This is a genomic window from Psychrobacter cibarius (assembly GCF_016107535.1).
In the GTDB taxonomy this organism is placed as follows: Bacteria; Pseudomonadota; Gammaproteobacteria; order Pseudomonadales; family Moraxellaceae; genus Psychrobacter; species Psychrobacter cibarius.
In genome coordinates this window covers 173015-230685 of sequence record NZ_JABASQ010000001.1, presented here as the reverse complement: position 1 = coordinate 230685, position 57671 = coordinate 173015, and the positions used below count along the sequence as shown (strand labels likewise).

Annotated in this window: 50 protein-coding genes, 1 tRNA gene and 1 pseudogene (2 of these 52 running past the window's edge); 29 read left to right on the top strand and 23 right to left on the bottom strand. The window is 42.2% G+C overall.

Translation table 11 applies throughout. The features are described from left to right. The 3 genes in view from JFC08_RS01015 to JFC08_RS01005 are tightly spaced (each overlapping or abutting the next) and all read right to left on the bottom strand, a layout consistent with a single transcriptional unit that may run on beyond the window. On the bottom strand, positions 1–136 hold the 5' portion of the coding sequence (locus JFC08_RS01015; RefSeq protein ID WP_193008667.1) for a hypothetical protein. Its footprint begins 326 nt before the window's first position; 136 of the gene's 462 nt are visible here — the first part of the coding sequence; it begins with the start codon at positions 134–136; its stop codon lies off the left edge, out of view. Continuing rightward, entirely contained in the window at positions 117–368 is a 252-nt protein-coding gene (locus tag JFC08_RS01010) for a hypothetical protein (protein ID WP_198329374.1), read from the bottom strand. The genes JFC08_RS01015 and JFC08_RS01010 overlap by 20 nt, the downstream gene beginning before the upstream one ends. Next, positions 365–1018, bottom strand: a complete 654-nt coding sequence (locus JFC08_RS01005; RefSeq protein ID WP_198329373.1) for a 5-formyltetrahydrofolate cyclo-ligase — start codon at positions 1016–1018, stop codon at positions 365–367. Before JFC08_RS01005 ends, JFC08_RS01010 begins: the two co-directional genes overlap by 4 nt. 195 nt (positions 1019–1213) lie before the next feature. On the opposite strand from JFC08_RS01005, the gene fumC reads away from it, so the two are divergent. Continuing rightward, entirely contained in the window at positions 1214–2617 is a 1404-nt protein-coding gene (fumC, locus tag JFC08_RS01000; RefSeq protein ID WP_198329372.1) for a class II fumarate hydratase, read from the top strand. A 209-nt stretch (positions 2618–2826) separates the two neighbouring features. Here the strand turns inward: fumC and JFC08_RS00995 are convergent, their stop codons facing one another. The 6 genes and pseudogenes from JFC08_RS00995 to JFC08_RS00970 form a co-directional block, all read right to left on the bottom strand. Next, positions 2827–3312 (bottom strand): hypothetical protein, encoded by a 486-nt coding sequence (locus tag JFC08_RS00995; protein ID WP_198329371.1) that lies wholly within the window; start codon positions 3310–3312, stop codon positions 2827–2829. A 14-nt stretch (positions 3313–3326) separates the two neighbouring features. After that, positions 3327–4289: pseudogene (locus JFC08_RS00990) on the bottom strand (IS30 family transposase). A gap of 379 nt (positions 4290–4668) precedes the next feature. Further along, on the bottom strand, positions 4669–5481 hold the full coding sequence (locus tag JFC08_RS00985) for a MipA/OmpV family protein (RefSeq protein WP_198329369.1): 813 nt from the start codon (positions 5479–5481) through the stop codon (positions 4669–4671). A gap of 230 nt (positions 5482–5711) precedes the next feature. Further along, entirely contained in the window at positions 5712–6686 is a 975-nt protein-coding gene (locus tag JFC08_RS00980; protein WP_198329368.1) for a rhomboid family intramembrane serine protease, read from the bottom strand. A 157-nt stretch (positions 6687–6843) separates the two neighbouring features. Then, positions 6844–8031, bottom strand: a complete 1188-nt coding sequence (locus JFC08_RS00975) for an alpha-hydroxy acid oxidase (protein WP_198329367.1) — start codon at positions 8029–8031, stop codon at positions 6844–6846. 36 nt (positions 8032–8067) lie between these two features. After that, positions 8068–8385: a glutaredoxin family protein gene (locus JFC08_RS00970; protein ID WP_198329366.1), complete on the bottom strand. Its 318-nt coding sequence runs from the start codon at positions 8383–8385 to the stop codon at positions 8068–8070. A 227-nt stretch (positions 8386–8612) separates the two neighbouring features. Between JFC08_RS00970 and mtgA the strand changes: the two genes are divergently transcribed. The 6 genes from mtgA to JFC08_RS00940 all read left to right on the top strand — a co-directional run bounded on the left by mtgA (position 8613) and on the right by JFC08_RS00940 (position 13362). Further along, complete coding sequence (gene mtgA / locus JFC08_RS00965; RefSeq protein WP_045453173.1) at positions 8613–9299, top strand: monofunctional biosynthetic peptidoglycan transglycosylase; 687 nt, start codon at positions 8613–8615, stop codon at positions 9297–9299. 237 nt (positions 9300–9536) lie between these two features. After that, the gene (gene ppk1 / locus JFC08_RS00960) at positions 9537–11747 is read left to right on the top strand and encodes a polyphosphate kinase 1 (RefSeq protein WP_198329365.1); all 2211 of its coding nucleotides are present in this window, start codon (positions 9537–9539) and stop codon (positions 11745–11747) included. Between the two features lie 353 nt (positions 11748–12100). Continuing rightward, the gene (locus JFC08_RS00955) at positions 12101–12271 is read left to right on the top strand and encodes a hypothetical protein (protein WP_198329364.1); all 171 of its coding nucleotides are present in this window, start codon (positions 12101–12103) and stop codon (positions 12269–12271) included. A 75-nt stretch (positions 12272–12346) separates the two neighbouring features. Continuing rightward, positions 12347–12598 carry a hypothetical protein gene (locus JFC08_RS00950; RefSeq protein ID WP_198329363.1) on the top strand — a complete coding sequence of 84 codons (252 nt, stop codon included), beginning with the start codon at positions 12347–12349 and terminating at the stop codon, positions 12596–12598. 124 nt (positions 12599–12722) lie between these two features. After that, on the top strand, positions 12723–13109 hold the full coding sequence (locus tag JFC08_RS00945) for a hypothetical protein (RefSeq protein WP_198329362.1): 387 nt from the start codon (positions 12723–12725) through the stop codon (positions 13107–13109). Positions 13110–13161: 52 nt separating this feature from the next. Next, complete coding sequence (locus JFC08_RS00940; RefSeq protein WP_198329361.1) at positions 13162–13362, top strand: hypothetical protein; 201 nt, start codon at positions 13162–13164, stop codon at positions 13360–13362. A 155-nt stretch (positions 13363–13517) separates the two neighbouring features. Here the strand turns inward: JFC08_RS00940 and JFC08_RS00935 are convergent, their stop codons facing one another. Beyond that, entirely contained in the window at positions 13518–14213 is a 696-nt protein-coding gene (locus JFC08_RS00935; RefSeq protein WP_420825201.1) for a MiaE family protein, read from the bottom strand. 682 nt (positions 14214–14895) lie between these two features. Between JFC08_RS00935 and JFC08_RS00930 the strand changes: the two genes are divergently transcribed. The 11 genes from JFC08_RS00930 to JFC08_RS00880 all read left to right on the top strand — a co-directional run bounded on the left by JFC08_RS00930 (position 14896) and on the right by JFC08_RS00880 (position 29201). Beyond that, positions 14896–17094: a malate synthase G gene (locus tag JFC08_RS00930; protein ID WP_198329359.1), complete on the top strand. Its 2199-nt coding sequence runs from the start codon at positions 14896–14898 to the stop codon at positions 17092–17094. A gap of 732 nt (positions 17095–17826) precedes the next feature. Then, positions 17827–18894 carry a porin gene (locus tag JFC08_RS00925; RefSeq protein ID WP_198329358.1) on the top strand — a complete coding sequence of 356 codons (1068 nt, stop codon included), beginning with the start codon at positions 17827–17829 and terminating at the stop codon, positions 18892–18894. 194 nt (positions 18895–19088) lie between these two features. Next, positions 19089–20723, top strand: coding sequence for a CTP synthase (locus JFC08_RS00920; protein ID WP_045444494.1), 1635 nt, complete (start codon positions 19089–19091; stop codon positions 20721–20723). A 231-nt stretch (positions 20724–20954) separates the two neighbouring features. Further along, positions 20955–21830, top strand: a complete 876-nt coding sequence (gene kdsA, locus JFC08_RS00915) for a 3-deoxy-8-phosphooctulonate synthase (protein WP_198329357.1) — start codon at positions 20955–20957, stop codon at positions 21828–21830. 30 nt (positions 21831–21860) lie between these two features. Beyond that, the gene (locus JFC08_RS00910) at positions 21861–22115 is read left to right on the top strand and encodes a heavy-metal-associated domain-containing protein (RefSeq protein ID WP_198329356.1); all 255 of its coding nucleotides are present in this window, start codon (positions 21861–21863) and stop codon (positions 22113–22115) included. Positions 22116–22378: 263 nt separating this feature from the next. Next, entirely contained in the window at positions 22379–22603 is a 225-nt protein-coding gene (locus tag JFC08_RS00905; RefSeq protein ID WP_011280902.1) for a heavy-metal-associated domain-containing protein, read from the top strand. Between the two features lie 219 nt (positions 22604–22822). After that, positions 22823–25183 carry a heavy metal translocating P-type ATPase gene (locus JFC08_RS00900; protein WP_198329355.1) on the top strand — a complete coding sequence of 787 codons (2361 nt, stop codon included), beginning with the start codon at positions 22823–22825 and terminating at the stop codon, positions 25181–25183. Positions 25184–25503: 320 nt separating this feature from the next. Beyond that, positions 25504–26820: a phosphopyruvate hydratase gene (gene eno, locus JFC08_RS00895; protein WP_045444505.1), complete on the top strand. Its 1317-nt coding sequence runs from the start codon at positions 25504–25506 to the stop codon at positions 26818–26820. 124 nt (positions 26821–26944) lie between these two features. Next, a complete protein-coding gene (locus JFC08_RS00890; RefSeq protein ID WP_055125147.1) occupies positions 26945–27253 on the top strand; it encodes an FtsB family cell division protein in 309 nt (102 codons plus the stop codon). A gap of 150 nt (positions 27254–27403) precedes the next feature. Continuing rightward, a complete protein-coding gene (gene ispD / locus JFC08_RS00885; protein WP_198329354.1) occupies positions 27404–28180 on the top strand; it encodes a 2-C-methyl-D-erythritol 4-phosphate cytidylyltransferase in 777 nt (258 codons plus the stop codon). Positions 28181–28577: 397 nt separating this feature from the next. Beyond that, on the top strand, positions 28578–29201 hold the full coding sequence (locus JFC08_RS00880) for a BLUF domain-containing protein (RefSeq protein ID WP_045444510.1): 624 nt from the start codon (positions 28578–28580) through the stop codon (positions 29199–29201). A gap of 384 nt (positions 29202–29585) precedes the next feature. Here the strand turns inward: JFC08_RS00880 and JFC08_RS00875 are convergent. The 4 genes from JFC08_RS00875 to pyrC form a co-directional block, all read right to left on the bottom strand. Further along, positions 29586–29661: transfer RNA gene (locus tag JFC08_RS00875), tRNA-Glu, on the bottom strand. A 53-nt stretch (positions 29662–29714) separates the two neighbouring features. Beyond that, a complete protein-coding gene (locus tag JFC08_RS00870; RefSeq protein WP_140412980.1) occupies positions 29715–29912 on the bottom strand; it encodes a hypothetical protein in 198 nt (65 codons plus the stop codon). Positions 29913–30210: 298 nt separating this feature from the next. Continuing rightward, positions 30211–30870 carry a ribonuclease T gene (gene rnt, locus JFC08_RS00865; protein ID WP_201600334.1) on the bottom strand — a complete coding sequence of 220 codons (660 nt, stop codon included), beginning with the start codon at positions 30868–30870 and terminating at the stop codon, positions 30211–30213. Positions 30871–31161: 291 nt separating this feature from the next. Further along, complete coding sequence (pyrC, locus tag JFC08_RS00860; protein ID WP_198329352.1) at positions 31162–32232, bottom strand: dihydroorotase; 1071 nt, start codon at positions 32230–32232, stop codon at positions 31162–31164. A gap of 327 nt (positions 32233–32559) precedes the next feature. On the opposite strand from pyrC, the gene JFC08_RS00855 reads away from it, so the two are divergent. Beyond that, positions 32560–33798 (top strand): argininosuccinate synthase, encoded by a 1239-nt coding sequence (locus tag JFC08_RS00855; protein WP_198329351.1) that lies wholly within the window; start codon positions 32560–32562, stop codon positions 33796–33798. A 155-nt stretch (positions 33799–33953) separates the two neighbouring features. Here JFC08_RS00855 and JFC08_RS00850 read toward each other — a convergent pair whose 3' ends face one another. Next, complete coding sequence (locus JFC08_RS00850) at positions 33954–35252, bottom strand: hypothetical protein (RefSeq protein ID WP_198329350.1); 1299 nt, start codon at positions 35250–35252, stop codon at positions 33954–33956. A 146-nt stretch (positions 35253–35398) separates the two neighbouring features. Here JFC08_RS00850 and JFC08_RS00845 point away from each other — a divergent pair, with 146 nt between their 5' ends. Then, the gene (locus JFC08_RS00845; protein ID WP_198329349.1) at positions 35399–35938 is read left to right on the top strand and encodes a L,D-transpeptidase; all 540 of its coding nucleotides are present in this window, start codon (positions 35399–35401) and stop codon (positions 35936–35938) included. Positions 35939–36152: 214 nt separating this feature from the next. Next, on the top strand, positions 36153–36767 hold the full coding sequence (locus JFC08_RS00840; RefSeq protein ID WP_198329348.1) for a nitroreductase family protein: 615 nt from the start codon (positions 36153–36155) through the stop codon (positions 36765–36767). Between the two features lie 334 nt (positions 36768–37101). On the opposite strand, the gene JFC08_RS00835 is transcribed toward JFC08_RS00840, so the two are convergent. Next, positions 37102–38799 (bottom strand): CYTH and CHAD domain-containing protein, encoded by a 1698-nt coding sequence (locus JFC08_RS00835; RefSeq protein WP_198329347.1) that lies wholly within the window; start codon positions 38797–38799, stop codon positions 37102–37104. 251 nt (positions 38800–39050) lie between these two features. On the opposite strand from JFC08_RS00835, the gene JFC08_RS00830 reads away from it, so the two are divergent. Next, positions 39051–40292, top strand: a complete 1242-nt coding sequence (locus JFC08_RS00830; protein WP_198329346.1) for a DUF4349 domain-containing protein — start codon at positions 39051–39053, stop codon at positions 40290–40292. A 137-nt stretch (positions 40293–40429) separates the two neighbouring features. Here the strand turns inward: JFC08_RS00830 and JFC08_RS00825 are convergent, their stop codons facing one another. After that, on the bottom strand, positions 40430–42016 hold the full coding sequence (locus tag JFC08_RS00825; protein ID WP_087814449.1) for an isocitrate lyase: 1587 nt from the start codon (positions 42014–42016) through the stop codon (positions 40430–40432). A 690-nt stretch (positions 42017–42706) separates the two neighbouring features. Between JFC08_RS00825 and JFC08_RS00820 the strand changes: the two genes are divergently transcribed. Further along, complete coding sequence (locus JFC08_RS00820; RefSeq protein ID WP_045444529.1) at positions 42707–43696, top strand: LysR family transcriptional regulator; 990 nt, start codon at positions 42707–42709, stop codon at positions 43694–43696. A 402-nt stretch (positions 43697–44098) separates the two neighbouring features. Then, positions 44099–45481, top strand: coding sequence for an NAD-dependent succinate-semialdehyde dehydrogenase (locus JFC08_RS00815; RefSeq protein ID WP_198329345.1), 1383 nt, complete (start codon positions 44099–44101; stop codon positions 45479–45481). 150 nt (positions 45482–45631) lie between these two features. Here the strand turns inward: JFC08_RS00815 and purN are convergent, their stop codons facing one another. Both purN and purM read right to left on the bottom strand, forming a co-directional pair. Continuing rightward, on the bottom strand, positions 45632–46324 hold the full coding sequence (gene purN, locus JFC08_RS00810) for a phosphoribosylglycinamide formyltransferase (protein ID WP_198329344.1): 693 nt from the start codon (positions 46322–46324) through the stop codon (positions 45632–45634). Next, positions 46324–47373, bottom strand: a complete 1050-nt coding sequence (gene purM, locus JFC08_RS00805; RefSeq protein WP_198329343.1) for a phosphoribosylformylglycinamidine cyclo-ligase — start codon at positions 47371–47373, stop codon at positions 46324–46326. Before purM ends, purN begins: the two co-directional genes overlap by 1 nt. Before the next feature lie 341 nt (positions 47374–47714). Between purM and JFC08_RS00800 the strand changes: the two genes are divergently transcribed. The 3 genes from JFC08_RS00800 to JFC08_RS00790 all read left to right on the top strand — a co-directional run bounded on the left by JFC08_RS00800 (position 47715) and on the right by JFC08_RS00790 (position 50722). Continuing rightward, positions 47715–48821, top strand: coding sequence for an AI-2E family transporter (locus tag JFC08_RS00800; RefSeq protein ID WP_060491635.1), 1107 nt, complete (start codon positions 47715–47717; stop codon positions 48819–48821). A 332-nt stretch (positions 48822–49153) separates the two neighbouring features. Beyond that, the gene (hda, locus tag JFC08_RS00795; protein WP_060491634.1) at positions 49154–49957 is read left to right on the top strand and encodes a DnaA regulatory inactivator Hda; all 804 of its coding nucleotides are present in this window, start codon (positions 49154–49156) and stop codon (positions 49955–49957) included. A 75-nt stretch (positions 49958–50032) separates the two neighbouring features. Beyond that, positions 50033–50722, top strand: a complete 690-nt coding sequence (locus JFC08_RS00790) for a DUF2057 family protein (RefSeq protein WP_087814453.1) — start codon at positions 50033–50035, stop codon at positions 50720–50722. A gap of 95 nt (positions 50723–50817) precedes the next feature. On the opposite strand, the gene JFC08_RS00785 is transcribed toward JFC08_RS00790, so the two are convergent. Both JFC08_RS00785 and JFC08_RS00780 read right to left on the bottom strand, forming a co-directional pair. Next, positions 50818–51294 (bottom strand): Dps family protein, encoded by a 477-nt coding sequence (locus tag JFC08_RS00785; protein ID WP_198329342.1) that lies wholly within the window; start codon positions 51292–51294, stop codon positions 50818–50820. A gap of 375 nt (positions 51295–51669) precedes the next feature. Continuing rightward, entirely contained in the window at positions 51670–52329 is a 660-nt protein-coding gene (locus tag JFC08_RS00780; protein WP_198329341.1) for a YcxB family protein, read from the bottom strand. Positions 52330–52766: 437 nt separating this feature from the next. Between JFC08_RS00780 and serS the strand changes: the two genes are divergently transcribed. Continuing rightward, a complete protein-coding gene (serS, locus tag JFC08_RS00775; protein ID WP_198329340.1) occupies positions 52767–54053 on the top strand; it encodes a serine--tRNA ligase in 1287 nt (428 codons plus the stop codon). Between the two features lie 256 nt (positions 54054–54309). Then, positions 54310–56307, top strand: a complete 1998-nt coding sequence (gene tkt / locus JFC08_RS00770) for a transketolase (protein WP_198329339.1) — start codon at positions 54310–54312, stop codon at positions 56305–56307. A gap of 78 nt (positions 56308–56385) precedes the next feature. Here the strand turns inward: tkt and JFC08_RS00765 are convergent, their stop codons facing one another. Both JFC08_RS00765 and JFC08_RS13690 read right to left on the bottom strand, forming a co-directional pair. Further along, positions 56386–57264: a Shedu immune nuclease family protein gene (locus JFC08_RS00765; protein ID WP_198329338.1), complete on the bottom strand. Its 879-nt coding sequence runs from the start codon at positions 57262–57264 to the stop codon at positions 56386–56388. A gap of 103 nt (positions 57265–57367) precedes the next feature. Beyond that, positions 57368–57671 carry the 3' portion of an IS630 family transposase gene (locus tag JFC08_RS13690; RefSeq protein ID WP_420825196.1) on the bottom strand. 239 nt of this gene lie beyond the right edge of the window, so 304 of the gene's 543 nt are visible here — the last part of the coding sequence; its start codon lies off the right edge, out of view; its stop codon occupies positions 57368–57370.

Sequence of the window (57671 nt, the reverse complement as noted above, 5' to 3'; positions counted from 1 at the left end):
GATCTGTGCTAAAACCTAAAGTGATAATAAGACCGACGAAAATGATCCACAAGATAGCAAAAACTACCCTTAGTGGTTTTGAGCGAAAGTAGCTCATTGTTGTCTTTCCAAATCCTCTATGGGTCTTTATTGTCATTTTCAAAATCTTTTATCCCATCATTCAAACCACGCAAAAACGCATCACTCTGCGCCAGTAATTCATTTAAGCGTTTCTCATTAACCACCTTTGCTAATTCATCGGAGTTGAAGGGCTGTTCTTGACTATAGTAACGCAACTCTCTAGCGTCCTCGTTACCTAACGTTTGCAAATACTCATCCACATGATCAGCGCTAGAGTTAGTATCCATCGCTTGCTTATCCTCTTTCATCTAAACGACCTTATGCCACTTGGCGTAATTAAGCCATCTAGTGGCACATCCCACGGTTGCCGCTGTAATTGTTCAACCACTTGAAAATCATAACACCAGCCAATTTTTAATGGCTTTTTAGCGCCTGACCGATAGCTTTTGTTAAGGGTCGTATCATAAAAGCCGCCACCCATGCCCATACGATTGCCGTTTAGGTCTACTGCTACTAACGGACAGATAATAACATTCAATTCGCGCGCCCAAAGTAGACGGCGATGATGGTTTTGCTTCATACCTAAGCTATGAATGCGCGTCGGTATATTCAGCAGTTTCGACTGATAAATAGGCACAAAGCGCAGACGTTTATCATCATTACCATTTCTAGTACGACCGAGCGAGCCAACTACTGGCAAGTAAGGTAAATAGCCTAAGCGTTGACACCAATCCAATAGTAGCTGAGTAGGTAATTCGCCAAAGCCATCGTAATATAAACCAATACGCGCACGCGGTGCTAAGCGTTGTTGCAACTTAACTAAATGCAAACTTGCCATGCGCGCGTATTGTCTACGTTCGCCAACCGTTAATTGGCGACGCTGGCGGGTAAATTGCCGTCTCGGCGGATTGCTAACGGTAGATGTCTGAAACTCAGAATGTTTTAACTCAGGATGCATAGATAGACTATCCAATAATGTATTAAATTGATGATGGCTGTTGCTTGTAGAGAGCCGCAATGACTATTTGTGAATATTCAACACGGTCTAGTCATGCTATCATAACGCCACTTTACAGCGTATTTTCCTTTATGTGCAGCGTGTGTTGCACTTTTTTCGCAGCAGCTATACAACAAACCATCAAAGAGGGTAGTTATGTCGACACAGAATCAGGCAACTCGTACCGAAAAAGATACCATGGGCAACGTGGAAGTCCCAGCTGACGCTTATTGGGGTGCGCAAACTCAGCGTAGCCGTGAGAACTTTAAAATCGGTGGCGAGACTTTGCCACGTCCAATGATTGAAGCAATGGCACTGGTCAAAAAAGCCGCTGCAATTACTAATGCGAGCCTTGAGCGTATTGAAGGCGATAAGCGCGACCTAATCGTACAAGCCGCTGACGAAATCATCAATGGTGGCCTAATCGATCAGTTTCCATTGGTTGTATGGCAGACGGGTTCTGGTACGCAGTCAAACATGAACATGAACGAAGTGTTGGCCAACCGTGCCAACGAAATTGCTGGTTCTGAGCGCGGCAGCTACACGCCGATTCACCCAAATGATCATGTCAATCATGCTCAATCTACCAACGACAGCTTCCCAACGGCGATTCGTGTTGCCGCTGCTCGTGAAATCAACAGCCTGCTTATCCCAGCGGTAAAAGCACTACGTGATACCTTGGCTGCTAAAGCGAAAGAATTTGATAGCATTGTTAAAATTGGTCGTACGCATTTGCAAGACGCAACGCCTTTGACATTAGGTCAAGAATTTAGCGGCTATGTAAGCCAACTGGATCATTCACTGGTGCGTATTGATAACGCTTTACAAGGTCTATATGAATTGCCATTAGGTGGTACGGCAGTTGGTACTGGTCTAAACGCCCATCCTGATTATGCGGTAAAATCAGCTGAGCAATTAGCGACCTTGTCTGGTCTACCATTTGTGACGTCACCAAATAAATTTGAAGCATTAGCCGCTCGTGATGCTGAAGTATTTGCTTCAGGCGCACTAAAAACCCTAGCGGGTAGCTTGAATAAAATCGCTAACGACGTACGTTGGTTAGCGTCAGGTCCTCGTTGTGGTCTGGGCGAATTGACAGTTCCTGAAAATGAGCCAGGCTCTTCTATCATGCCGGGTAAAGTAAACCCAACCCAATCAGAAGCAATGACCATGGTTGTGGCGCAAGTCATGGGTAACGATGTCACTATCAGCATGGCTGGCGCGTCAGGTAACTTTGAGCTAAACGTTTATAAGCCAGTAATCGCTTTTAATTTATTGCAGTCTATCAAGCTACTTGGTGATGCGTGCAATAGCTTTAACGAAAACTGTGCGGTTGGTATCGAGCCAGTAAAAGATAAAATCGATGACTTCTTGCATAACTCATTGATGCTGGTCACTGCGCTTAACCGTCATGTTGGTTATGAAAATGCAGCAAAAATCGCTAAGACTGCTTATAAAGAGAACAAGACTTTGAAGCAAGTTGCGGTTGAATTGGAGCTATTAACTGAAGCTCAGTTTGATGAGTGGGTTATTCCTGCTGATATGGTAAACCCTAAGTAATCTATCTAATAGTTTCTTAGAATAGTAAAAAGACCTTGTCGTGATGCAAGGTCTTTTTTTGTTGACGTTTTTGAAGTATTGAATTATTAATAAAAAGATGTAGAAATAGCGTGACCTTCTAATTGTAAAAGCTGAGTCGTTAGGTTGCTTTAGGCCTTCAATTTCTACTAGATCTTAAAAAATTCATTCATACTAAGGCGATTTTAAACTTAGCCTGCAACAACAATGATTAAGTTGATCAATAGAAGTAGTATATAAAAAGTGATGAGTAGCCAAGATTCTTTATAAACACGTAACATTATTCTACGTGCTGAATTTGGCATGGGAGTAAAAGTCTTATATATAGGTTTGCCTTGATCGTCATATTCAGGGGGAGGTTTATATCCTTTTACCTTCAAGTTTTTTTCAGCTAGCTCTCTGATAGTAGGATTAGACAATAATTTTTCGTAAGTATGAAGATCAAGCTCGACATTTTGAACTTTAAGCTTTACAGTTATGATGTTCAAACATGTAGCAATACTTGGGTCTAGCCTTTTCAATTTTTTACGATAACGTCTCGGACTCATACGAAATGATTTGTAGTAAATTATTTCTGCTTTTTCAATTATCTTAACCTGCTCAAGCATCAAACGTTGGCTGTAATCTAGTTTTTGTCTTAACATAATATTTGATTTAAACCTAAGTAACATGCTCATAATAAACCTTGGATTCAACATTGAAGTGCAACGCACCCGAAGCTAGATTTTACCTCAAGAGGCGTTCTAAACCCTAGCACCTTTCTAGGTCGATTATTTAAACTGTCTTCAATCGACTGAACTAAGTGCATGCATAGGTTATCCAGACGCATTGACTTCGGTAGAAACTGACGAATTAACCCATTGGTATTCTCATTCGTTCCACGCTCCCAAGAATGATAAGGCTGAGCAAAGTAAATATCAGCCTTCAACGCTGTTGCCATCGTTTCATGGTCAGCAAACTCTTTACCGTTATCAAAGGTGATACTTAACGCCTGTTCACCTTTTAGCATGCCAATACAAGCTTGTGTGACGGCTACTGCCTTGCGATTGGGTAGCGCTTTGATCTTAGTCTCTCGAGTTGTTCTATCCACTAGAGTGACAAGCACACCTTGATGTCCACGACCAACCACCGTATCCCCTTCATAATCGCCCATACGACTGCGCGCTTCAATGATACTGGGACGGTCATTGATATCACAGCGGTTCGCTATCTTTCCGCGCCTATCATAACCTTGCAGACGGCGTTTCCTATAGCGCTTTTGACATCTAAGGGCGCTATGTAAGTTACCCCCTGCCTTTTTGTCAGTATAGATGTGTTGATATATCGATTCATGGCTTGGGACCTCTTGCCAACCCAGCATTCTCAGTCGCCCTGTGATTTGCTCAGGTGAGTAGTGCTTGCTGAGTAGATGATCAATATAGCACCAGCCAAAGCGGCTGATCTGTGAGCTATTCACAACTTTGCGCGCGTTTGCCAATCGATGGGCTTGTTTGGGGCGATAACCCCTTTGTCCCATGTTTCGCCTTATCTCTCGACTCACCGTTGATTTATGACAGCCAATAATTCTAGCTATTTCACTCATGCCTTTTTTAGCTTACAATAGCGCTGATATTTGATATCTTTGCTCTTGGGTAAGATGTGTATAGTGTTTCATAACGTTCTGATATGTAGGAGTTGAAGTTTGAAATGCAACACGGCACATCTTACTCTTCAACTCATTCTTTTAAAACGTTGCACTTCTTATTTGAATCTAGGAACTGTAAATATAGTTCTAGAAATATCTATCAAAACAATCAAAATTAATTTTTTATTTATAGTAGATAATACAAATAAATACGATCCACATAAAGACTGAAATTATAAGAACATCTATATCAATTACAGAAATTATATCAAGACCATGAAGTAATTTTTGTTGTAAAAGTAAGGCTAGTTTTGAACAGCTTAAAATAATTGATTATGTTGAAATAGCTTGTTAAAAAAAGACCTTGCCATATGATAAGGCCTCTCTTACATCAAAAGTAAAAGTCTAACTAAAACTTATAAAGCAAACCAAGCGTCGAGGTTGACTCAGTACGTGAATCGACCATTGGGCTATCGTATTGTTCATTCGGCAAATAGCTTAAGCTTTGATTAGCAAACAATGCCCAACGTTCATTGAAATCATAGTTGGCACTAATATTAACGTAAGGGTTCAAGCTCGAATTAGACTTATAAGCGGCGACGCCAGTTTCCGCTGACTCTTTTTCACTGACGCCATAATAGTATTCATTGTAGTCAGCATCGTTGTACTCAAAGCCAATGCTTGGATAGACCGTTAGCTTGTCTTTTGTAATTCTAGCAAGATACGTCAAGCGAGCTGTGTTACCACCGCTACGGTCAAGCACATCAGTACCTATCTGAGCGCGAAAGCCGCCGATAGGGGTGCGGCGTTGATAGCTTAAACCAGCTTCTACTGATGACTTACGTTCATCAAGACCTTGCAATGCGCCTCTAGCATCATCAGGATCGAAATCGTTGCCAGCGAGCTGAGCATAAGCCGACAGCTGATTTTTGCCATCATTAATAATATAAGCACCCGCTTGAGCGCCGCGCACATAGAATCTATTGTTGTCATAAAACGCGCCCGGCAACACACGTACATCGAGGCTGTCTTCCATATCGTAGGCTGAGTTGACGGCTATGACGTTGACGCCCACGCTTAATACAGCGTCTTGGTCAGTAGGTAAATTGTCCTTAAAAAGTGCAGCATTGGACATACTGGCGACACTAAATAACGCAGTAGCCGTTAATGTGCTAAGCATGACGCGCGTAGAAATATGAGGTAGCGCTACAGGTTTAAACATAATAAAGTCTCTTGAATGGATGAAATAATTGGGGGCAATTGTGTATAGTCAAGGAGTTTTAGAATCGCTACAAGGCGACCGACCGCAGATAGTACACTGAGTACATCTAGGGCGGGTAACACCGTAGCGGTTTAAAAGTGCTCTGACTTATAGCAAGAAGCGAGTAAGAAAAACCTAACCAGTAAGCTGTTATCATGAACTATTTAGCAATGATAAATAACTATGAAGGTTTACTCAATGGTTTTTAATATTTGTAGTATTTGATCATGAATATCTTGCCACCACCAAATAAAGCCAATGCTAATCAGTAGCATCATTAGCCATGGTAGTAATTGCCAAATAAGGATAGATTTGGTCGCTGTTTCTTGTTCACTAAGGGGGCTGCGATTAGCATGAGTATTTAAGTGTGAGTTTACAGCAGAGTCAGGGTAGAAACTGCTTTTATTGTCAAAATCAGCATTATTAAAGTGCTCATTATTAGCAGAAGAATCAGTATCGCTGCTTACTGGAAAATTGATATAAGTCGTTCGATAACGGTCGTCATAAGTAGCTGGGTTAGGCATATTCTGTAGCGCTATTGTCATACGCTGACGGTAGGCGATTGCGAATGCCAGGGCAATCACTAAGCCAGTCACCGCGCCGCCAATATGCCCCGCATTGTCGATACCCGGTACGGCAAAACCATAAACAAGGTTGATGCCCATGATAAATATCAAGCTCTTAAGATTGAGTACCATGCCATTGACCGATATTTTAAACAGCGCGGCTATCAATAATGCCGCGCCGATACCCATGATGCCACCTGACGCCCCAGCCGATAGACCCGGTTGACCAGTTCCTTCTACGATACCATGCCACGTGACATAGTTATTCAGTAAGTTGCCCCCGATCGCCGCCAGTAAAAACAATGCCAAAAACTTGGCTGAGCCAAACATAGGCTCGGCAATCTGCCCAAAGAAATACATGGCAAATCCATTAAACAATAAATGCATCAAGCCAATGTGTAAAAAGGCACTGCTGACCAAGCGCCACGGCTCATCGCCCATGGTAAATGGCAATGCATTGGCACCCCATTTCAAGAGCGCCTCAGTCGATGGATTATTGGCATCAACGCCTGTTAGTACTTGCATGATGAATAACCCGATAAAGCTGGCTAGTAATAGGGTGGTGACAGGGGCTGTTTTTAATAATTGTTGAATGGTCATAAAGGTGAGATATCATTAGAATGTTATAAATAGAGTATAAAGGGTATGGTCAAATAATGTCATACATCTGCATGACATTATGATTTGATGATTAGTACTCTTAAAAGATTAGTGCCCTTAATAGTGGATCGTTTTAACGACCGTTTTAATGACAAATTTAACGATTAGCAACTTTGAGGTTCTCATAAGTGCCTTTTACCAATATATCAGTGGTAACCTTATTGATATCAGTATGACCACAGAATGCCATCGATAGATCGCACTCTTTATGGATGATTTCCAGCGCACGGCGCACGCCATCTTCGCCATAAGCGCCCAGACCATAAAGAAAAGCGCGACCAATCATCGTTCCTTTTGCACCCAATGCGCGCGCTTTTAGTACATCCTGACCCGAGCGAATGCCGCTGTCTAACCACACCTCGATATCGCTATTTTCAGCATGCACCGCTTGTACGATATCGGATAGGGCAGATATGGAAGAGAGGGCGCCATCTAATTGACGACCACCGTGGTTTGAGACGACCAGTGCATCGGCACCGCTACGAGCAGCCATAATGGCATCTTCAGGTTCCATGATACCTTTAATAATTAATTTGCCGCCCCACATATCTTTGATGCGCGCCACGTCATCCCAGCTCAAGCGCGGATCAAATTGCTCTTCCGTCCAAGCGGTGAGAGAAGATAAGTCGTCCACTCCTTTCGCATGACCGACGATATTGCCAAAGCTATGACGTTTGGTGCCCAGCATATTCATACACCACTGAGGCTTGGTCATCAAGTTGACGATATTGGCAAGTGTAGGTCTAGGCGGTGCAGACAAGCCATTTTTGATGTCCTTATGGCGCTGTCCCAGCACTTGTAAATCCGCGGTAAGGATCAATGCCGAACAATTGGCATCTTTCGCCCGCTGAATCAAATTGGCCACATAGTCATGATCGCGCATCACATATAGCTGAAACCAAAACGGCTTGCTGGTATGGGTGGCAATATCTTCGATAGAGCAGATACTCATGGTCGATAGCGAAAACGGTATGCCGAATTTTTCTGCTGCCCGCGCGGCATGAATCTCGCCATCCGCCCACATCATACCGGTAAAGCCAGTGGGCGCGATGGCGACGGGCATTTTTACCTCTTCACCAATCATCTGGGTTGCCAGACTGCGATTGTCCATATCTACCAATACCCGCTGGCGTAACTTGATACGGTCAAAGTCGGTTTCATTGCTACGATAAGTCGTCTCAGTCCATGAGCCTGAATCGACATAATCATAAAACATACGCGGTACTTTACGTTCGGCAACGCGGCGCAGGTCTTCAATTTCAGTAATTTTGCTCAAATTTTTCATTATGTTCTCACTACATCGTTTTATATTGTCGGCTTGCTATGATTGCATGAAAAGTTGCTGTAAATCCATGACTGAAAATGGATAGTTTAATCGTGTTGATGGTGTCAAAATCACCGGAATAATAGTGGCAAATTCCATCATCAATGGTTCATCGAAATGAGCGATATCGACCTGTTGATAGGCAATCGGCTGTACGGCTTGAAATTGAGTCAGCACTTGCTTCGCGATGTCGCACAAATGACAGCCAGACGTTCCAAGTAGCCACCATTTATCATTATTTTCAGCATGACCAAGATCGGGGTTTGCAGCAACCATACGTTCCCGTAAGGCTTTTATATTATTATCATCGTACATATTTATTCTCTTGTCTTAATACTTGTCACAAAGTTTCGGTTTTTAGGACTTCGATTGCCAGTATAAATACGGCCTGATCTTTTTTACGTAGACTCTATGGCATGATAAAGAAGTGGGGTAAATAATGACAGCGATTGTGAGATTAGGTAAGATGACCTGCTGTTTTTAATTACTGGCTCTTCAGCTCATCTTATCTTATTACCTTTTCAATCACTTGGATATCGCGCATGGCAAGTTTTGGCAAATTTTTCAAACGATTATTGATGGCAATCATGCTATTGGTCGTCGCATTTCATGTATTAGTCGCTGGGCTACTATTAATTTGGAAAACGCAGCCGATTAATAACAGCATGTTTATGCTGACTCATCGTTTGACGGGCGGTACTGTCACCCAAACTTGGGCTGAATACGATGCCATCGCAAAATCTGCCAAACAAGCCGCGATAGTGAGTGAGGATTCGACATTTAGTCAGCACAATGGCTTTGATTTCAAAGGCATTGAGGCGGCACGTAAGAAAAATGAAGAGACGGGTAAGATGTCCGCTGGTGGCTCAACGATTACCCAGCAGCTAGCAAAAAACTTATTTTTGACCTCGCATCGCTCGTATGTTCGTAAAATTGAGGAAGCGATTATCACTGTCATGATTGAAACATTATGGGACAAGCAGCGTATCTTGACCGCTTATCTCAATGTGGCAGAGTTTGGCAATGGTATTTATGGTATCGAAGCAGCAGCTCAGCACTACTTTGATAAATCTGCGGCCAAGCTGAATCGTGATGAATCAGCCTTACTTATTGCTATGTTGACCAATCCAAAATACTACGAAGACAATCAGGGTGATAGACGTTTACGCAATAAACAACGTATTATCAAAAAGCGAATGAGCAATGCGGTGTTACCACAATCAGCTTAATGGATTGTACCTAATACTATTTAACAAATAGCGCCGTGTTTTTGAATGATAGTTTTAAGCGATAGTTTTAAGTGATAGTTTTAAGTGATAGTTTTAAGTGATAGTTTTAAGTGATAGTTTCGAGTAGTAATGGATGAAAAAAGAACCCTGATAAATTTCTTAGTGGAAAAGCGATTATAAAAGACAATTGGTATTGAAGATGATGGCGTATCGATAACGCAAAGGAGTAGTGACGTGATGGATGTGAATAATAAGCAGGACACTGATAGCAATAATACAGTGATAGCAGTTGATAATAAAAGCCACCATACAGAGAGTCACAATGACAATTTAACTGAGGTTGCATGGCAGCGTTCAGAAGACGGCAGCTATTCACCCAGCAGTTATATCAATCGCGACTTGTCTTTATTACAGTTTCATTTACGTGTCTTAGCGCAGGCGGCAAGTCCTCATCATCCGCTACTTGAGCGCTTGTTTTTCTTGATTATTTTCTCATCGAATATCGATGAGTTTTTTGAGATTCGTGTCGCAGGCATTATGCAAAAGCTCAATATGGGTGATGTCTCGACCAGTGTTCATGGCATGCGTCCCAGTGAAGTGCTGAATGAGATATCTACCGTAATGCACGATGCCATCGCTGAGCAATATCGTATTCTCAATGAAGATATCTTACCAGCACTGGCGCTTGAGGATATCCGTTATCTAAAACGCGATGAGCTAAATGCTGAGCAATCGGCATGGATGAAGCGCTACTTCACTGAGCAAGTATCGCCAGTGTTGACACCGATTAGCATTGATCCGGCGCATCCGTTTCCGCGTTTGGTCAATAAGAGCTTAAACTTTATCGCTACTTTAGAAGGTAAAGATGCCTTTGGTCGTGATATCAATCTAGCGATTGTGCCCGCACCGCGCAGTTTGCCACGCGTGATTCGCCTGCCTGATGAGCTGACAGGTGGCAAAGAACACCATGTCATGCTCTCAGCTATTATCCATGAGCATATCGGTGAGCTGTTCCCTGGGATGAGTGTGACTGGCTGCCATCAGTTTAGACTGACGCGCAATGCCGATTTAGATTTGGCTGATGATGTTGAAGATATTGCTAAGGCTCTGGAGGGCGAGCTAGAAAACCGCCGCTTCGGTGATAAAGTGCGGCTAGAAGTCACCACCGATTGTCCAACGCCTATCAGTGATTATTTGCTCAATGAATTTGAGCTGCATGACAATCAGCTGTACCGCGTCAATGGTCCTGTCAACTTAACGCGCTTATTGTTTGATTTCAATATTCCAGCGCTGCGCTATCAGCCCTTTACCCATGTAGTGCCAAAAGAGTTCCGCCGTGAGATGGATAAGCTGGACAAAGCAACCAGTATGTTTGCCGCCATGCGTAAAAGCGATGTGCTGGTGCATCATCCTTTTCATGCATTTTCACCGATTATCAATCTGCTTTGGCAAGCGGCGAGCGATCCAAAAGTGTTAGCGATTAAGCAGACATTGTACCGCTCAGGCACCAATTCAGAAATCGTTAAAGCATTGGCTGCTGCTGCTCGTAATGGCAAAGAAGTGACTGCCGTCATCGAGCTGCGTGCGCGTTTCGATGAAGCCTCTAATATCGCCGTCGCCAATTATTTGCAAGAAGCGGGTGCGGTCGTTGTTTACGGGATTGTCGGCTATAAAACCCACGCCAAGCTGATGCTCATTGTGCGCCGTGAGGATGATCGAATCCGCCGCTATGTGCACTTAGGGACGGGTAACTATCATGCCGCCAATGCCAAAGTTTATACCGATTATGGTTTATTTAGCGCAGATCCTGATATCTCAGAAGATGTACATAATATATTTCAAGAGTTGACGGGAATGGGTAAGCCTGCCAATCTCAAAAAGCTGCTGCATGCGCCTTTTACCTTGCATGATAAGTTGATAAGCTTTATCGATGATGAAATTGCTCATGCAAAAGCCGGCAAGTGCGCTCATATTATCGTTAAGGTTAATGCTTTAACCGAACGTCGATTGATTAGCAAGTTATACGATGCCTCGCAAGCAGGCGTCAAAATCGAGCTCATTTTACGCTCCATGTGTTGTTTGCGTCCGCAAGTAAAAGGTCTATCAGAAAACATTACCGTACGCTCTGTTATCGGGCGTTTTTTAGAGCATACGCGTGTTTATTATTTCTATAATAATGGCGACGAGCGCTTATATTGTGGTAGTGCAGACTGGATGGATCGTAATTTATTCCATCGCGTCGAAGTGGCATTTCCAATCGAAGACAAAAAACTGTTTAAACAAGTATATCAAGACGGTTTACTTAACTATCTGAAAGACAATACCCAAGCGTGGATACTTAGCGGTGATGGTGTTTGGCAGCAGCTGCAACCAGCCGCAGATGAAACGCCGCATACTGCTCAAGGGTATTTATTAAAAGTGATTAATGGCGTTGATGCATCAAGCTAGCTTAATATTTCAACGACATCTTCAAAGCGGTAAAGACGTCTTTACGATCAATAAATACCAAGCAAAAAACCAAGTGTAGAGTATTCTCTATGCTTGGTTTTTTTTGGTAACCGATTTGTCTAAGTTACAAACTGTCTTGTAACCTCACATTTATTCACATATTGATACGGCAGCACACTGGTGCAGGCCGTTATCTCATCCTTATAATCAAGGTCAGCCCTCACGCTATTATTAAACGGATTTGATGGTTTAATAAACAATTAGCACTCTAGTAATTCATGCAAAATTGATCGTATTACGATACAGAGCAGAGATTGCCTAAATCAACGAATTATAAAAATAGGAAACACCTTATGAGCAATACCGATAATGACACATCAGATATCAAAAAAGCTGCTGAGCAAGCAGACAGTCAACAAATTGCGCAAAACCTTCAAGATAATAAAGAGGTCGATGCGCCTGAAGCATTAAGTAAAGACGAGCAAACCTCTTTTATTGAAGATGATTTGCGTACGGATAAATGATAAATAAGCTGTGATATCAACATTCGGATTAACTTATTTTATCTATTAATGACATATTGATGCGAGGGATCTGCAATGCCAAATAATACTCATCCAAATCACGAAGAAGCGGTACCAGTTCGTGATCCAGCCGCTTTACACCCAGACAATGCACAAGACAGTTATGAAGGTCGTAAGCACGAACCTAATATCGATGGTCCACAACAAGAGTCGCAAGAAACGGACGAGATATATGCTGACCCTCGTAAAGAAGAGAATTTACCCGCTGGTGGCAAGAACGTCGCAGATCTGAATGCCTATGACCTAAGCCAAGAAGGCAATGAATAGTACGGCTTACAGGCTAGGTTGAGTTGGGTATTAAATCAGGCTCACCATTTGCTAAACCGCCATAAAAAATCTAAGCACATTAAGCAATTGCCAAAACACGAATAACAATAATAAGGATATAGCCATGCAAACCAATGATCCAGCACTTACCAAGACACGCATCAGTGAAAATGATGACTTAATCGATAGTCATGATTCTGCTAATAGCTTCTCTAGTAGTCCTACTTCTAATGAGCATAGTGATAGTGGCATTGAAAAGAGCATCACTGAAAATAAAGGAACGGATACTTTTAAAGAAGGCGTCGTTAACTCAGAGCATGTCAATGATAATGACAACCCTGCACGTCAGCCTGATCGTCGAGACCAAGAAGGTAACGCCTTTGATGATGGCGTGAATGAGCATACGATGGTTAGCGAGACATCTAAAAGCGAAGGTATTAACAACATGAATCGTTATGCAAATATCGATAATGCTCAAACACGGGTGTTAAATCCTGACGAAAAGGATTAATTACAGATTTTTTATCTTTAGAGAATGACTATTATGATAATAAGGAGTAATGATGAATACGCCAGATGACAAGGCTGTCGACCAAGACCATCAGTTAAGAGATGCGAACGATAACCATGGCATCGTACCTGATGATGCGCTACAAAAAGTCAATCCAGCAGCGGCAGAAAGAGCAACCGATGATCACGATCCTCATCATGTTGCGAAGGATAGTAAACAGTACGACAGCTCATTAATGAAAGATGATAAATAACCATTCATTTTGCTATAATGAAGTTCAAATAAAAGGCTAATAAGTGAAGTAGCAGACCAGAGGATGAAGCTTGGTTAGTTACTTCACTTATTATCTGTGTAATTTTTATTGTATAAGAGAGTATCTAATCGAAAATGATACCTAATCTTATGTATTTAAGCAGGTGTGCCGCTATGAAAGCGTAGCTCATGATCTGGGCTAGAAATCAGTTCTGCTTCTACTTCTTTAAAAAATGCGACACGCTCATCAATATTATCCTCAGACAGTGATTGAGCTAAGGCTAAATAATCCTCAAAGTGACGACTCTCCGACTTAAGTAAGTAGCGATAATACTTTGCCAAACGTTCGTCGTCGATGACCTCAGCAAGGGCGGCAAAACGTTCACAAGAGCGTGCTTCGATAAATGCGCCAATTATCAACACATCAACCATCGCTGCTGGCTCATAAGTACGTTTGTGCTTTAACATGCCTTTGGCATAACGTCCAGCACTCAGATATTTCCACGCCTGACCACGGTCATTCATAATACCTAAGACCTGCTCATAATGAAGCATTTCTTCGCGTATCAATTGTGCCAATTTACGCTGCAAATCATAAGAAAACTCATAGCGGAATATGAGATTCATGGCAGTGCCAGCGGCCTTTTTTTCGCAATTGGCATGATCTTGAATGATCAGCGGTACATTCGCAATCGCCGCATCAACCCAAGCTTGTGTTGTGCGCGCACCCAAAAAATTATAAACAGCAGATAGGTCAACCTTGATCGGGGTGCGTAGCTTTGTGATATCAACATCGTCCTCATCTATCTCGTCTTTTACTATACTAGGTTCTTCTATATTGCTGTCGTTCATAACTTTGTCGTTACTGTTCTTGGTTCTTATATCTTCTTTATTCATAGTTTTTGCCATAATCGAACGTTTAAAAGGTCTTTTTCTAATATTAAATAGATAACGGTTAAGCATAAATCCGTGAGGTAATGATTACTGACAGTTTGTCTATGCGATATCAAGTATTGATGGATAAGCACTAATAAAACCTCTTAGCGCCTGTTTCATATAGATTATCATTATAATACAACCCCAGTATTTATCTAGTGAATGATGTTTTCTTGTTTATTTCTTTATTTGATAGTAGGATGATATTTTGCTTAAGCGCTATTTTGTCTTACTATTGATGTGTCGCCATATTGTGTTGTCGCAGTGATGATGCTTGCCAATGTTATGCAGTTGAAACCGTTTACAGTAGGTGCAAGGCAACCGAGCTCAAATCGTACACTGAGTACATTAAGCAAGGTTGATACCATCATCCGTTATAAATGCTTTGACCATGCTAATGGCTAAAGCGGCAAAAATATAGGTTAATAGCATAGCATAAATAGTTAATTTGCTATTAACCACCAGCTTGTAAGATATATCAGTAGGTTTGCTTAGTATTTCATCTAAATTTGGAATAGATGTCTAAGACCGACAATGTGTAATCATTGCGGTAGCAACTTCGTATTCACACCCCTCACGAACAGATAAGGATAACAACATGAGCCAGTCTTCTAACGCCAATCGTATTCAAAAAGGCATTCTTGCCATCGACCAGCAATTGTATGACTTTATTGAAAACGAAGTGCTGCCGAAAGTCGGTGTTGATTCAGATAGTTATTGGTCAGGTTTTGAAAAAGTCATTAAGGAGTTTACGCCGCGCAATAAAGCATTGCTTGCAACTCGCGACAAGATTCAAGCGCAGATTGACCAGTGGCATCTGCAACATCCTGCCAAAGACGGCAACATTGATTATCCTGCTTACAAAGCATTCTTACAAGAGATTGGCTATCTGTTGCCAGAAGGCGATGATTTTAAAGTTAGCACAGAAAATGTCGATGATGAGATTGCTCATATTGCAGGGCCGCAGCTAGTCGTACCAGTACGTAATGCGCGCTACGCATTGAACGCAACCAACGCTCGTTGGGGCAGCTTGTATGATGCTTTATATGGTACTGACGTTATCAGTGATGAAAATGGTCAAGAAGCAAAAGGTGGTTACAATCCAACTCGTGGCGCTGCTGTCGTTGCTTATGCCAAACAATTCCTAGATGAAAACTTTGCATTGGCGTCAGGTTCATATAACGACGCGACCGGCTTTAAAGTGGTCGATGGTAAGCTTGAAATTGTCCAAGGTGATAGCAGTACTGAGCTAAAAGATGCCGAAAAATTCGTTGGTTTCGTCGGTGATGCAGAAAGCCCAACGGGTATTTTATTAAAAAACAACGGTTTGCATGCAGAGATTCAAATAGATGCCAATCATCCAGTCGGTAAAGACGACCCTGCACATATCAAAGATGTGCTACTAGAGTCAGCTATTACGGCAATTCAAGACTGTGAAGACTCAATCGCTGCCGTCGATGCAGAAGAAAAAGTGGAAGTGTATCGCAATTGGCTTGGTCTCATGAATGGTGATTTGCTAGAAACCTTTGAAAAAGGTGGCAAAACCCGCACACGTCAGCAAAACCCAGATCGTGAATACACCACCCCAGATGGTGGCAAGCTTATCTTGCCAGGTCGTTCATTATTGCTGATTCGTAACGTCGGTCACCTCATGCAAAACCCTGCAATATTGGTCGACTTGGGTGATGGTCAAGAACAAATATTTGAAGGCTTAATGGATGGTCTAATTACACCACTATTAACGCTCAATGACCTTAAAGGTAAAAATGCGCTATCGAATTCACGTAAAGGTTCAATGTATATCGTTAAACCAAAAATGCATGGCCCTGAAGAAGTCAAAATGGCCAACGATTTATTCAATGCTGTAGAAGACTTATTAGGCTTAGAGCGTAATACCATCAAAATCGGTATCATGGATGAAGAGCGCCGTATGACGGTCAACTTGAAAGAAGCCATTCGCCAAGCGAAAGAGCGTGTCATTTTCATTAACACAGGTTTCTTAGATCGTACTGGTGATGAGATGCATACCAGCATGAATGCAGGCCCATTTGTACCTAAGGGTGAGATGAGGTCACAAGCATGGCAGCCAGCTTATGAGCAGTGGAACGTTGATATCGGTTTAGAGACTGGTTTACAGGGTGTTGCTCAGATTGGTAAAGGCATGTGGGCGAAGCCTGACGAGATGAAAGAGATGATGGACACCAAAGCTGCACATCCTAAGTCTGGAGCCAGTACCGCATGGGTACCATCACCAACAGGGGCAACCTTGCACAGCATGCACTATCATCAAGTGAGTGTTTCTGATGTTCAAGACAGCCTAAAATCACGTGAGCGTGCCAGCTTAGACGACATTTTGACCATTCCTTTAGCAAAAAATACCAATTGGACTGATGAAGATAAACAGCAAGAGCTAGACAATAATGCTCAGGGCATCTTAGGATATGTTGTGCGTTGGGTAAATCAAGGCGTTGGTTGTTCTAAAGTACCGGATATCAATGATGTGGGTCTGATGGAAGACCGTGCGACTTTACGTATTTCAAGTCAACATATTGCCAACTGGTTGCATCACGATGTCGTGAGCGAGCAGCAAGTGATGGATACGATGAAGCGTATGGCAAAAGTGGTGGATGAGCAAAATGCAGGCGATAGCGACTATCAGACGATGGCAGATAGCTTTGACCACTCTTATGCCTTTAAAGCGGCCTGTGACTTAGTGTTTAAAGGTCGTGAGCAGCCGAGTGGTTATACTGAGCCATTATTGCATCAGGCACGTCTTGATCTAAAAGCAGGCTGCTAATATTGCGTAGGTTAACATTAAAATATGGCATGCTTGATATTACATTATGAGACTTATATGATTGACTAAGCTTCTTCTTGGTTTCTATATTTAATAAGGAGTCTGTAATAGCCATTGACTAAGGTTATAGTCTGGAAACAAGAGCAGTGAAAACACCTTTTTTACTGTTCTTGTAGCAATTTTCCGATCTCAATTGTGACTATCAATATGTCATAAATCACATTTATTAATTCTTATTAGCCCTATTTGTTAATGAACAAGTAGGGCTTTATTTTTGTTAATGAAAGGGTATTCATTAAGCTAGTTTCAAGTTCTTGGTAATTATATTAATCAATAGTATCTTTATCTATTTGAGCGGATAGGGATTTTTTTACAATGACCTACATTCTATAGTAGATATGGCATTCAACAAATACTGGGTTTAAAAATCTAAAAAAAATGTTGCAAATTATGTCAAAGTTGTTATGCTTGTATTCGAAGTATGAGTTTGGTAACGGATGTTACGCAACGGAGCGATAAAGACCTAAGATTACATGGCAGTTACTTTTTAATCCCAGTTATGTAAGTCATTGTTTTTTTCATCTTACTGTAATAGAACTTCGCCACACTTGTTTCTGACTAATCTCGGTAGCCAGTTACACATTATATCTTTGAGGATTTGTGACGATACCATTATGAGCACCAGCTAATCATAGCTAGCTTATTACTAAAATTGTAAAGTGGAGATACCCCATGAAAAAACTACTTTTAGCTACAGCAGTTGCTGCCCTATCTGTATCTGCAGCCAATGCAGCACCGACTGTCTATGGTAAAGCATTCTTAGCTCTTGACTACGTCAATGCCGAATTTGATTCAAGCCTTCCAGGTCTTGATCTTGATGAAGACACAGTAGAGATCAATTCTCATTCTTCACGTTTAGGCTTTAAAGGTTCTGAAGCTATGACTGCCAATACTGATGTTATCTATCAGTTAGAGTATGGAACAAGCATCGATGGTGATAATGCTACTTTCTCTAACCGTGATACGTTCCTTGGTGTTAATAACAAACAATTTGGTGAGTTCCGTGTTGGTAAAAACCAATCTAGCCTAGACAGAATTAACAACGTTATTGTTAATGAAGGCTATTGGGATAACCTAGGCAACAATGAAATGGAAAACGACGTTGTTGAAGCCTTAAACATGGCTGACAGTAGCCGTATCAATAGCTCAGTGATCTGGACTGCACCAAAATACAACAACCTACCATTAGAATTGTCTGCTATGTACAGCTCTGATGATCAAAACAGTAACGATGATGCTGGCTTTGGCGTTGCCATGTTGTTTGATCAAGGTACAGGCTTCACTGCTGGTGTTGCGTACGATAAAGATCAAAATATCAGTGGTGATATCATCCGTGGTACTGCAACTGTAGACTTAGGCAAATTCATCGCTGCCCCTGTAACACTTGGTGCGCTATATCAAGTAGCTGATTATGATTACAGCAATCGCGATACTAAGAAAGAAAAAGGCTTAATCGTTAGTGCTGCAATGGGTCTAACTAACTTTGCTCGTCCAGCATCTGTATACGCACAATACAACAAAACTGATAACCTTAATGGCTGGAATGATGCTAATTCAGATCAAATCGTTGTTGGTGGCAAATACTTCTTTAAAGATAATGTCATCATGCATGCCTATGCTGGTATGAACAATGCTGATAGTGTTAGATCTGTGAATATCGACGGTGACAACGTAGTTTACGGTGCACCTGGTGATGCTGAAGTATTCGTAGTTGGTAGTGGCCTAGAATACAAATTCTAATCTAAGCATTAGAATCTGATTATAAAAACTCATCCTTCGGGGTGAGTTTTTTTGTTATGTCCTATTTGAGTGGGTAGTGCGTTATAATAGCTAAGTACTAAAAATTGAATGTTTCAAAGAGTTTATGCTTTTGCCCTATATTTTTTGACGTATTTTTAGTAAAATCCTTCTTTACCAATTACCGACAGAGTACTATGACCAAGTTTATATTTGTGACCGGTGGGGTAGTGTCCTCACTAGGAAAAGGTATCACCGCAGCCTCTCTTGCAGCGGTCTTAGAAGCCCGTGGCGTGACCGTTACGATGACCAAGATGGATCCGTACATCAACGTCGATCCAGGTACGATGAGCCCATTCCAGCATGGCGAAGTATTCGTCACCGAAGATGGTGCAGAGACTGATTTAGATTTGGGTTACTATGAGCGCTTCTTACGCCATTCAAAAATGAGTAAGAGCAATAACTTTACTAGTGGTCGTATCTATCAAAACGTGCTAAATAAAGAGCGCCGTGGTGAATATCTTGGTGGTACAGTACAAGTTATTCCACATATCACTGATGAAATTAAGAGTAAAATCTTAGCCAGTGGTGAAGGTTATGATATCGCTATTATTGAGATTGGCGGTACCGTTGGTGACATCGAATCGTTACCATTTATGGAAGCCGTCCGCCAAATGCAAGTAGAGCTTGGTCGTAATAGAGCCATGCTGATGCATTTGACGCTAGTTCCTTACATTGCTAGTGCAGGCGAAACCAAAACCAAGCCAACGCAGCATTCAGTAAAAGAGCTGCGTTCTATCGGTTTGCAGCCTGACATATTGATTTGCCGCTCTGATCACCATATTTCGCAAGACAACCGTCGCAAAATAGCGCTGTTTACCAATGTGGAAGAGCGTGCGGTTATTATGTGTGAAGATGCGCAAAGTATTTATCAGATTCCACGCACGCTTCATGAGCAGGATCTTGATGATTTGATCTGTGAGCGTTTTGGTTTAGATGTACCAGAAGCAGATTTGAGTGATTGGGACAAAGTGGTTGAAGCGCAGCTTAATCCTGAAATGAGCCTTACGGTAGCGATGGTTGGTAAATACGTCGAGTTACCTGATGCTTATAAGTCGATCAACGAAGCACTGCTGCATGCTGGTATCACTCATAAAGCCGATGTCAAAATTGACTATGTTGATGCTGAGCGTCTAGAAGACGACGACAGCTTATTGGCACAGCTGCACAATGCTGATGCCATCCTAGTACCGGGTGGTTTTGGTGAGCGTGGTACCAATGGTAAGATAAAAGCCATCACTTATGCGCGTGAAAACAACGTGCCATATTTAGGTATTTGCCTTGGTATGCAGCTAGCAGTGATTGAGTACGCGCGTAATGTACTCAAAATCGATGCCAACTCTTCTGAGTTTGATCGCAAAACGGCAGAGCCTATCATTGGTCTCATCACTGAGTGGTTAGATGAGCGCGGCGAATTACAGATTCGTAGCGATGACTCTGACCTTGGCGGCACCATGCGTCTAGGCGCGCAGCAAGCCGAATTGGTTGCTGGCAGCAAGCTTAGCCAAATCTATGGCGCCAAAAATATCACTGAGCGTCATCGCCATCGTTATGAGATGAACAATCGCTATATCGAGCCATTAGAGCAAGCAGGCATGACCATATCTGGTTATTCTGCCAAACAGCATCTAGTAGAATCGGTCGAGATTGCTGATCATCCTTGGTTTGTCGCCGTACAGTTCCATCCTGAATTTACCAGCTCGCCACGTGGTGGTCATCCACTGTTCAACAGCTTTGTAAAAGCGGCTAAGAACTATAACGAAAGCAAATAATCGTTAACGTATAAAAATTTGCATGTATAAAAAAGACTGATCTTCGGATTGGTCTTTTTTTTTGCGTTTAATTTTATGACTGTGGCTATGAATGAGATTGTTTTTAAGCAATAAAAATGACAATTTTTCTAATGGTTGGTCAGCAATTACGCTTAACCCCTTTTTTTACTGAGTCTATCGGTTACAATATGGGAGAGAAATATTAATAACAATAAAGAGGGTGACTACTTCATGGAACATTTATCAACGGCGCAATCACATATCAAACTTACTACGCCAAATGGCAATACTCTTAATATCGGCAACGACCAGCCATTTGTGCTGTTCGGTGGTATGAATGTCTTAGAATCAAAGGAATTGGCGTTCGAGATTGCAGAGCAATATGTCGAAATATGTCAGCGTTTGGGCATTGGCTATGTCTTCAAAGCCAGTTTTGATAAAGCCAACCGTTCAAGCCTGCACTCATATCGAGGTCCTGGATTAGAGCAAGGTATTGATTGGCTGGGGCAAATCAAAGAAAAATTCCAAGTTCCTATTATCACGGATGTACATGAGCCGTATCAAGCGGCACCCGTCGCTGAAGTCGCAGATATCATTCAACTACCTGCATTCTTATCACGTCAGACAGATTTAGTACACGCTATGGCGAAGACAGATGCGATTATTAACATCAAAAAAGCGCAGTTTTTAGCGCCGCATGAGATGCGTCATATCGTTAACAAATGCCTTGAAGGTGGTAACGATAAGTTGATTCTTTGTGAGCGCGGCAGTGCCTTTGGTTACAATAATTTGGTCGTTGATATGCTTGGTTTTGATACCATGAAGCAGATGGATATCCCTGTATTTTTTGATGTGACGCATAGTTTACAGCAGCCAGGCGGCCGTAGCGATAGTGCGGGTGGACGCCGTGAACAAATCACAACATTGGCACGAGCAGGGATGGCGACAGGACTGGCAGGGTTGTTTCTAGAAGCGCATCCAAATCCAGAGACTGCAAAATGCGATGGTCCGTGTGCGCTACGTATGAGCCAGTTAGAGCCGTTTTTGCGTCAGTTGAAGCAAATTGATGACTTGGTCAAAGGCTTTGAGGTGTTAGATACCCATTAATGTATTCACAGACAATAAGAGGCTGAGATTATGGCGATGCAAACAGCAACAGTCAGTATCGAAAATATCGATGATGATGAAGGGTTAAAGAGTGTAATGACAGCGCTGAAAAATATCACAGGGGTGACGGCCATCGAGCTTGATCCTGATAATCATGTTGCCACCATACGTTATGAAGATACAGACACCAGTATCCATGCGTTTACGGCGGCAATTAGTACTGTCGATTATGTGACCCAGCCGTTTCCTCTTGATGCACCGCAAAACCCACGTCATGATGATTAGACGTTATTCTAAAATAAGCGCTATTGTCTGTCACTTAGGCATAAATTCACGGTTCTATTATTTACAGTTCCATTATTTACGGTTCTATTAATAAAGTGATAATCAAAGAGCCTTGTTGTTAACCGTGATAGGGCTCAAGCTGGTTAAGTGCTATTTTTATAACGTCTTAAAAGATAGCCGTCTTAAAAAGACAGTTATAAAAGCAGTTCTTTAATAAAAGTATTTACCTATAAAAACTCAGTTACAAAAATAAGGAGCCTCTCATGGCCAACCAAACACGTATTATTAAAATTGATGGCATGACTTGTGGTGGCTGTGTGGCCAGTGTGCATAACGCCACTGCCGATATCGATGGCTTAGACGATATCAGTATTGAGCTGGCAGATAATCAAGCGACGGTTACTTTTGATGATAGCAAAACTAGTGTAGAGACAATTGCTGCTGCTATCGACGATGCAGGCTTTGATGCCACTGTTGCTAATGCTTAACCTGCTTCATTTGTATTAAAAAACCGGCTATCAAGGCTGGTTTTTTAATGGTTAAAAATTATTGATAGTAGCGTACTCATTATTCAGTACGACCATACCAATATTAAATTTTAAAGTGTGCTATTTGTTTGACTTAGATATTCCATCCACTGAGTTGCTGTCCTAGCTCAGACGACTTTATAACGCCATAACGCATAAACGCCATACCGAGTTTTATTTATGAATGATACTACCCAAACCGACAATCATGACGCCTACGATGTAAAAACTGACATTCAATCCAATACGCCGCTCGCGCCGCAGCGTGCACACTTGCAGCTAGCAATTGAGGGGATGACGTGTCAAGCCTGCGCCTCGCGAATTGAGAAGGTGCTCAACAAAAAGCCATCGGTATACGAGGTGAGTGTAAACTTCGCTGGCGAGACTGCGAATGTTGATTATGACCCAACGCAGACCACGCCTGAACAAGTGACAGAATGGGTAAATAAAACAGGCTTCGTTGCCAATTTGCAGGCGGCCGATAGTTTGTTTGCAAAAACAGCCGAAGATACCGCGACTCAGTACTCATGGCGTTTGATTGGGTTATGGATTTGTTTGGTGCCATTTTTAGTTGGTATGGCAGGTATGCTCGTTGGGCAGGGTATGGCGTGGATGCCGCCGATTTGGACTCAATTTATATTGGCGACCCTTGTACAGTTTGGATTTGCTTTACCATTTTACAAAAGTGCTTGGGCATCGATTAAAGGTGGTCTTGCCAATATGGATGTGCTAGTCGTCATCGGTACCGTGACTATTTGGGCGTATTCCACTTATCTATGGCTGACCCATGGCGATGGTACTTTAAACAGTTTGCTGCAAAGTGGTCATGCTGGTGGTCACGGTGCGGATGGCAGCCCTGCGGTGTATTTTGAAGCAGGCGTCATGGTCATTGCTTTTGTACGTACGGGTAAGTATCTAGAAGAGCGCACCAAAAAACACAGCCTCAATAGTATCGATTTATTATTATCCTTAACGCCCGATGAAGTCGAACAGCAGCAGCCTAATGGTGATTTTTATAATGTTGCTCTTAAAGACGTGCAAGTTGGTGATATTTTGCGTGCCAAGCAAGGCAGCCGAGTTGCAACCGATGGGGTGGTTATCGATGGTGCTGGCTGGTGTGTCGAGAGTCACTTAACGGGTGAGTCGGTACCGCTTAAAAAAGAAGTTGGAGATAAATTATTGGCAGGGGCGTTGGTTGAAAATGGCAGCTTGTTATACCGCGTCAGTGCTAAAGGTAGTGATACAAAGCTTGGTGATATGGTACAGGCGCTCAGCGATGCTCAAGGCTCAAAAGCCAATTTAGCCCGTCTTGCGGATAGAGTGACGGCAGTATTCGTACCAGTCGTCGTTGCCATTGCGCTTATCACCTTTGGAGTGACGTGGTGGCTGACTGGCATGATGGATACTGCCTTGATGCATGCAGTTTCGGTGTTGGTCATTGCATGTCCTTGTGCTTTAGGTTTGGCAACGCCAGCCGCTATCATGGCTGGTATGGGCGTTGCTGCTCGTCATGGCGTCTGGTTTAAGGATGCGCAAAGTCTTGAAGCGGCAGGCAACATCGATACAGTAGTGCTCGATAAAACAGGTACTTTGACCATTGGTAAGCCGACTATCGTGGACCATGTGATGGTGGATAAATCGATCGCAGTCGATGATGTGTTACAAATTGCCGCAAGCGTTGAAGCACATGCCAGTCATCCGCTAGCAACAGCATTGGTTAACGCGGCTACTGAGCGAAATTTGCCGTTGATGAATGTGACTGATATTAGTGTCATTAAAGGCGCTGGTATACAAGCAAGTATTGAAGGTTTGGGTGTGGTAAAAGTCGGTACCGCAGAGTTTGCCAATTTAACACTGCCTAAGCTGATGCCAAAGGTATGGCAAATTGCCAGTACCGTTGCTGTTAGTATTAATGAGGAAGCTTTGGGTGCTTTTGCTCTAGCTGATGACCTAAAGGTAGATACTCCGAAGGCTATTACTGCGCTGCAAGACGCAGGTATCAATGTCATTTTGATGAGTGGTGATAAGCAGTCTGTGGTCGATCATGTGGCAGGGCAGCTGGGTATTGAGCAAGCTTATGGTAAAATGAGCCCACGCGATAAGGCCAGTCAAATTGCCTTGTTGCAAACGGCTGGTCATAAAGTTGCAATGGCAGGTGATGGTGTCAACGATGCGCCAGCGATGGCAACTGCCGATGCAAGCTTTGCCATGTTTGAAGGCACAGATGTTGCCCAGCATAGTGCGTCTGCCCGCTTGATGGGTGAGTCACTGATGCATATTGATGCCGCGCAAAAAATCGCTAATGCAACGGTGCGCAACATCAAGCAAAATTTATTTTTTGCCTTCATTTATAACTGTCTGGGTATTCCGCTTGCTGCTTTTGGCTTTTTAAATCCTATGATTGCTGCTGCTGCGATGGCGCTTAGCTCTATTTCTGTATTAATGAATGCGTTACGTTTGACCCAATTTAAAACAGAGGTTGAGCTGGATAACACAGTATCTGGCTCCGAGACTAAAGCAAAGCGTCTAACGAAAGCATAAGAGTCATATTACTTTTGATATTATGGGTGCTGAGACAAATCCATAATTGGTAATTTGTTCATCTAGGTGTGATTTTATGAGCGCCAGTCGGTGTAAGATAAGGGAAGTTTGGCAAAATTTATGCTATGATGCCAAGCACTATAGCTGACGGTTAAAGTATTAAAACTACCTTTAATCTTGCTCAAAACTTGCTGATTATAGAGATAAGCAAAGCTGGTTTGGGCGTAGTACTATACGAGATTTTGCTTTATCTTTTTTGTATTCTAGTTGCCGTTATTTATCCCACAAACTTGGCATGACCAAAGGAATTAACAGACATTATGTACGCTGAAGAAACCACCAACGTCACCGCAATTAAAGACATTCGCGCCCGTGAGATTTTAGACTCGCGTGGTAACCCAACCATCGAAGCCGATGTAATCTTAGCTGATGGCACTATCGGCCGTGCTGCTGCGCCAAGTGGTGCATCAACTGGTTCACGCGAAGCGCTTGAGCTACGTGATGGTGACCAAAGTCGCTATATGGGTAAAGGCGTCAAAAAAGCCGTTGCTAACGTCAATAGCCAGATTCGCAGCGCGTTGATGGACAAAGACGTCACCGAACAGCAAGGCATTGATGATGCAATGATTGCGCTAGATGGCACAGAAAACAAAGACAGTCTTGGTGCTAATGCCATGCTAGCAGTATCTCTTGCTACGGCTAAAGCCGCTGCCAAGTCACAAAGTTTGCCATTACATCAATATATTGCAAACTTGCGCAATCAGACGTCGCTGACGATGCCTGTACCGATGATGAACATCTTGAACGGCGGTGAGCATGCGGATAACACCGTTGATATCCAAGAGTTCATGATTGAGCCTGTTGGTTTCACCAGCTTCTCAGAAGCATTGCGTGCTGGTACAGAAATTTTCCACAGCTTGAAATCTGTGTTGAAATCACAAGGTTTAAATACTGCGGTTGGTGATGAAGGCGGTTTTGCGCCAAACCTGCGTAGCAATGAAGAAGCCATCACCGTTATCATGCAAGCGATTGAGCAAGTCGGCTATAAAGCGGGCGAAGATATTCATTTGGCGCTAGACTGTGCGGCTAGCGAATTTTACAAAGATGGTCAATATATCTTGGCAGGCGAGGGCAACAAAGCCTTTGATAGCCAAGGATTTTCAGATTATCTAGTCGGCTTGGCGCGTCAATATCCTATTATCTCTATCGAAGACGGGCTTGACGAGTCTGATTGGGATGGTTGGAAATATTTGACTGAGCAGATTGGTGATAAAGTTCAGTTGGTTGGTGATGATTTATTTGTGACCAACCCTGCTATCTTGCAAGAGGGTATTGATAAGCATATTGCCAATGCAATTTTGATTAAGTTTAACCAAATCGGTACCTTGTCAGAAACGCTAGATGCGATCTATCTAGCGAAGAAAAATGGCTATGCAACCATTATCTCACATCGTTCAGGTGAAACTGAAGACAGCACCATTGCAGATTTAGCCGTTGGTACTGCTGCTGGTCAGATTAAAACTGGCTCACTATGCCGTTCAGACCGTGTCGCAAAATACAATCAGCTGCTACGTATCGAGCAACAAGTACGTGCAAGCTATCGTGGTCGTGAAGAGTTCATCGGTCTACGTGGTTAACAAGCCAGATTTCTTGCTACAGCTAGGCGATATGTCATCATCAATATGGTCATATATCGCTTAGCAAGCTTAGCTGGTTTTTTATTTTTATTATTGTCTCTATGTTGTTCGGCGTTATTATCTTATGAAATACTTTAGCCAATTTATGCTACTTGCTCTAGCCGTTGCCGTCCTTTTGGGATTGCAATATCAGTATTGGCTGGGCGAAAATGGTCGCTTTGAGCATAATAAATTGCTGACTCAAATCGAAGAACAACAACGCTTAAACGAAAACCAAGTGGCAGCAAATAACTTATTGCGTACTGATGTGCATGACTTAAAAACTGGTCTTGAGGCAGTAGAAGAGCACGCTCGTTTAGACTTGGGTTTGATTAAGCCGAACGAGACCTTTGTACAAGTATCTACGGCGCCCACGACGCATAGCCGTTATTAATTGCTCTTAACTGTCTAAAATTATGATCTTCTATTGTCTATAATAGAAATCTTATTCACCTGAAATTTGTTACTTCTCCTAATCCTCGTTTATCCCTAGCAATACTGTCATGGGTTCTAACCATGAATACTACTTTATGAACATTGCCTTATGAATATCACACCTAATGTACATGCCATGATCGTCGCTGCGGGTCGCGGTAGTCGTTTTGGTGCGTCTATTGCCAAGCAATATACGATGCTGCAAGGGCAGACCTTGCTACAGCATAGTGTGGCACGGCTTGCTAGCAGTGCTTATATTGATACATGTTTATTAGTCGTCGCAGCAGATGACAGTACGGCACAAACATTGAATTTTGCGCTACCCATACATTATGCCATGGGCGGCGCTGAGCGCTGGCAGTCTGTACAGGCAGGGGTAAAGGCGATTATTGAGGCGGGAGCCGACGATTCAGATTTGGTTGTTATTCATGATGCTGCGCGTCCTGCGGTTTCCAGTCATGATATTGAACAAGTCATCGAAGCGGCGATGCTAGAGCCTTATGGTGCTATCTTAGCGACACCGGTGGCTGATACTTTAAAGGAATCTTATCCCCAGTCTACCGCTCAATCTGAGCTTGTAGGTGAGACGCCTGTAGTTAACCTGACAGTGAGTAGCAGCCCACATTCTTACGCTAAACGTACTATCGATCGCCGTCATCTGTGGCAAGCACAAACGCCGCAAGTGTTTCGCTTAGGTCAGCTGCAAAAAGTATTAACTTATGTCGCTGAACACGAGCTCACCATTACTGATGAAGCCAGTGCATTTGAATATTTAGACCTACCCATTCGCCTCGTGACTGGCAGTCGCCAGAATATCAAGCTTACCTATTCTGATGATGCTATCTTGCTCGCAGCGATTATGAATGTCCAGTTCTGGGCAGACTAAAAATAATTAAACACTCGCAATAGCCATCAGTCTGTATCAATCTCATTAATGAGCCGGTGGTCTTATCGCTCATTGGTGACGGTTTTTATCATCACTTTCCCCTCCCATATTACCTATTTATCCTATTGCTTCCCAAAAACCACAGTGCAAGTTTTCGATATAAATAATTGCGAATTATTGTTTGGTTTTTTCAATTAATGATATAAGATAAACATATATTGCTTTGATGACTAAACTAGCCTATGATGTAACCAACTTAATACAATTAATATAAACATTTATAAAATCAATAATATACCAAGCCTATTTGATATTTTCAAAGATCTTGTTTCTATGTTTTTTCTAAATTTAGTATGGTTGTCTTAGCTACATTTACCTAAAAATAGGGAGAAGCTGATTGTCAACAATCAACGATTCGACAAATCCAGTGACGACAGATCTCTGCCAGCTTATATATATAAGCCAAATTACTTCGACTGGTCTTTCAAGCCCCAGCACGCTTAACGACATCTCAGAGGTCGCGATTGAGCGTAACCAAGCCGATAATGTTACGGGTATTCTTTGCTATGGCAATGGCTACTTTTTTCAATGTGCAGAAGGGTCAGAACAAGATTTAACCAATCTAAAGAATCGCTTATTATTAGACGATCGACATAAAGAATTAAAAATCTTAGATTTTTCAGAAATTACTGAACGCCGTTTTTCGAACTGGTCTCTACGCTCCATTACACTTGAACGTTGGATGACCAAAGAGCCTGAGCTGAAAAAGCTCATGCCATTTAAACCCTATGATTGGGGCTCTAACGCATGGCGCGAATTTTTAGATATCTTACAAGGGTATTATGAGGAACAAGCAAGAACTGGCAATATTGACACGCCACCTATCAAGTACAGCACGTTAGGGGTGACGTTAAGTAAGGTTGTTGGTCAGCATCAAGCATTCTTCTTGATTCAAACAGTACTCGGTATCATGATTGTGATGACATTGTTGTGGCTAATGCTATCAGATAAGATTTGGTAGTTTTTCTAAAAATAGATTGTTTGATTTAAAAATCCAGTATTCAATGCTGGATTTTTTTTGCTTAAATTTATGATAAAAAATTCAATAAATAAACGAAATATCAAGTTAGGCATATAAGCTATCGATAGTGACGCTTAGTAAATATACCTTAATATCTTGAGCGAACTTAATACCGAATCTTATCTATAAAATTAATTATGCTTCATTTATTAAGTAAATCGGTGATGACGAGCTGAGTGCTAAGGTATTAAGAGCCTCATGATATAAAAAACAGGCATAAAAAAAGCCCAATCACAATAGTATGTGATTGGGCTTTTTGGTGGTACGCTTATTAGTCTCATCAGATGCTTTGCAGCAAACTTGCTAATAAGTGACGCCAAATAGTGGCGTCCCCAGGGGGATTCGAACCCCCGTTACCGCCGTGAAAGGGCGGTGTCCTAGGCCTCTAGACGATGGGGACTAGTAACACAACACCTCAGCTGCTTTCACCTTTATGCTGAAGTGGTGCGTATTCTAATAGCGTCTGCGCTTGCTGTCAAGCCTTTTTCTTCTTCTTTTTAAAATTAAGTATCTTTTTTTGATCGCACGGCGTGGATGTAAGTCATTGCGCTTTAAATGATAGCGAATCCATAGAGAAGTACAAGCACTAATAGTCAATGCGAGCAGCATATAACCGAGGATGGTTCCCCATAACTTAAGCTGTGGATCCATAATAGAGTCCCTCCTATTACGCCTCGATAGCATGAATCGTACTGGCTATCGAGACAATGTGGGCAACTTAAACCATCTATAGGATATAACGAGACGTTCTAATGTGAGTAATTACAGCAACTTGTCTGGTTTTTGAATTGTTTTACACAATATGATATTCAACGGTTAGACAAGTGGCTGATTTATTGTGATATCAATCATATCCCTATTGATTGTAAAACCAAGATGTTAAAGTCATCAAGTATTACAAATAGCACTATTATGGGTAGTTGGCAATATAGGATATGTGATAAACGGATTATTTGTGACTACTCTCAGTCGAATCCTCTTTATTTTCTTCAGTATGCATCGCATTAGCTAGCATAGGATAATGGTTTAGGATATGGCAAAACAGTTCAGCGGTCTTTTGTGTATCGTATAGGGCAGAATGCGCATCATTGCCATCAAAATCAAGCCCCGCTGCCTTGCAAGCCCGTGCTAGTACTGTCTGACCAAATGCCAGCGCGGATAAGGTCACTGTGTCAAAAACTGAAAAGTTATGAAACGGGTTGTGACTTTTGTTATTGGTACGCAGCACTGCCGCATTCAAAAATGCTAAGTCAAAATGGGCGTTGTGCCCGATTAAGACACACTGGCGGCAGTCCTCAGTACGGCGTACTTCTTTTAATCCCTTAAAAATACGGCGTAGTGCTGTTTTTTCGTCTTCGGCAATGGCTTTACGCATTGGATTGTTGGGATCAATGCCAGTGAAGGCAAGGGCACTTGGCTCAAGATTCGCGCCTTCAAAGGGTTCGATATGAGCATTGAATGCTTCCCCAGGATAAAACACACCTTGCTCATTCAGTAGTACAGGAATGCAGGCAATCTCTAGTAAAGCATCGGTTTGCGCATTAAAGCCGGCAGTTTCCACATCAACGACGACAGGCAGAAACTTACGAAACCGGTCTTTTAGACGCATGGGTGCTAGCTCGTCTGCTGCGGTATCTTCTGTGTGACTATTTGATGGGCTCTTAATGCTATTATCTACAGGGTTTGATGGGTTTTCGTCAGGTAAGGCGGCATCGTTTGGAGTGGTCATATCTGGTTAAATCGCTTTTATCAGTCGTACTGTTATATTGAATTAAGACATTAAATGAAAAATAAATAACCTATGATACAAATCACACTGCTGGTTAGCAGATGTCATTCTTATCATAGGGTTAAATTTCTCAAGTTAAAATAGAATACAGATGGTTTTGCTTAGTGCGTTTTATGCTTTGATAGACCAAGGCAGTGTCTCGCCTGCCATAAGCGGGGTCAATGATGAGCCATCAAAGTAAGGATAGGCTGCTGGCACTTGCATAGGCGTATTGACAAGCGTAATCGTGCTTTCATTGACTGGCAGTCCATAGAACTGAGCACCAAAACGACTGGCGAAGCCTTCTAACTTGTCTATTTTCCCCACGCTATCGAAAGCGGTGGCATACAATGGCAAGGCAGTTGCGGCGCTATAGCAGCCCGCACATCCGCACGCTGCTTCTTTTTTATCCGTCGCATGCGGGGCTGAATCCGTGCCTAAGAAAAACTTAGGATTGCCACTGGTTGCCACATCTAATAATACTCTTTGATGGCTTTCACGCTTCAAAATAGGCAAGCAATAAAAATGTGGCTTGATACCGCCAACCAATAGATGATTGCGGTTAAACATTAAATGCTGCGGGGTAATAGTGGCGGCAATATGATTGCCTTGTGCTAAGACAAAATCAGCGGCATCACTGGTAGTAATATGCTCGACAACAATCTTTAATGTAGGGAATTTGACAATGATTTGCGCCAACACTTCGTCTAAAAAGCGCTTCTCGCGGTCAAAGATATCCACATGATCTTGCGTCACTTCGCCATGTATCAATAATGGTAGGTTGTATTTTTCTAATGCTTCAAAAACATCGACACAGGCGTTAATATTGGTGACGCCATCAGCCGAATTGGTAGTCGCACCAGCAGGATAAAGCTTGACCGCTTGGACGATACCTGATTGTGCTGCCATCTCGATATCTTGGGCAGTGGTTTTGTCAGTGAGATATAAAGTCATACGTGGATCAAATGCAGTTTTGCGCTCAGCACTCAGCTCACTGGCTACTAAGTGCGCCATGATACGGTCGCGATAGGCATGCGCATCGTCAGTGTTCTTAACAGGAGGCACTAAGTTTGGCATACATATGACACGGTTAAAGCTGTTTGCTGCGTGCGATACAGTCGTGCTCAATGCTTTGCCATCACGCAAATGGATATGCCAATCGTCTGGCTGAAGGATGGTCAATTCTCTAATCGAATCAGTCATAATGTCGTCGCGCTCTATATCGTCATATACGGAAATAAAAGGAAGGGATACTGTACTGCTATCATAACAGATTTGCCTACTTGACTAAATATGCGGCTAAATATCTGTACATAATAGATTGGTTGTTTTTTAATTTGCGGCAGTCAACTGTCAACTATATGTGAATAATTGAAATCTATCGACCCAAAATTTAAATCAAAAGCTTATGCCATGGGGCAGTTGCACTTTTGCCTATAGTAAATATGATGTACACTGAGCAAGTAATTTATCTTTTGATTGAATATTAGCGCTTTTCCTAACACTAAATGCTCACAATAGGAGTTCTTCATGGCTCAACTTGATCCAAAAAATATTAATAAAATCGTCTTGGCCTATTCAGGTGGTCTTGATACCTCCATCATCGCTAAATGGCTGCAAGAAACCTATGATGCAGAAGTGATTACCTTTACTGCTGATATCGGTCAAGGCGAAGAAGTTGAGCCAGCCCGCGCCAAAGCTGAAGCCATGGGCATCAAACATATCCATATTGAAGACTTACGTGAAGAATTCGCCCGTGATTATGTATTCCCGATGTTCCGCGCCAATGCCATCTATGAAGGCGAGTATCTGCTAGGGACTTCTATCGCGCGTCCGTTAATTGCCAAGCGCTTGGTTGAGATTGCTAAAGAACACAACGCCGATGCTATTAGTCATGGCGCTACTGGTAAAGGGAATGACCAAGTCCGTTTTGAGCTTGGCGCCGTTGCTTTATCGCCTGACGTGGTCACCATTGCACCATGGCGTGAGTGGGACTTGTCTAGCCGTGAGAGCTTGATGGAATATGCCAAAGAGCATAATATTGCGATTGATTATGCGGGCAATAAGAAAAAATCTCCGTACTCAATGGACGCCAACTTACTACACATCTCTTATGAAGGCGGTATTTTAGAAAACCCTTACGCCGAAGCAGAAGATGATATGTGGCGCTGGTCAGTGAGCCCAGAAGAAGCACCTGACGAAGCTCAATACTTAGAATTAGAGTACGAAAAAGGCGACATCGTTGCCATCGATGGTGAAGCACTTAAGCCGTACGAAGTCATGATTAAGCTAAATGAGATTGGCGGTCAGCATGGTATTGGACGTTTGGATATCGTAGAAAACCGTTATGTTGGCATGAAATCACGCGGATGCTATGAGACGCCAGCGGGCACCATTATGCTAAAAGCGCATCGCGGTATTGAGTCATTGACGCTCGATCGTGAAGCGGCGCATTTAAAAGATGAGCTGATGCCACGCTACGCTAAAACTATCTACAACGGTTATTGGTTCAGTCCTGAGCGTATGATGTTACAAGCATTGATTGACAAGTCACAAGAATATGTCAATGGCACAGTACGTGTGAAGTTATACAAAGGTGCTGTGAGCGTTGTTGGTCGTAAGTCAGATGATTCGTTGTTTGATGAAAAAATCGCCACTTTCGAAGATGATGCGGGCGCTTACGATCAAAAAGACGCAGAAGGTTTCATCCGTCTAAATGGTCTACGTTTGGCGATTGAAGCGAGCCGTGGTCGTGATTTATCGAAGTAAGCCGGTCTTAATAGATTGTGCTAGATAAAGCATGAATAAGATACATGAATAAAAAAAGGCGCTATATGAATAGCGCCTTTTTTTGTGGATTTTTTGAAGGTTTGTACGATAATTTTTTGCTAATTAAGAAGATCTGTATTCAGAGCTTTTATTTATCATTGAGCCGCTTTTATTTTTTTGTCATCAGGCTCATCATCGTCAACCATGACGATAGCCACATCCTGCTGTTGACGTTCTTCGATAATATCTTGTTCTATGACTTCTTCTGTCGCCAGTAACACACCGTCAGATTTTTGGCTTTGATACTTGAGCGCTGCAAGCCCGCCAAGCACTCCGATGACAGCAATAATAATCAGGATAACCGGGTTTTTCCAGAGGGGTATGGATGTCTCGTATTCAATGGGCTTTTCGCTGGTAGTGGTCGGTGTATTGTCGTTATTACCACCAATTAAACCTAAGCTTACCAAAGGCGGTTTGGGTGCGCTGGCAGGTTCAGAGGTAATACGTAGGCGATTACGACTGAGGTAGATATCTGAGATTTTGGCGAGCTGTAATAGCCAGCGTTGGTGTGGCAAGGCAATGGCTTGCATTTCTGTAAAGACTAGCATGTCGTTATGGCGACCTTGCTGCAAATTATCAGGCGTGCGTCCAATGGCTTTTAAATAATTGCCAGTTGCCAACTGCATATCTTGCACAGGCTCATGACGTTCAGGTTTGAAAGTCGTTAACTCATGCCAGTAAGGGTTGAACGCTGGTGGGGTGTCATCGAGCTGCTCTGCACTTAATAAGGCACGTTCTGTATTAGGATTGTTGTCGGATTCGGCTGCTGCTTTTGTTTTTACTGCCAAGTCTAAATTGACCTCTGATGATGCGACTAGACTGTTATCTGCATTTACCTCATTCAATTTAACAGAGACAGACGCTGGCTCATTGATGGCAAAGCGAGCAGCTGATAAAAACTGTGGCTGTAAAGCGAACCACTTATCCATCTCGTCGTTATCAAGTTGGCTATAGTCAGCTAAAATAGCCAGTTCACGTAAGACAATCACACATAAGGACGTGAGGAGTATCTGTACTTGCTGCGTTGTTGCGTCAATCTGCTGAGCAATATAGTCACTCGCTTTAATCACGCGAGCATTATCATAAAATATCGCATCCGCCGCTTCATGGCGGTGATATAACGTCGCATTCATGGTCGAAAAATTCATCGAATTATATTGGCGTAGCTCTTTAACAGCGCCACGACTAAATAGCTTTTTGCTCACAGCTTGTCCGTCATTGTGCTGCTGGTAAGCAAGCAAGGCACTGATAATGGCCTGCAAACTGGCATCCATTGCCAATCGAGCTTGTGGTAATGAAAGCTTGGCGGCATCGGCCAATAAAGATACCATTGGCTTAGTATCTTGATAGAGAAAATCATACATCGACACACGTGTCGGTGAAATAGTCGTCATAATCTGCTAGCATCAAAAAGTGTGCCCCTATATTACGGTGCCAAAAGCCTTGATACAATCCCTTAATAATAGAAAAAATCAATCCACTTACTTATCACGCGGTCAATAATGATATCTATTGGGTAAATGACCGTTGGAAACATTCTATGACAAATAACGAAAGCTATAACGAGAAAAATAACGAAAGTTCTGATGTGCAGTTGGTGGTTAATATTGCTAAGCAAACATTAACGCTCTACCAGCATAATAGAGAATTGGCTCAATATACGGTGTCTACTGCTAAAAATGGCATTGGCAGTCAACAAGATAGCGGCTGCACACCTCTTGGCGAACACTTTATCGCCGAAAAAATTGGCGCAAATGAACCCATGAATGCCGTGTTCATCGGACGCGTTCCTACAGGCGAGATATATAGTGCTGAGCTTGGTGAACGACATCCTGAACGCGATTGGATATTAAGCCGTATTCTTTGGCTAAGTGGTGTGGAAGAGGGCTTTAATAAAGGCAGTAATAGTCAAGGTGGCTGTGATACTTATCAGCGTTATATTTATATTCATGGTACGCCAGACAGTGAGCCGATGGGTGTGCCACTCTCGCACGGCTGTATACGTATGCGTAATGAGGATATTATTGAATTGTTCGACCAAATTGCAGAGGGCATATCGGTGACGATTGTTGCTCATTAACCATTTTTAGCCCATTTAGGTACTTTCGTTCAGGCTCAGGACATGCCCTAAGTAAAACAGAATAATGTTATAGAGTTATTAGTAAAATAAACTTTATAGAGTCTAGATATTATTTAGTATATTGATATAATAGCTTGCTTATGAATGATCAACTTGTCATGCCTAGTATGGCTCGTTTGACCTATATTTTATGATAATTATAAGGATAATATTGATGTCTAAAGAAAGCCTAGTCACTTTACAACAAGCCTTTGATGAACGCCGGTCAATATATGCTTTGGGCAATGAGCTGCCAGTAGAGCCACAAGCAATTGTGAATATGGCAGAGCGTGTTTTATTACATACCCCTTCTGCTTTTAATTCACAATCTTCGCGTTTGGTCGTACTGTTTGGTGCCGAGCACCAGAAGCTGTGGCATATCGCTGAAGAAAAACTGCGTGCAGCCGTCGGCGATGGCGACTTTTCTGGGACTAAGCAAAAGTTAGACGGCTTCCGTGCAGCAGCTGGTACAGTGCTGTTTTATGAAGATAAAAACGTGACTGAGTCATTGCAAGAGCAGTTTGCGTTATATGCAGATAGATTTCCAGTTTGGGCTCAGCAAACCTCAGCCATGCATCAGTATGCGATGTGGACAGAGCTACGTACTTTAAATGTTGGTGCCAACCTACAGCACTACAATCCGCTTGTGGATGAAGACGCAGCTAAGGCTTATGCTATCCCAGATAGTTGGGAATTGGTGGCACAAATGCCATTTGGCAACATTGTTGAGCCTGCTGGCGAGAAAACGTATCAGCCAGTTAGTGAGCGTATGAAAGTGCTAGGTTTATAAAATACTTAGGCTTATAAACACGCTAGCTGTAGAAAACTGATAGTAATTTTTGAATTACGTTTAACTAAGTTGAAGTATTACGTTTTCCAAATGGTTGAGTTTAAGTATTCAATCAAAAAAAGCATCTCAAAGAAAACGCTTAAAAAAAGACAGCCCATATAAAGTGAGCTGTCTTTTTTATTCTAAGCTTAGTTTATTTTAAGCTTGGTTCATGCTGCTATAGTCGATTCAATTTAAAAGTAGTACAAGGCAACCGAGTGTAGATGTATATGTGATACTTCAAGCGAGGTTAACGCTATAATACTTTTATAGTGGAATGACTATAAGAGCCTTTTTACCGAAATACTGAGCTGTCTGCCACTTTCGCCAAGCGTTTTTCTGTGCGCTTAAGGTCTCTCACTAGCATGGCTGCAAACCAACCAGCGCCATACAATGCACTGCTATCTGTCTTCGACTTTAATTGATAGCGCTGTTGGTACATTTTATGATGATGATATTTATTCAAGGTCTTTTGCGCTTTTGCTAAGTATTTTAGCCAGCGTTTGCTTTCCTTCTTGGCTTTTTTCTTTTTTGACTTTTTCTTATCTAGTAATGGCGCAGTAAACTCACTGATATAAAGTAAGGTGGTTAACTGCTCATGCAGCTCGTGCTCTGCATTATTATCGTCTAGATCAATATTTTCTATATCGTCACTTTTTGAATCTACGTTTTCTAAGTCACTATCGTCTAAGTCAACACTTTGTAAATCATCATCTTTTAAATCATTGCTTTCTATATTAATGTTATCTGAGCCAACGTCTTTTTTACTCTGTAGCTCTTGTACTGCCTTGCCAAGCTTTGCCTGCTGTTTGGATAAGGTTTTTGCCAGTTTATCGATGGCGAGTTGATCAGCTTGCGGTTCAAGGCTTGGGTCGCTCATGGTAAAGGCGATCAGCTCAAGTAAGGTCAGCTGAAAATCGTTGGCACTGACGGCATCTTTCGGAGTAATCTTCAGCGCATCCATATCTGTTGCCCAATCGACTGTAGGTGCACCTTGTTGTTGCAAATTAGGCTCTATATGTGAGGCAAGATGGGCAAGCTCTCGATATTCATTCAATAATATGGCTGTTTGTTTTAGTATCGGCAGCCAGTCTGGATTGATTTCGTCAGAATAGCTGGCAAATACTTGTAGGGCAGCTTGCAAGCGGACAATACCAATGTATAGTTGTAATGCATGGTCGTCGTCTTCGCTGCCAGCGACGATAGCGCTGCTATTGGGCAGTATTTGCAACAGACAGTTATGTACCGCTGCTCGCACAAAGGCAGGCATGCTGATTTTCTTATCGATATTGAGCTGGTCAAGGTCAGCGTGGACAGCTGGACTATGCTGCTGTCCTGTGATGAGTAAGCCACCGCGCTCAGCTTTTGTCACCGTCGACAAACAAAGCTTGTAGCGCTTACACCAAGTTTTGGCAGTTGCAAATAAAAAATCGATATCTCCTGATATCAGCTCAAACTCAATCTCTTGAATAGCATCACGCTGAGTATCATCATTACCGTGAATAATTTCTCCATAATCGTACGCCATCTCGACATGGTTATTTGCATCATTGTCACCATCACTGCCACTATCATTCACTAGCAATCGTGTGGTGCGCTCTACATCGGTCACATATAACCGTGTGAGATTTTTAGCCAGTTTTTTTAGCTTAAATTCAGCCAGAGCAGGGGCGACAGAGGTGTTTTTATAAATGGTTAAATCAGGCATGAGCGTATTATTATCGAGCATCGCTTGTACTTGTTCATTATCCAGTACCGCATTATGCTCTAGGCGTGCTGCAATGCCATCGCCGCCCGCTTTGATGGTCTGTACCCAAGCGTCGCCTTCTTTACGAATACGTAAGCCAATGCCTGCCTCTGCAAGCTGTTGGTCTGGGGTATCATAATAATGGGCAGCCAGTTGTGTCACCTCAGAAGATTTGACTCGTGCTTGGCGCATCAAACCTTTCAGTCGCGACTCTGGTACCAAAAACTTTAGCTCTATCTCTTGCATGATGGCTCCCGATTATTTTAATAAATTTGAATGACTACCATCGTATGAAAGCTATCAGCGAATAACAAGCAAAATTTTTTCTATAAATAATCTGAGCCAATATTAGAGATATACTTTTAGTAGGTAATCATTATAATTAACGTTAATTATTAAACAAAAGTAGGGTAAGGGTGATTGGATTTATAAGAGAAGCTAAAATATTTTTATCCAATATATTTATCATATCTCATAAAATGCCGGATTATAAAATAATGACGCAATGCAATCAAAAGAAGTATGACACTCAGCAGTCTCATTCGATATTACTGCCTAAAGCCTTATTCCCATCAGTTTTATGTCTACCAATAATGCTTGGGTCTGTGTTATTGATAGGCGGCTGCGATAGCTCTTCTGAATATGCAGAAAGCAGCGCAGATCTGACAGAGGTGGCAACCGAAGAAGTTGCAGACGCTACAGAAGGGGAGATGGTTGGTATCATGTCCGATGTGGCAGCTGATAATGCCTCTAACGCTGATGATTTAGAGGTTGCAAACCTATCGAGCACTAGTGAACAGACCCTTGGTAGTCAGGCAGCAGACATTAAAATTGCTGGCAAAGCGCTATTGATAACTGCCAGTGCTGATTTTAAAGTTGAAGATGTCGTCAAAACTAGTGATGCTATTGAGAGTTTGACACGGCAACAGGCTGGTTATGTGGCACTTAGCAATATTAGCAATCATCCACGTGATAGTCGAACCTTTGTACAAGGCAATAAAAATATCACGATTACAACCTACACTCGTCAAGCTGACATGACGGTTCGTATCCCTCGCGCCAATGTCAGTAAGTTCCTAGCGCAATTACAACAGCAAGTCGCATTTTTAAATGGGCAGCAGTTTAGTGCTCAAGATGTGACATTAGATATTTATCGTGAACAGCTAGCGAGCCAGCTAAATAGTGATATGGCAAGCGAGCTTAGCCAAGAACGCCTGAGTAGTAAAAATGATAAAGACCAAGGCAGCAATGTTGATGCTATTACCGCGACTTATGCGGCACGTCGTCAGCAAGAGCTTGCCAAGCTTGAGCAACTGGCTATCGCTGATAAAGTTCAATATAGCACCATTAACCTGACCTTTATGCAGCCAGATATCAGTTATAAAGAAACCACACAAAATCTAGATGTGCTATTAGAAGCTGAGCAGCCAAGTTTTAGTAGTCAAGTGAGTCAAGCATTTAAAGATGGCTGGGAGATACTTAGATCAGTAGCGCTTGGATTAATACAACTGTGGTGGCTGCTTATACTTGGCGGTATTTTTTATCTAATTTACAGAATGATAAAAGCAATCTATCGTAGATTTTTTAAACATGATCCCCGTATAAAAAATATGAAGCGTGAGCTGATGGGTGAAAATCCAAAAAGTCACGATTCAGTCGGTATAAAGAGTAGTCAGGAAGAGGATAATAGCAATAATATGAAAGAGGCTGATAGTAAGGATAATAAGCACTCAAATTAAGAATTAACAAGCTTACAATGCTCAAAATCTTACAATAATAGAGTGCAAATAAGCAGACATGAAAAAGCCGCCCTACAATATAGGACGGCTTTCTCTATAACTGGTACTTACGAGATGTACTTATAAGTGGTCGGTGATTAGAACTGGTTCATCGTGTTCTTGCCGCCGCCAGCTTTAAGGGCATTTTCACCAGAGAAGATCTCTTTGTGATCATCGCCAAGGTCAGAGCCAGCCATTGCTTGATGCTTAACACAAGCGATGCCTTCACGGATTTCTTTACGTTGTACGCCAGCAGCATAAGCAAGCATACCATCTTCACCGAAGTAGCCTTTAGCAAGCTCATGCACGCTAAGCGCAGTGGTGTGATAAGTAGGTAGCGTGATTAAGTGATGGAATACACCTGCTTCACGTGACGCATCACGTTGGAAGTTTCTAGCCGCTTCGTCAGCTGCTGTATCAAGTTCAGTACCATCGTAATCCGCACTCATCAAGTCATCTTTATTGTAGGCAGATAGGTCTTTGCCTTCTTCTTCCCACTGAGCGATGATTTGCTTACGGAAGTTAAGCGTCCAGTTAAATGATGGGCTGTTATTGTATACAAGCTTAGCTTTTGGCTGTTGCTCTTTAATACGATCAACCATCATTTTGATGTGTGCGACGTCTGGAGTCGGTGTTTCGATCCATAGTAGATCCGCGCCATTTTCTAGAGCCGTTACACAGTCAAGTACGACACGGTCGATGTTCGTTTCTTCACGGAATTGATATAGACCATTTTGAAGACGAACTGGACGTACTAGTTTGCCGTTATGCTTGAGCAAGCTGTCGTTCTCTTTGGCGTTTTCTAGCGTGACTTCTTCCATCTCGATAAAATCGATGTACTGAGAAGCAAGGTCGCCTGGCTCATTTGATACTGGGATTTTTTGCGTTAGTGACGCGCCTTCAGAGTCAGTACGAGCAACGATAACGCCGTCTTCAACACCAAGCTCTAAGAATGCATAACGAATAGCGTTGATTTTTGCGATATAGTCTTCATGCGGTACAGTGACTTTACCCGCTTGGTGACCACATTGCTTCGCGTCAGATACTTGGTTTTCAACCTGAATAGCACAAGCACCAGCTTCGATCATTTGCTTGGTTAGCAAGTAAGTGGCTTCTTCGTTACCGAAACCTGCATCGATGTCAGCAATGATTGGCACAACATGTGAATCAAAGTTTTCGATTTTTTCTAGGATGGCTGAGGTATCTTGACCCGCTTCTTCTGCAGCGTTTAGCTCACGGAAGTAGTCGTTCAATACTTTAGCATCAGCTTGACGTAAGAAGGTATAGATTTCTTCGATTAGCTTAGGTACAGAGGTTTTTTCATGCATAGATTGGTCAGGAAGAGGACCAAACTCAGAACGAAGGGCTGCAACCATCCAACCTGATAGGTAGATGTAAGTTTTAGCTGTTGTACCGAAATATTTTTTCTTAGCGTACATGGTTTGTTGAGCCACAAAACCATGCCATGCACCTAAAGACTGCGTGTACTGAGACGTATCATTGTCATAGTCTTCCATGTCTTGACGCATGATTTTTGCAGTATATTTGGCGATATCTAAGCCCGTTTTAAAACGGTTTTGTGACATCATACGTGCCGCATCGGTTTCGCTGATATTCTGCCAGTTACCGTGCTTTTGCTTTAATTCACGTACTAAGTCGATCGCTGATTTATATGCAGTTGACATCTATGTCTCCTTGGGGTGGTGAAAATTAGTAACTTAGAAAATTACAAGTATTGAGGTAATTTTGATATATGTAGAAAGATGCTGGCAGAAGTGAAAATCTAAAATATAAACCTTATGCGTTAGCAATCTCTACTAAACTATAAGAAAATTATGATAAAAGCAAATAAAACCTGTCGAATTGGTCAGCTTTTATTATTGGGTCTTTCGTTTTAGGCTGAATGCGCTTTTTTATAAGCCTTTTTTGACTGTTAAAGTGCTTATTGCCCTAAAAAGTGCCAACTACTAATTCAAGCTTAAAAACAAATGAGAGCAAAAAATTAAGTTTGTGTAATAAATGTTATGTCCGTATTTCCGCATGAAAATGCGATAAAATACCTATGGTAGTCAATCCATCAAAACGCACGGCGACTGCCTAACATTAAACAAGGACTGATTAAGCGCTTGCTAGCCACTATAGCTAGGTTACCTTGATTTATCTAGTTTATGATTATTATCTTGGGTATTTAATTTTATGATAGTACATATAAAACAATGACTTATGATGAATGGTTTCAGTTATAATAAGCGTATATCAAAATAATTAATATAAAATTGTCCTTATTTCATGCTGTTATAGATGATTTATACTAAATAACAGGGCAAAAAACGCCGCGTTTGTAGTGGTATTTATTTTAAGGTAAAGAGACATATATGAATTTGCAGCGGGTAGATTTAAATTTATTGGTACATCTAGATGTGTTGTTACGAGAAAAAAACGTTACTCGTGCAGCTGAGCAGCTTGGCATTACCCAACCTGCGATGAGTAATATTTTGCGCCGGCTGCGTAAGCTATTTAATGATCCGTTGCTGGTACGCTCATCCGAAGGCATGACGCCAACTGAGCGTGCGCTTGAGCTGCAACCACGTATTCGTGAAATACTGGCAGATTTGACACAAGTATTAGAGCCACGCACAGAGTTTCGTCCTTATAGTACCTCGCGCGTTTTTCGTATCATGACCTCAGACTATGCTGAAGCGACATTGGTACCAAAATTGGTCAAAGCATTGCGCTCAGAGGCACCAAATGTCATCTTGGATTTCCTAACGCCATCGGACGTCTCATATCGTGATATGGAGCAGGGGCGAGTGGATTTGGCGATCAACCGCTTTAATGAAATTCCGCAAAGTTTCCACCAAGTTTTGGTCTGGCGTGATACCTTTAGCTGCCTATTGTCCTCTGACAGTCCCTATGCTCATCGCTTTAATCTCAAAAATTATCTTAAGGCGCAGCACGTTTGGGTCTCTAAAACTGGTATGGGTGTGGGATTTGGTGTCAATCCAGAAAAATCTGGTGGCCTAGGTTCAATTGATCAAGCACTGCAACGTTTAGGTCAAAAACGTCAAATCAGTGTTTTTACCCGCCACTATCAAATGCCAGCCATGCTTGCAGCCAATAAAGATTTGGTTGCAACTTTGCCTACGCGTGTGGCAAAAATGCAGGCTAATAACGATAGTATCATGATGGTCGAGCCACCATTTTTTATCCCTGAATTTGAGCTAACAATGGCGTGGTCGCCTTTGTTGCAGCATCATCCCGCCCATCGTTGGTTGCGTCAGCTTATCATGCATGTGGCTCGTCAAATTGTTGACGAAGAAGAGAATCCACCACAAGAAATTCCTGTGATGAATCATTTGTTTTAAGCCATTTATTTTTGGTTATCGATTGCTTATTTATTAAACCAGCCCAAGCGCTGGTTTTTTTATTGGCGTAATTTTACTGAAAAATCTCGTCCAAGATTTTGACCCAATAAATCAGTCAGTCACATTCTTAACATCTTACGAACACTTCTTTATAACTTGTAAAACTACTCGTTGCACATTTTGCTATGATAAATCCCACTTAAGAAAAAAGACAAATACATAGCCTATTGTTAAGTTATACGACAGTATCGGATTTCATAAAATCGTTGATGAAGTTGTTCAATTTAATCATATGCGTTCACAAAAATGACCATTCTTGGCTTATGTGTTTCTAAGGTTTCAGATGTTTAAGCGATCAATTTTCAAACCAATAAAATAGTTAAATAAATAAGGATAATAATCATGGCAGATATTACTACTATAAACCCAGCAACGGGTGAAGCGATCAAAGAATACGATTACATGAGTAATGACGAGGTGAACAAGATTGTTGAATCCTCGCACCAAGCATTTACTGAGTGGCGTAAAACCAGCCATGAGGCGCGTGCAAAAGTCATCATTTCCATCGGTGAGACATTGCTTAAGTACAAAGAAGAGTTGTCTAAACTTATGACTGAGGAGCGTGGTAAGCTCTATAGTCAGAGTTTGCAAGAAATAGATTTGTGTAAAGCAATTTGCGACTATACCGCAGAAAAAGGGGTGGCTGCACTTGCTGACGATGAACGTGATATTGAAGGCTTGAAGAAAGGTATTGTGACTTATCAGCCCATCGGTGTCATCTATGGCATGCAGCCATGGAACTTTCCTGCTTACCAAGTATTCCGTTATACCATCGCAAATCTGATGGCAGGTAATAGTATTTTACTCAAGCACGCGTCAAACGTGACTGGTTCAGGCTTGTTAATCGAAAAAATCTTCCATGAGTCAGAGTTACCAAACGATTTGTTCCGTACGATTTTAATCGATCACGACCAATCAGAAGCATTAATCGGTCATGACAAAGTGCGCGGTGTCACACTGACAGGTAGCGACGGCGCTGGTAGCATTGTGGGTCAGCAAGCAGCAAAAGCCATTAAAAAGGTGGTGCTAGAATTAGGCTCAAACGATGCCTTTATTGTCTTAGAAGATGCGGATGTAGAGTTAGCGGTAGAAACTTGTACCCAAGCGCGTCTCATTAATAATGGTGAAACTTGTGTCGCCGCTAAGCGCTTTATCGTCGTTGATAGCCTATACGATGATTTTCGTGAACGCATTGTCAAAAAATTTGCAGACGCTAAATCTGGCGATCCGATGGATGATGGCTCTGATCTTGGTCCATTAGCCCGCAAAGATTTACAAGAAAAATTGCATGAGCAAGTAGAAGACAGTGTGGCAAAAGGCGCAACGATTGCTGTTGGTGGTCAATTGCCAGAAGGTAAAGGCAGTTTTTATCCAGCAACTATCTTGGAGAATGTCGAAAAAGGACAACCTGCCTATGATGACGAATTATTTGGTCCTGTCGCCTCATTAATACGAGCCAAAGACCAAGATGATGCATTACGCATTGCCAATGACAGTCGCTACGGTTTGGGCGGTGCTATCTTTTCTAAAGACGAAGACAAAGCCATTCGCCTAGCGCGCGAAGAGTTTGATACGGGCATGGTTTACATCAATGGTTACGGTCTTGCAAATCCAGCGTTGCCATTTGGTGGAGTGAAAAACTCAGGTCATGGTCGCGAGCATGGCGGTTTTGGTATCAAAGAATTTGTAAATATTAAAGGGCTACATGTTCATAAAAGTCAATAATAGCTGAAGTCTTCGGGATTAATATGTTTTAGAAGATTTTAAGGGTAGCTATTAGAAAGCCCAGTCATTCATTGAGTGACTGGGCTTTTTTATGCGAAGAGTTTAAGTTTGATAGTTGGTGCCTGATAATTTGTGATTGTCGCTATTTACTCAGTCGTTCAAATATAGTTTTAACGGTAGCGTTGGTAAAGACATACTTTGTTGATTGGATGCTTGAGCATGGTCTAGCGAGAGTGCGCCTTTGGCCAATAATAAAATCGTCCAAGGGAGCAATTGATGCTCAAGCTTTTGCACGCGTGCTTGCAAGCTATCGGCAGTGTCTTTTTGATGTATCTCTAACAGCGCTTGGGTCAAAACAGTACCCGCGTCCAGCTCAGCGGTGACGACATGAATACTACAGCCATGATGTCGCTCACCTGCTTGTATCGCACGTTGATGGGTATCAAGGCCTTTATAGATAGGTAGCAAAGAGGGATGCAGATTAATCATCGTCGCTGGTGCATTATCGATAAAATCTGCACTCAAGACACGCATAAAACCAGCTAACACAATGAGATCTGGCTGCCATGCGCTTAATTGCTCGCTGGCATGACTCTCAAAAGTCTTGATTCCCATGCGTTTGCCGCTAGCAACATGTGACAATACTGCCACTGGAATGTTAGCGTCTTTTGCACGGGTGACGGCATAAGCATCCTCGCGGTTGCTAATGACGCCAACAATCTCAATTGGCAGTGCGCCAGCTTGCATCGCATCTATCAGTACTTGCAAGTTGCTACCACTACCAGAGACCAGTACAGCAATCCGTAAAGGGTTATTATCAATTTTCTTTTGACTGTCTAACATTAACGGTACACCACTGCGTCCGCTTCACGCTTCACCATTTCGCCTAATTGCCAAGCTTTTTCACCAGCCTCATTTAAAGTGCTAATGGCCGCATCTGCTTTATCTTTAGGCACGATAATGACGAAACCGACGCCGCAGTTAAAGGTGCGGTACATCTCACTTTGCTCGATATTTCCTTGGGTTTGTAACCAAGTGAATAGCTCTGAGAACTTCCAGCTAGTCGTATCAATACTAGCAGCTAAATTCTCTGGTAATACACGTGGTAAATTATCGGTTAAGCCGCCACCAGTGATATGTGACATTGCATGCAGCGCTGAGCTACCAAGAGTATCTTGTAGCGCTTTAATCGCTTTAACATAGATGCGAGTAGGGGCCATTAACGCGTCTTGGATAGGCTGACCGTCTAATTGCTCATCACTGCTCGTCACATCAATGCCGCTGACTTCGATGACTTTACGTACCAATGAATAACCGTTTGAGTGTGCACCACTTGAAGCAAGAGCGATCAATACATCGCCTTCCGCGACGTTTTCGCCAGTGATGACTTCCGCTTCTTCAACCACACCGACACAAAAGCCTGCCAAGTCATAATCGTCGTCTTGATACATACCTGGCATCTCAGCGGTTTCGCCGCCGATCAGAGCACAGTTTGATAGCTTACAGCCTTCACCAATACCAGTGACCACAGTCGCTGCTACATCAATATCAAGCTTGCCAGTTGCATAATAGTCTAAGAAAAATAATGGTTCTGCACCGCACACCAATAAATCGTTGACGCACATGGCGACTAAATCAATGCCGATAGTGTCATGACGATTCAGCTGTAATGCCAGCTTGAGCTTAGTACCGACGCCGTCAGTGCCTGACACGAGTAGAGGAGAGGTGTAACCAGTTGGTATACGACAAAGCGCTCCAAAGCCGCCAAGTCCGCCCACAACCTCAGGGCGAGAGGTGGCTTTTGCCACTGATTTAATACGTTGTACCAACGCATCGCCAGCATCAATATCAACACCAGCATCTTTGTAGCTTAAAGAAGGCTTGTTACTCATGGTCATCTCACAAATTTTATAGGGAATGAAGGTCTGTCAGTAGAAAATCGAGTTGGTCGTGTTAATTCTGAATATAGTGGGCGCATTATACCCAAAAATGACCCTTACTCGCAAAGCAACTTGCGGATATTTGGCGGATATTTCACGAAGACTGACTTTAAGTGGCAAATAAAAAGTTAAGAAACAAAAAATGACGGATTTTTTGCTGTACTCTGCGATAATGGAACGCTAAATTTATTGTCGATAACAGTTCGCTATTACGCCGTTGTTGTACGATAAAACGTATCATTTCTTTCAATTATGCTCCCATCTTAAATCAGCCTATCATAGGATTCCTTGTCATGATGAACCAACCAATAGATCCTTTTTTTCGGCGCTTATTTATTGTCGTTGCGATGGTGGTGGGTATATTGTTACTGTATCTGATGATGCCAGTCATTATACCGTTTGTCTTTGCTTTCGTATTGGCTTACTTGTTCAATCCGCTGGTCAAACGCTTATCGAAGTATATCAAACGCTGGGTGGCGATTATCATTGTCTACTCCACCATCACTTTAGGAATGGTGCTACTGCTATGGTGGTTGATACCGACCTTGTGGCATCAGTTGCAAGCGGCTTGGGAGTACCTACCTAAGGTCTTAACTTGGTATAATGAAGTCGTACGTGAATGGTTCGTTAACAACAGTCGTATCAATCTGCCAGAGTTGGAGTCTAAAGGGTTTTCTGAGACATTGGTTGAATACATGCAGACCAATTATAAGTTTGAAGATGCCAGTACCATGATGAACCAAATATTGGTGTCGAGCATGAACTTTATCAATAATGCTGGACTCATTGTGCTGGTGCCGATTCTTACCTTTTATTTTTTGTTCAATTGGGATCAGCGTCTGCAGACATGGAAGCTGGCGATTCCCGCTGCGTATAGCGAAAAAGTCATTCAAATTGCTCGAGAGTGTGACCTTGCGTTGATGGCATTTATCAAAGGCCAGCTATTGGTAATGGTATTATTGGGTGCTATTTATGCAGTACAATTACAGCTTATTGGGCTTGAGCTTGGGCTTATTATTGGTATGGTTGCCGGTATTGCTAGCTTTGTTCCTTATTTGGGTTTTGGCATTGGTTTTATCGCTGCCATTATCGCCTGCCTGTTCCAGTTTGGGCTAAATTGGACGTATTTGTCGTTGATCGTCGGAGCATTTTTAGTTGGGCAAGCCGCCGAAGGTTATATTCTACAGCCGTTACTATTGGGTGATAAGATAGGTCTATCGCCGCTGTGGGTGATTTTTGCCGTATTGGCAGGTGCAAGCTTATTGGGTTTCGTTGGTATGCTAATTGCTTTGCCTGTCTCTGCCGTGCTTAATGTACTGTTTCGCCATTTATACATCTACTATCGTTCGACAGATTTTTATAAAGGTCGTAAGCAATTGGCTTTATTCGAGAAGAGATAAGTATTTTATCGTTAAATTGATAGAGTCATGGGAAATTAATAGTAAATGGTGTGAGAGGTAAACAGTGATGGATAAGGCTTAATAGGTAAAAGACTTGTCAGTCATTTTGCAAATATGTTATATATAGGCGCAGTATTGACAGTATCAGCCGTTATCCAGTTGGTCGTTAACAAGATGACTTTTGATTAGGTGATTCTCAGATATACTCTCGATTAAAACAACGAGATGCTAACGCAGCAAGTTTATATCAGGTAGTATAAGAGCATCTCAAAGACAGTTATTAATAATTTATCCTTTTATTTATTGCATTACGCAAAACGAGTTGATGATTCATGGCAGAAGCACAGCTAAGTCTCAATCTGGACATTAAGCATGATGCAAGTCTAAGTGACTTCGCCGGTCCTGGTTGGATGTCGATTATTGATGCAGTGCGGCAACTACATGTCGGCCTGATCGGTCAGCTGTACCTATTTGGCAGTCCTGCTACGGGCAAGTCGCACTTATTATCTGCTATCTGTGAGTCATTTATTGAGATGGACAAGTCAGCGATTTGTTTGTCACTCAATGAGTTGATTCATACCGATGTGCACGTCCTCTCATCTCTAGAAAACTTCGATCTAATCGCGATCGATGATTTAGAGGTGCTGGAGCAAAGCAGTCAATGGCAAGAAGCCTTATTTCATTTGATTAACCGCAGTCGTGAAGGTCAGCGTCAATTGTTGTTTGCAGCCAATAAGCCTGCTGGTGATTTGCCGTTTCAGTTAAGGGATTTGCTGACTCGTTTGGCACAAGCACCTACGTTTAAAGTACCCAATGGTCATGACTTAGCCGACCGTCAGGCGTTATTACAATCTATCTTACGTCGACGTGGTTGGCAGTTTGATGATCGAATTATTGATTATTTGCTTACTGAAGGACCGCATCGTATCGGTGCGATGATGGAAGTACTCAATTATATTCAGCCGATGTTTTCGAACCTTGGGCGTAGCAATATATCCAAAGCAGTCATCACTGACGCATTGCGTACCATTGATGAGCAGACACTAGCAGCAGAGCTTGCTGATATTGCGCAAGAGACACAGGTAGATAACGATTCAGCGGAACAAGATCAACATACGATGCCACTTGATTTTTAGCATTAAAAACTAAAGTCTTTTATCCAAAGCGCTTTTACTATTGCCAAAACGTTTTCACTATTAATGGAATCACTTATGAAATCCAATGCTTCTTTGCTAAAAAAACTGACCATCAGCACGTTGCTTATTGGTGCAGGCTCTGTCTCTATGCTGTCGCATGCTGAAGTAACGCTACTGGTTGATGACCATATCAAAGTAACGGCTATCAATGGGCAAGAAGTGCAGCAGAGCGCTTTTCAACCATTGACTAAAAAGTTCACGCTTCAGCCAGGTCAACATGCGATTACTGCGAAGTATGATCGCTTATATGACTTGCGCCGTGATGAGCATGACTATTTACGTTCGGGTAATGTGAGCGTGACGGCAGAATTGGCGGACAATCAAACCTATCGTCTGACCATGCCGAATCAGCCAGAAGAGTATGCAGCAGCTAAAGAATATGCCAAGCGTCCGATACTGGCAGTAGAGAAAAACAATACTGTGGTTGCAAGTCAGCAAGGTATCGCTGGTAATCAAGGTGGATTGTTGTCAGGTTTAGGCAAGGCGTTCGGCGGTGTGTTTGGCGGGGCAGATGATGCAGAGCTACAGAATCAGCGTGCGATTGCCGCATTAGATCAACCAAGTGTGAATACGGGTACGGTAGCGACTACTAAGCAAACCACTAGCGTTAATTCATCTGCTAATACCTTAGATCAATTTATGCAAATTTGGTTACAAGCCACGCCTGCCGAGCGCGAAAAAATGCGTCAATGGATGCAGAAATAAGGTTTCATTAGCAACAGCAAGCACAAAAAAAGCACCTAAAGTAGGTGCTTTTTTATGATCTAGATTTTAGTGACGTACTGTTTTTTTAGCAATGATTAACCCAAAAAGGCGTTATACATCCAGATGAGCTTTTCTTGCTCTTGTACATAGGCATCTACGAGGTCAGCTGTCCCTTGATCTTCGCTGTCTGCTGCTAGAGCAGATACTTTACGCTGCTCTGTAATCAAAGCTTGTAAACCAGTTACCACACCTTTCACACAAGCATTGCCATCTTTGACGTTTTTATCTTCTTGAATGCTAGTATGTTGAGTAAAATCGCTATAAGCATGCAGCGGTGTGCCGCCCAAAGTTAAGATACGCTCAGCGATTTCATCAATTTGTAATTGTAGCACGGTATACAGTTCTTCAAATTTTGGATGCAAGGTGAAAAAATGCTCGCCTTTTACATTCCAGTGATAGCCACGGACGTTTAAATAAAAGACGTGATAAGTTGATAATAAATTGTTTAGTTGTGCAATGACTTCGCTCATGTCAGCTTTTTCTAGACCGATTTGATTAGTAGCGTTACTCATAATATTATCCTTATAGTTTGAGTGTTGATATAAAACATTAAATGAAGAAGATGAGAAGTGTAGCAACTCGTGTGCTGCATTACTATGCTCGTTAATATATTAACGCTTTTCAGCCTTAAAAAGTAACAATCTTAGAAAATAGTATGATAAAACTGCCATATAGAATGGCGTCAGCTTAAACTAAAATCATAACTATACATTCATGTAATTTAGAGCAATTACCACCTTTCTTCTGATGACTATCATAATAGCAGAGCACCATCAATAAGTTAATTTCAATAAATTTATAATTATGATTGGTTTTGTAAAAATTATTTTTTATTGATCATTTCTTTATCGCTCATATAATAAGCGATAAAGAAGTCTTCTACTATTTTATGCTGGTGGCTGTAAGTTTTCAGGATTTAAGCCTTTAACGGGGATAACTTCTTGCAAATGCTGACGTACCGTATCGATCGGAAACTTCTGTGCTTCTAAGCGCTTTGGCACAATTTGGCTGCCTTGTTGACCTTTCATCTCAAACATCATAAAGATATAGTCGTCCGTCTCATCCCAGCTTTTGACAGCTGACCATGGAATGACGGCTTGCTGGGTCGTGCCTGCTCGCATTTGCATGCCGCGCATTTGGTTGTTATTAAATGTGTCAGGCTGATTCACTGGCATCGCCATGACGAGGCCATGCTTTTGTACGCCCAATTTCATCTGACGCATCTCATCCGGCATTTCTTGATCGGCCACTTGCTTGTCAAACTCTCTTTTGACATACCATTTAAAGCCAAGGGTACGAACCAGTAAATAAATGACGACTGAAACTAGCATCAGCCAAAAGATAATGGTTGAGTAGCCTGTCACAAAAACCAACCCTGCGATCGCTAGTACCACGGTTACCGCCATAATGATCCATTCTTTCATTTTGATACTTTTTAAACCGAAAGAAGGGCTGGCACTGGCAAATAGCTCGTATTGTGCTCGGTGAAATTCTGCCTCAGTTAGGTTTAAGGCGACAGGTTGTAGCGTATAGGGGTACAAGGCCATAAAGGTTTCTCAAATACTTGTATTGAAAGTGTTGGGTTTAAATCGACAAAACGTAGCAGCTACGTCGTACTAGGCTAGAAGTCGAATAAAAGGTATGCGCTTATCTTACCGAAAAGTACCTCTAAATGAAACATATAAGCCGCTCTGTTCGTTGATAGAGGTGATATTAATGGTTTTAATAAGGATGGGCGAGGCTTATTGAGGTGAGCTGAACTTTGAGAGATGCATTTAAAGCAAATATAACTAACTGGCTACGGATAATGAAAGTAATAAATGAAAATTCAATCAGCAGAGGTCAAAACATGGTCAAATCTGCTGTGTCTTGGTATTATAGCGGCTATCACTTATTTTGATAAAATCAGCACCTTTAAAAACAGTATCTTTAAAAATAACACTTTCGAACCTCTTCCTCACTTCTAGCGTTACAGGCAACTATTATGATTGATCCAAAACTCTTACGCGGCGATTTAAGCGATTTACAACAGCAACTGGCCACTCGTGGTTATGCACTTGACATAGATTTTTGGCAAACGGTTGAGTCAGAACGTAAATCTTTGCAGATCAAAACCGAAGAGTTGCAGTCGAGCCGTAATGCGGGTGCTAAGCAAGTGGGTGCTTTGAAAAAGTCAGGCGAAGATGCCAGTGCGCTATTGGCTGAGATGCAGAATGTCAGCGGTGAGATTAAAACAGCCGAAGACGAGCTGCGCACTTTACAAGAGCGTATCAACAAAGCTGCTATGCAAATTCCAAATATTCCAGCAGCCGATGTGCCAGTGGGTACGTCAGAAGAGGATAACTTAGAAGTGCGAAAGTGGGGTACGCCACGTACTTTTGATTTTGAAATTCAAGATCACACTTATATTGGCGAGACACTTGGTATGCTCGACTTTGAAGCCGCGACTAAGCTGACTGGCAGCCGCTTTAATGTACTAAAAGGACAGTTGGCGCAAATGCATCGCGCGTTGATTCAATTTATGCTCAATACCCATACGATGAAGTACGGCTATCTTGAGACCTATGTGCCTTATATTGTGAATTCAGACAGTCTCAAAGGAACAGGACAGCTGCCTAAGTTTGAAGATGATTTATTTAAGCTGAAAAATCACACAAACAATGAAGACATGGACTTCTATCTCATTCCTACTGCTGAAGTGCCAATGACCAATTTGGTACGTGGCGAGCGTTTGGACATCAGTGAATTACCGCTTAAGTTTACCGCGCATACGCCTTGTTTCCGTAGTGAAGCGGGCTCTCATGGTCGTGATACTCGTGGTCTAATCCGTCAGCATCAGTTTGAAAAAGTTGAGATGGTCAATATTACTACGGCTGAGCAGTCTGATGCGTTGCTAGAAGCGATGACAGGACAAGCCGAATATATCTTACAGCAGTTGAATCTGCCATACCGCACCGTCCAGTTATGTACGGGCGATATGGGCTTTGCGGCACAAAAGACTTATGACATCGAAGTGTGGTTACCGAGCCAAGATACGTATCGTGAAATCTCTAGCTGCTCTAACTGCGGTGATTTTCAAGCGCGCCGTATGGGAACTCGTGTCAAAGATGGCAAGCAAACCAGCTTGGCTCATACTTTGAACGGTTCAGGTTTGGCCGTTGGTCGTACGCTATTGGCAGTCATGGAAAACCATCAAAATGCTGATGGTAGCATCACGATTCCAGAAGTATTGCGTCCGTTTATGGGCGGTGCTGAGACTATTTCAGTTTAATAGCTATATTGCTTATACTAGCTGTGAGTTACTAAGATGACTCACAGCTTTTTAATATAGGGTAGTTTGATAAAACTGATATGAATAATTATTAAACACAAACGATTCTGTCATACCATTTCTTGGCTAGCCTCATAGCAAATATGTTAATATTGCACTTTGATTTTATAGTCTATAACTTAGGGGCGCATTTGGCGTCCTTATGCTTATACTCCTTTGAGTAAACTCTCCTCTTAGCCCAATACTAGGACACTCTATGCCAGCTCCAATTAGCGAACGTAAATTAGCCAATGCCATCCGTGTACTGTCGTTTGATGCGGTTCAAAAAGCCAACTCTGGACATCCAGGCGCGCCAATGGGTATGGCCGATATTGCCGAAGTTTTGTGGCGCAAGTTTCTGAAGCACAACCCAACCGATCCACAGTGGCACAACCGTGACCGCTTTGTCTTATCGAACGGTCATGGCTCGATGCTTATTTACTCATTGCTGCATTTATCTGGCTATGACGTCAGCGTTGATGACCTGAAAGGTTTCCGTCAGTTGCATTCAAAAACCCCAGGTCATCCTGAGCTTGGTTATACACCAGGTATCGAAACCACGACTGGTCCACTAGGTCAAGGTATCGCCAATGCCGTTGGTTTTGCAATTGCAGAAAAAACTTTAGCCGCGCAGTTCAATCGTGACGGCCATAACATCGTTGACCATAACACCTACGCATTCTTAGGCGATGGTTGCTTAATGGAAGGCATCAGTCATGAAGTGTGCTCACTGGCTGGCACGTTAGGTCTTGGTAAGCTGGTCTTCTTCTATGATGACAACGGTATCTCTATCGATGGTAATGTCGAAGGCTGGTTCACTGATGATACGCAAGCGCGTTTTGAGTCTTATGGCTGGCAAGTTATCAAAGTAGATGGTCATGATGCCGATGCTATTACTCAGGCAACTGAACAAGCGCTTAAAGAGACTGCTAAACCAAGTCTTCTGATTTGCAAAACCACGATTGGTGCTGGTAGCCCGAACAAACAAGGTCTAGCAGCCAGTCATGGTGCGCCACTAGGTGATGACGAAATCGCCTTGACTCGTGATGCGTTATCTTGGAAACATGCCCCATTTGAATTAGATGATGAAATCTATGAAGCGTGGGATGCTAAAGCCAAAGGCGATGTACAACAGAAGAACTGGGATGCGGACTTTGACGCTTATAAGAAAGCCTATCCTGAGCTGGCATCTGAGTTATTGCGTCGTTTAAATGGTGATTTACCTGCTAACTTTGATAGCCAAGCACAAGCCTATATTCAGCAAACGCAAGAAGCGGGCGGCGATGTTGCTAGTCGTAAAGCCAGTCAAAATGCCATCAATACCTTACAGCCATTATTGCCAGAATTGCTAGGCGGCTCAGCAGATCTAGCTGGCTCGAACTTGACGCTATTCAAAGGCGCTAAGGGTATCGAAAAAGATGCTGACGGTAACTACATTTATTACGGTGTACGTGAGTTCGGCATGACCGCGATTGCCAATGGCATCGCACTGCATGGCGGCTTTATCCCTTACGTAGCAACGTTCCTCATGTTTATGGAATACGCACGTAACGCGGTACGTATGGGCGCATTGATGAAGCAGCGTGTCATCCATGTCTATACGCATGACTCTATCGGTCTGGGTGAAGATGGCCCAACGCATCAGCCAGTTGAGCAATTGACTAGCCTACGCACCACGCCAAATCTACGTACATGGCGTCCGTGTGATGCGACTGAATCTGCAAGCGCTTGGGTAGAAGCTATTAAGTCTGAAAACAACCCGTCAGCATTGATTTTTAGCCGTCAAAGCTTGCCGCATCAAGCACGTGATAGCGAGCAAGTAGCCAATATCACCAAAGGTGGTTATGTACTGGCGAAAGAGCAAGGCGAGCTACAGGCCATCATCATCGCTACTGGTTCAGAAGTTGGCCTAGCGATGGAAGCGTATGAAGCATTAAGTGCAAACGGTGTTGGCGTCCGTGTGGTCTCTATGCCATGTGCTGAGATTTTCGTAGAGCAAGATGCTAGCTATCGTGAAGCCGTGTTGCCTGCCAATATCCGTGCTCGCGTAGCAGTTGAAGCCGCGCATGTAGATTATTGGTATAAGTTCGTTGGTCTAGATGGCAAAGTCATCGGCATGACGACTTATGGCGAATCTGCTCCTGCAGATCAGTTATACGAAGAGTTCGGTATTACCACTGACGCTGTGGTTGAAGCGGTAAATAGTTTGGTTTAGAAATTCTTTTAGAAAAACGTGAAACCCCCAAGCTGATTTATTAGCTTGGGGGGGGGGTTATATTCTATAGTAGAAAAATCACGATGTATGTTCAACGATAAATTTAGCTCTTTCATATAACTCATCATAGGTAATGATATCTACTTTCCTTGAGTCTCTACGAAATAACTCAAATGTTTTAAACTTTATCTTTTTCTCTTTAGCTGAACAATTGCTTTCTTCTAAGCTCTTCAATGATCCAATTATTAAGAATGTTTTAGAATCATAAGCACGTTGAGTAATTAACTCTTCATTCTCATCGTAAAGCTCTTCTTGTTCTATTTTAATCTCACCACAAGCTTTTTGTTCAAGAATCTGAGAATAAGAGTCAAGTAAGTCAGAAGATAGCTTCCAACAGCCGGAACGATTTTGTCGACCACTGAACAACGCAGTGTTTGGTAATTTGATCTCTACAAAGGAAGTAAACCTTTTATCACCAATCAAAAAGTCTGTTATAACTGAACCTTTACCTGCAGCATCCGTATTAGAAGTGTGAAACTCTTTTTGAAGTATGCTTTGAAATTTATAATCTAGCCCGTAGCCGAATATCCACTGGTTTGAGGTAAAAAATTCCTGCCAAGCCTTCTCGTCTTGAGTGGAAGGATTGTTTAAAATATCTTTTTTATATTCACTTATATAATCCTCATCTAGTAACATTCTAAATATTTCTAGCTGAGTCTTTCTGTAGCCAGTACTGACGATATCGTGAGAGGTAATATTATCAGATGCTAATATTTGCTTCAAAATATCTTCACCTTCTCCGTTTTTCATTATTTCAATAAAATTTTTGAATATTTCTGCATTATCGTGATTTGAAGAAAGAGTTGTTTGTTTTTCATTAAAGCTACTAACATCAATATCGATTAGAAAAGATAGAAAGGCTTTAAGTTGAGCAGTACAAACCTTATTTAGACGCAAAGTCTCTTTTTCTTTTCCTCTAACAAATTTTGCTATTTCCAGTGTTCGAGCTTCACTGCTATTATTGCTAAATATGACTTTTATCTGAGTTCTTGAAGTATAGTTAAGTCTTTATAAAATCGATACAGCCCATATCATGAAACAGTTTAGGTAGATTATTCTCCATCCATCCTTGGCGTAGAAACTTAGCCTGTGCCCATTTTTTCTCGATAGGGTTTAGATCAGGGCTGTACGGCGGCAGCCATAAAATACGATGACCATGTCTATTAAGTAGCTTTTGAATACGCTTACTCTTATGAAATCGAGCATTATCCATGACAATCACGCATTTAGTTTTAAGACTTGGGATTAGCGTGTATTTGCACCAGTGGTAGAATATGCTGCTGTTAATATTGTGTTCAAAGTAA

Coding starts and splice junctions, on each gene's coding strand:
- JFC08_RS01010 (WP_198329374.1), bottom strand. CDS start 368: ATGAAAGAGGATAAGCAAGCGATGGATACTAACTCTAGCGCTGATCAT.
- JFC08_RS01005 (WP_198329373.1), bottom strand. CDS start 1,018: ATGCATCCTGAGTTAAAACATTCTGAGTTTCAGACATCTACCGTTAGC.
- fumC (WP_198329372.1), top strand. CDS start 1,214: ATGTCGACACAGAATCAGGCAACTCGTACCGAAAAAGATACCATGGGC.
- JFC08_RS00995 (WP_198329371.1), bottom strand. CDS start 3,312: ATGAGCATGTTACTTAGGTTTAAATCAAATATTATGTTAAGACAAAAA.
- JFC08_RS00985 (WP_198329369.1), bottom strand. CDS start 5,481: ATGTTTAAACCTGTAGCGCTACCTCATATTTCTACGCGCGTCATGCTT.
- JFC08_RS00980 (WP_198329368.1), bottom strand. CDS start 6,686: ATGACCATTCAACAATTATTAAAAACAGCCCCTGTCACCACCCTATTA.
- JFC08_RS00975 (WP_198329367.1), bottom strand. CDS start 8,031: ATGAAAAATTTGAGCAAAATTACTGAAATTGAAGACCTGCGCCGCGTT.
- JFC08_RS00970 (WP_198329366.1), bottom strand. CDS start 8,385: ATGTACGATGATAATAATATAAAAGCCTTACGGGAACGTATGGTTGCT.
- mtgA (WP_045453173.1), top strand. CDS start 8,613: ATGGCAAGTTTTGGCAAATTTTTCAAACGATTATTGATGGCAATCATG.
- ppk1 (WP_198329365.1), top strand. CDS start 9,537: ATGGATGTGAATAATAAGCAGGACACTGATAGCAATAATACAGTGATA.
- JFC08_RS00955 (WP_198329364.1), top strand. CDS start 12,101: ATGAGCAATACCGATAATGACACATCAGATATCAAAAAAGCTGCTGAG.
- JFC08_RS00950 (WP_198329363.1), top strand. CDS start 12,347: ATGCCAAATAATACTCATCCAAATCACGAAGAAGCGGTACCAGTTCGT.
- JFC08_RS00945 (WP_198329362.1), top strand. CDS start 12,723: ATGCAAACCAATGATCCAGCACTTACCAAGACACGCATCAGTGAAAAT.
- JFC08_RS00940 (WP_198329361.1), top strand. CDS start 13,162: ATGAATACGCCAGATGACAAGGCTGTCGACCAAGACCATCAGTTAAGA.
- JFC08_RS00935 (WP_420825201.1), bottom strand. CDS start 14,213: ATGAACGACAGCAATATAGAAGAACCTAGTATAGTAAAAGACGAGATA.
- JFC08_RS00930 (WP_198329359.1), top strand. CDS start 14,896: ATGAGCCAGTCTTCTAACGCCAATCGTATTCAAAAAGGCATTCTTGCC.
- JFC08_RS00925 (WP_198329358.1), top strand. CDS start 17,827: ATGAAAAAACTACTTTTAGCTACAGCAGTTGCTGCCCTATCTGTATCT.
- JFC08_RS00920 (WP_045444494.1), top strand. CDS start 19,089: ATGACCAAGTTTATATTTGTGACCGGTGGGGTAGTGTCCTCACTAGGA.
- kdsA (WP_198329357.1), top strand. CDS start 20,955: ATGGAACATTTATCAACGGCGCAATCACATATCAAACTTACTACGCCA.
- JFC08_RS00910 (WP_198329356.1), top strand. CDS start 21,861: ATGGCGATGCAAACAGCAACAGTCAGTATCGAAAATATCGATGATGAT.
- JFC08_RS00905 (WP_011280902.1), top strand. CDS start 22,379: ATGGCCAACCAAACACGTATTATTAAAATTGATGGCATGACTTGTGGT.
- JFC08_RS00900 (WP_198329355.1), top strand. CDS start 22,823: ATGAATGATACTACCCAAACCGACAATCATGACGCCTACGATGTAAAA.
- eno (WP_045444505.1), top strand. CDS start 25,504: ATGTACGCTGAAGAAACCACCAACGTCACCGCAATTAAAGACATTCGC.
- JFC08_RS00890 (WP_055125147.1), top strand. CDS start 26,945: ATGAAATACTTTAGCCAATTTATGCTACTTGCTCTAGCCGTTGCCGTC.
- ispD (WP_198329354.1), top strand. CDS start 27,404: ATGAATATCACACCTAATGTACATGCCATGATCGTCGCTGCGGGTCGC.
- JFC08_RS00870 (WP_140412980.1), bottom strand. CDS start 29,912: ATGGATCCACAGCTTAAGTTATGGGGAACCATCCTCGGTTATATGCTG.
- rnt (WP_201600334.1), bottom strand. CDS start 30,870: ATGCGTCTAAAAGACCGGTTTCGTAAGTTTCTGCCTGTCGTCGTTGAT.
- pyrC (WP_198329352.1), bottom strand. CDS start 32,232: ATGACTGATTCGATTAGAGAATTGACCATCCTTCAGCCAGACGATTGG.
- JFC08_RS00855 (WP_198329351.1), top strand. CDS start 32,560: ATGGCTCAACTTGATCCAAAAAATATTAATAAAATCGTCTTGGCCTAT.
- JFC08_RS00850 (WP_198329350.1), bottom strand. CDS start 35,252: ATGACGACTATTTCACCGACACGTGTGTCGATGTATGATTTTCTCTAT.
- JFC08_RS00845 (WP_198329349.1), top strand. CDS start 35,399: ATGACAAATAACGAAAGCTATAACGAGAAAAATAACGAAAGTTCTGAT.
- JFC08_RS00840 (WP_198329348.1), top strand. CDS start 36,153: ATGTCTAAAGAAAGCCTAGTCACTTTACAACAAGCCTTTGATGAACGC.
- JFC08_RS00835 (WP_198329347.1), bottom strand. CDS start 38,799: ATGCAAGAGATAGAGCTAAAGTTTTTGGTACCAGAGTCGCGACTGAAA.
- JFC08_RS00830 (WP_198329346.1), top strand. CDS start 39,051: ATGACGCAATGCAATCAAAAGAAGTATGACACTCAGCAGTCTCATTCG.
- JFC08_RS00825 (WP_087814449.1), bottom strand. CDS start 42,016: ATGTCAACTGCATATAAATCAGCGATCGACTTAGTACGTGAATTAAAG.
- JFC08_RS00820 (WP_045444529.1), top strand. CDS start 42,707: ATGAATTTGCAGCGGGTAGATTTAAATTTATTGGTACATCTAGATGTG.
- JFC08_RS00815 (WP_198329345.1), top strand. CDS start 44,099: ATGGCAGATATTACTACTATAAACCCAGCAACGGGTGAAGCGATCAAA.
- purN (WP_198329344.1), bottom strand. CDS start 46,324: ATGTTAGACAGTCAAAAGAAAATTGATAATAACCCTTTACGGATTGCT.
- purM (WP_198329343.1), bottom strand. CDS start 47,373: ATGAGTAACAAGCCTTCTTTAAGCTACAAAGATGCTGGTGTTGATATT.
- JFC08_RS00800 (WP_060491635.1), top strand. CDS start 47,715: ATGATGAACCAACCAATAGATCCTTTTTTTCGGCGCTTATTTATTGTC.
- hda (WP_060491634.1), top strand. CDS start 49,154: ATGGCAGAAGCACAGCTAAGTCTCAATCTGGACATTAAGCATGATGCA.
- JFC08_RS00790 (WP_087814453.1), top strand. CDS start 50,033: ATGAAATCCAATGCTTCTTTGCTAAAAAAACTGACCATCAGCACGTTG.
- JFC08_RS00785 (WP_198329342.1), bottom strand. CDS start 51,294: ATGAGTAACGCTACTAATCAAATCGGTCTAGAAAAAGCTGACATGAGC.
- JFC08_RS00780 (WP_198329341.1), bottom strand. CDS start 52,329: ATGGCCTTGTACCCCTATACGCTACAACCTGTCGCCTTAAACCTAACT.
- serS (WP_198329340.1), top strand. CDS start 52,767: ATGATTGATCCAAAACTCTTACGCGGCGATTTAAGCGATTTACAACAG.
- tkt (WP_198329339.1), top strand. CDS start 54,310: ATGCCAGCTCCAATTAGCGAACGTAAATTAGCCAATGCCATCCGTGTA.